Raw genomic sequence first — 55,257 nt, 5'->3', positions numbered from 1 at the left:
CCCATCAAACAGGCGGGACGTGAGAGAGCGTCCCCATCAAACAGGCGGGACGTGAGAGAGCGTCCCCATCAAACAGGCGGGACGTGAGAGAGCGTCCCCATCAAACAGGCGGGACGTGAGAGAGCGTCCCCATCAAACAGGCGGGACGTGAGAGAGCGTCCCCATCAAACAGGCGGGACGTGAGAGAGCGTCCCCATCAAACAGGCGGGACGTGAGAGAGCGTCCCCATCAAACAGGCGGGACGTGAGAGAGCGTCCAGGGGCCGGGCACCCTTATTGAGCGAATTGCTTCCGCAGGTCCATCTTGCGGATTTTCCCGCTGGCCGTACGCGGCATTTCCTCGACGAACACCACGGACTTGGGGATCTTGTACCGGGCCAGGCGCCCTTCCAAGTGCGAACGCAGTTGCTCCTCCGTCAGGGTTTTGCCCTCGCGCAGGGTGACGATGGCCCGGGGCACTTCACCCCATTTGTCGTCGGCAACTCCGATCACGGCAACACTCCCCACAGCAGACAGCTCGGCGATGGCAGCCTCCACCTCGGCCGGGTAGATGTTCTCGCCGCCGGAAATGATCATGTCCTTGATCCGGTCCGAGACGAAGAGGAAGCCTTCTTCGTCCTGGTGGCCCATGTCGCCCGAGCGGAACCAGGAAGAGTCCGCGTAGCTGTCGGCGGTGGCCTCCGGCCGGTTCCAGTACTCCTTGATGACGTTGGGGCCGGAAATCTGGATCTCCCCCACCGCGCCGCGAGCAGCAACACCGCCCAGGGGATCGGCAATCCGCACATCCGTGAAGAAATGCGGCAAACCCGCGGATCCGGCCTTCTCCTTCGACCGGGAAACCGGCAGCATCGTAGCCCCGGGTGCGGTTTCGGTCATCCCGTAGCAACTGGTGAAACCGATACCGCGCTCCTCATAGGCGTCCAGCACACGTTGCGGAACCGCAGAACCGCCGCAGGTGAGCTTGTCCAGGGAGCTGAGGTCCGCCGTCGACCATTCCGGATGGTCGCAGAGCATCTGGAAGGTGGTGGGGACGCCGTTGAGCGTGGTGACTTTGTGCTCGGCCACCAGTTCCAGGACCCGTCCGGCGTCGAATTTCGCTTCAAGAACCACGGTGGCGCCCTTGAGCAGCATCGGCAGCAAGCCCATGTCCAGGGAGGCCACGTGGAACAGGGGCGAGATCATGAGGGCCACGTCGTTGCGGTTCAGGTCCATGTCCACCACCGTGTTGATGCAGTTCCAGGTGATGTTGCCGTGCGTCAACAGCGCACCTTTCGGCTTGCCCGTGGTGCCGGAGGTGTAAAGGATCATGGCGCCGTCGTCCAGGGTCACCGCCACATCCAGGGGCGTGTCGCCTGCCGCGTCAATCACGTCGCCATAATGCTCGACGCCGGGTGGCAGCGCAGCGACGGACCCTTCGGCGTCGCCGTCGGAGCCCACAACAAGGCGGTGGGTGACCTCGGTTCCCGCCGTGGACGCACCCGCCACGACCTCCAAAGCGGAAGCGTTAACCAGGAGCCGTGAGCCTGAATCCTGCAACTGGAACTGGAGTTCGGGGGCGGTCAAGCGTGTGTTCAAGGGCACGAAGATGGCCCCGACCAGCCCGCACGCAAAGAAGGTCTCCACGAATGAGGGGTGGTTTTCCCCGAGGTAAGCCACCCGGTCCCCCTTGCCCACACCCCTGGCAACCAGTGCATTTGCCAGGCGATCCGTGCGGGTGGAGAGTTCGTCGTAGCCCAGGACGTGGCTGCCGGAGACGAGGGCCGCTTTGGCCCCGGACTTGGCACGGCGGCGGTGCAGCCAGGATCCAACTCCGTTGTTGTCCATGGTCCGTACTCCTAACTGACCGTTGAAAGGTCGTTGTTCTTAGACTCCCGCGTCAGCAGGATGAAGACAATCGACACCAAGGACATTGCCGAGAGGAACACCACCACGGGGACGATGCTCTGCCCCGCGTCCTTGTAGAGGCCAGCCACGATGCCCGGGGTGAAGCCGGCACCGATCAGGGTGGCCAACTGGTAGCCCACCGCGGCACCGGTGTAGCGGTTGGTGGTGCCGAACTGCTCGGAAACGAACGCGGCCAGCGGCCCGTAAAGGGAGGAGTGCAGGATCAGGGCAACGGTGAACGCCAGGAAGATCATGGCGATGTTGCCCGAGCCGAGCATCCCGAACATGGGGAACAGGTACAGGATGAACAAAGCCAACCCGGTGACCATCACTGGACGCCGTCCGAAACGGTCCGACAATCTTCCGCCCAGGAGGACGAACAGAATGGAAATGGCCGAGGCTCCCGCAAACGCGTACAGCACGCCCTGCTGGGGTGCTCCCTTGGAGACCGCGTAGGTGACGGAGAATGTGGGCAGAACTACCTGCAGTCCGAACCCTGCGGCACCGGCGAACATGATCATGATCAGGGCCTTCGGACGCCGCAGCACTTCCAGCAGCGGGATCTTGCGCTTGGTTCCTTGTGCGCTTTCCTTGGCCACGGCTTCAGCGAAGATCGGGCTTTCGGAGACACGGAGCCGCACGAACATGCCGACGATCAGGAGCACGAAGGACAGCAGGAACGGCACACGCCAACCCCACGCAAGGAATGCGTCCTGCGGGAGGGCGGAGAAGATGCCCATGACCACTGTTCCCAGGACGGCACCCGTTGGCGCGCCAGCGTTGACGAACGACGCCGCGAAACCTCGCCGCTTGGGGTCTGAATGTTCCAGCGCCATCAGCGCGGCACCGCCCCATTCACCTCCGACGGCGATGCCCTGGCAGACGCGTAGGACCACCAGGAGCACGGCGCCCCAAGGACCAATAACGTTCGCTCCGGGGATCAGGCCGATCAACGTGGAGGCGATGCCCATCATGGCCATCGAGACGATGAGCATCCCTTTTCGGCCGATGCGGTCGCCGAAGTGGCCGAAGATGATGCCGCCCAAAGGCCGGGCGACGTAGCCGGCCGCGAAGGTGGCGTAGGCGGCCACCACTCCAACCCATTCGTCCGTGCCGGCAAAGAAGACTTTGGGAAAGGCAACGGCCGCGGCTGTTGCGTACAGCAGGAAGTCGTAGAACTCGATGGTGCTGCCCAGATAGCTGGACAAGATGACCGTGCGCGCTTCTTTGCGCTTGGCGGCCGTGCTCGAAGATGCGAGCGCAGTGTGTCCTGACATGGCTGTTCCTTGGGAGAGGAGGGAAATTGCTGGTGGAGGGTTTATTTGTAGAAGCGTGCGAGGAATTCGGCCACGACGGCGGGGCGTTCCTGGCCTTCGATTTCGATGGTGGCGTTGACCTTGATTTGGGCGCCGCCCTTGACTTCGGTGACCTCGGCGATGGTGCCGTTCATGCGGACTTTGGAGCCGACTTTCACCGGCGACGTGAAACGGACCTTGTCCAGGCCGTAGTTGACCTTGGTGGTGACCCCATCCACGTCGAACAGCTCTCCCCAGAACGGAATGATCAGGGAAAGGGTGAGGAAACCGTGCGCGATCGGGGCGCCGAAGGGGCCGTCCTTGGCGCGTTCGGGGTCAGTGTGGATCCATTGCTGGTCGTCCGTGGCGTCGGCGAACAGGTTGATTTGCTGCTGGGTGATTTCGCGGTAGTCGGTGGTGCCGAGGTCCTTGCCGGACATGGTGAGCAGGGTGTCGAAATCGACGACGAGATTGGGCATCGTTGCCTCCTGTGTTGTTGTTTGCAGAGATTTAGCGGGTGAAGGCACTCTCGCCCGTGAGGGCGCGGCCGATGATGAGGGCGTTGATTTCGTGGGTGCCCTCGTACGAATAGACAGCTTCTGCGTCGGCGTGGAAACGCGCGACGTCGGCGGCGAGCGTAATGCCGTTGCCGCCCACCACTTCGCGGGCCAATGCGACCGTTTCGCGCATCAGCAGGCTGGTCTGCATTTTGGCCAGGGCCGAGTCCTGGTCCCTCACGATCCCAGCGGCCTGCTGTTCGGTCAGCCGCACCACGAGTGAGAGGGATGCAGTGAGGTTGCCCAGCATCCGGGCCAGTTTTTCCTGCACCAGTTGGAAGGAACCGAGCGACCGGCCGAACTGTTGGCGTTCCTTGACGTACGCCAGTGCGGCTTCGAACGCCCCGGCCTGTACCCCGGCGGCGATCCAGGCAACGTCCGAGCGCATGGCACGCAGCATCGCCGCAACGTCCTTGAAGGAGTTCACGTTGTGAAGGCGCATGGCTTCCGGGACGCGGACACCGTCAAGGGTGATGTGCGCATTCTGCATCATCCGCAGGGACGTCTTGCCCGTGATTTTCTCCAGGCTGACCCCGGCGGCGGTTCGGTCCACGAGGAAGGCCTTGACCTGTCCATCGGCGACGTCCCGGGCAAACACACACAGCACATCCGCAGTTGAGGCGCCCCCGATCCAACGCTTGGCGCCGTCCAGAACCCATGTTCCGCCGTCGGAATCTTCTTCAAACCGGGCCGTGGTGGCCAGTCCGCCGGCAATGTCCGAACCGTGTTCGGGTTCAGTCAACGAGAAGACACCCTTGAGTGAAAAGTCCACCACGCGGGGCATCCACTCTGCCTGTTGTTCCTCTGATGCGCCCACCCGGATCGCTGTCCGGAACAAACCTGCCTGCGCGGTGTACCAGGTGGCCAGGGAAGCATCGGTCCGGGCGAGTTCGAAGATCCGGAATCCCTGGTAAATGCCTCGGGCAGGAGTGTCGAACGGTTCCATCAGATCAAGGTCGATCAGCGGTTGGGCCAATTGCTGCGGGAATTCGCCGCGTTCCCAGTACTCGGCCAGCAACGGCTTCGCTTCGGCGTCCAGGAAGTCCCGGAGCCGGGCAAGCACTGCACTTTCCCCGGTAGTGAGGAGCGCTTCGGCGTCGTACCAGTCCCCCACGGCGTACAGCCGTTGTTCCAGCGCGGTCGTGGACATCTCAACCACCGAGCCCGAGCAACCGGACGGCGTTGTCCTTAAGGATTTTCGGCCGGACCTCGTCCTTCAACGGCAGGTCCGCGAACGCGCCCAGCCATTTCTGTGGAGTGATGAGCGGGAAGTCCGTGCCGAACAACACCTTGTCCTGCAGCACACTGTTGGAGAGCCGGACCAGGGATTCCGGGAAGTACTTCGGCGACCAGCCGGACAGATCGATGAAGACGTTGGACTTGTGCGTCGCGATCGAGTTCGCCTCGTCCTGCCAGGGCACTGAAGGATGCGCCATGATGATCTGCAGCCCCGGGAAATCCGCGGCGACAGCATCGAGCAACAACGGGTTCGAGTACGCCAGCTTGATGCCGAACCCGCCCGGCAGCCCGGCCCCCATGCCGTTCTGGCCCGTGTGGAAAATACACGGCAAGCCCAACTCCTGGAGCGTTTCCCAGAGCGGGTAGAACCGCTCGTTGGACGGGTCAAAGCCCTGCAGGGACGGGTGGAACTTGAATCCCCGGGCACCGAGCTCAACAGCTTGGTGCTTGGCCCCGGCGATCGCGTCCTCGCCCGTCCGCGGGTCCACGCTGCCGAAAGGAATCAGCACATCGTTGTTCCGCGCCGCGCCCTCGATCAGTTCCGGGATGCTGTTGGGCTCATGCTTGAGCTGGGTCCGCGCATCGACAGTAAAGACGACGGCGGCCATGTTCAGTTCGCGGTACACCTCGGCGATCCTGTCCAGCGACGGGGTCCGGTCCTCGGCTTTGAAGTACTTGGCCGAGGCCTCCGTGAGCGCATCAGGGAGCGATCCGTGGCCGCAGCTGTCCACTTCGAGGTGGACGTGCATGTCGATCGCATCCAAGGCGGCCGCGTCGATGCCCAGTTCGTAACGGGTGGCCATGATCAGCGGGCCTCAGCCTTAGCCGGTTCGGGCTGCAGTTCCTCGGGCAGCGGCAGGAATTCCTCGCCATAGCTCTGCAGGTTTTCCTGGCCGAAGAGCGTGCCGGCGTTCTCCTGCAGTGCCTCGTAGCTCCAGCCCCCTTCGCGGTATTCGGTGCTCGCAGCTTCGGGGTGGGTCCAGATCTGCAGCCGGTCACCTCCGGCGCCGATCGCCTGCCCGGTAATCCCGGCAGCTTCGTCGGAGGCGAGGAAGGCAATCAGCCCGGCGACGTCGTCGGCCGTTCCGAAACCGAGGTCGTGGCGGAAGAAGGACGGCATCGCCTCGCCACGCTCGTCCGCTTCCACTGCCTTCTGGAAGTACGGGACCGTCTTGGTCATCGCGGTGGCGGCCACCGGGATGACGGAATTGACCGTCACGCCGGCCCTCTTCATTTCCAACGCCCAGGTCCGGACCATTCCCACGATTCCGGCCTTGGCGGCGGCGTAGTTGGTCTGTCCGAAGTTGCCGCGCTGGCCCGTGGGCGAACCGATGGTGATGATGCGGCCCGGAATGTTGTTTTCCTTGAAGTACGCGAACGCCTCACGGACACAGGTGAACGTGCCTTTCAGGTGCACGTTGATGACCAGGTCGAAGTCCTCATCCGTCATTTTCAGCAGGCTCTTGTCCCGCAGGATGCCGGCGTTGGTGACCAGGATGTCCAGCCGCCCGAACGTATCGACTGCGCCCGCCACCAGCGCTTTGGCGGCATCCGTGCTGCCCACCGGGACCACGACGGCGGTGGCCCGGCCGCCGTCGGCCTCAATCTGCGCGACTGCAGCAGCAGCGGTTTCCTGGTTCACGTCATTAATCACGACGGCGGCACCCTCGCGGGCGAGTTCCCTCGCGTAAGCGAGTCCAAGACCCTGTCCACTCCCGGTGACGATTGCAACCTTGCCGTTCAAGCTCATGGCGTGCTCCTTCGCATGCAGTAACCGGCTGGAGCCGGTGGGGCCGATCCCACTGCGGCGTGAGATCCTTGTCATGATCAATGAGAATACGGATCATTGAAAAAGTCAACGATTGTTTTTCATTACTATTGGAGTTGTCATGGGCCCGCAAAGCACCGAAGTGGAAACCCCCCGCCTGGCCGCGGCCAAAATCGGCAACGACGTGGGCCTTCTGCTGGCCAAGCTGCACGCCACCGGGTCCCTCCTGAACAACAAAGCGCTGGCGGACTACGGTCTCCGCGAGCGGTCGTTCTCCGTGCTGACACTCGCCTGCAGCGGACTCGAACCCACCCAGCGCGAGCTCGCCGATTTCCTCAGCCTGGACCCCAGCCAGGTTGTCAGCCTGGTTGACGACCTGGAACACCGTGGCCTGGTCAAACGCGCCCAGGGTAAACAGGACCGACGCGCGAAGATCATCGTCTCCACCGCCGAGGGTCGCCGGATCCACAACAAGGCCCGGGCGGCACTTGAAGTCTGCGAACAGACGCAACTTGAGGGACTGAGCGAGGACGAGAACCTGCAGCTCAGGGCGCTGCTCAAGAAGGCGCTCTGGGGGTAGGGCGGTTGGCGTGACCCCATGGACATCTGCACAGCTCCCTTCGGGGACGGTATGCAACTGTCCATTTCGGTGGCCCGACCGTTGTGTCAGGATCAGGGATCATGAACCTCCCACTTTTTCACGATCCCCTCCAGGGCGCCGTCACTGTCGACGCGCAGCCCGTGCGTGATCCGCAGATTTACCGCCAATCCCACAACTCCAACCGCCAGGCACGCCCGGCAGCTCACGGGTCAAAGCCGACCCGTAGCGCCCGCCAGCGCGAAGTGGCCAAAGTCGCAGAGGATCTCCAGGCGCTCATTGCCAGGACGGCAGCCAAGCAGTAGCGACCTGCGTTAGCGGGCAGCCGACCCGGGTACATTCCCAGCATGGGTATCCACATTGGGACATCTGGCTGGAGTTATGACCACTGGGAGAACGTGCTCTATCCGCCTGGCCTTCCGACGGCCAAGCGTTTGGCTCACTACGTGGCCCGGTTCAACACCGTCGAACTGAATGCCAGCTTCTACCGTTGGCCTCGCGACACCTCGTTTGCCAGCTGGCGGAACCGCCTGCCGCCCGGCTTTGCCATGTCGGTCAAGGCCCCACGAGGGCTCACGCACGCCAAGAAACTGTACAGCCCGGAAATTTGGGTGGAGCGGATCGTCCGCTGCTGGCACGAACTGGGCGACAAGAGGGCCGTGCTGCTGGTCCAACTCCCGCCCGGTTTCGCCCGCGACGACGCCCGGCTCGACTATTTCCTGGCCGCCCTGCCGGACTGGATCCGCGTCGCCGTCGAATTCCGGCACGACAGCTGGGACCACCCCGACGTGTATGCGCTGCTGGAACGCCATGAGGCCGCGTACTGCATCATGAGCGGCGCCAACCTGCCCTGCATTCTCCGGGCCACCGCGCCGTTCGTTTATCTTCGGCTGCACGGCCCGGACCACCAGCACCTGTACGGCGGTTCCTACTCCGATGTCGACCTGCGGTGGTGGGCCGACCGGATCCGGGAGTGGAGCGACGCCGGCAAGGACGTGTACGCCTACTTCAACAACGACGGCGGTGGTAACGCCGTGCGGAATGCTGAGACTTTGCGGTGGCTGCTTGGGGCGGGATGACGCTCCAACTACGCGACCGCGACGAGATCCTCGGCCCTAACGATGTTTTCGTTGTTCCCCGCGGTGTAGAGCATTGCCCCAAGGCTGCAGCGGAAGTGTCGGCCCTCCTCATTGAGCCCAAAGGCACCGTGAATACCGGAGATGCAGGCTGCGAGATGACGGCAGAGTTGCAGGAGTTGGACGCCTGACGTTTGACGATGGGGCTGCCAGGATCAGGAACTCAGTTAGCCAGACACGACGCAAAGATCCGGCCCAGAGGAATAAGCTGGCGAATGTGCGCCTCCCAGGATGGACAGCCCTAGCCGCAGTAGCCGCCGCACTGGGTCTCGCCCTCAGCGGTTGCGACAGGACGTTCGACCCGGACATCGGACAACGGAATTCCGCCGCTGAACAGGTCATCAGGGCCGCAAAGGACGGCGACCGGGAAAGACTGCTGGATCTCGCCCTAGTGGACATGCAGGACCGGGAGGCCGGGGCGGACTCCCTGATTGCCTCCGCCGTCAATCTCGACATCTCGACCTACAAAGTCGCGTACAGGGAGCACCACGGCGCGCCCGACAACTACGTGGTCACTGCCGGGGATGACCAAGGCGATGACATGTCGTTTGAGCTCGCTTGGAACGACTCGAAATGGCAGGTGGCATTAGGGTCCGCAGGCCCGCCCAGGTCGCCGGCAGCTTCATCAACGCCCTAGCCGTGTTGCCTACACACCAGTGGAATGGTGTTAGCTGGACCAGCGCCCGCCGCCCTTGAAGCTCAGGCCGTTCTAGCCCAGACGCCCGCGTACGATCTCGCTGACCGTCTTGCCGTCGAAGCGCCCGGCCACCTTGGCGGTAACTGGCTTCATCACGGCTCCGATAGACCGCATCGAGAGCTCCTGGCCGTCCGCTTTCAGGGCAGCGACAGCCTCGTCCACGATTGTTTCCACCTCTTCGCGGGTGAGCGCCTTGGGCAGGTAGGCCTCGATGATCTCCGCTTCGGCCACCTCTGCAGCGGCACGGTCCGTTTCGCCCGCCTCAGTGTAGATGCGCGCGGTGTCCCGGCGCTTGGCGGCTTCCTTCTGCAGCAGTGAGGTGACCTGGGCGTCGTCGAGCTCCACCGGCGTTTTGCCGGACTTCTCGCGGGTGGTGATTTCGCCCAGGACGTTGCGCACTGTGGTCAGCGCGACTTTATTGCCGGCCTTCATATGGTCGACGACGTCCGCTTTCAAGCGTTCTTTGAGTGACATGATGCTCCTTGTGTGGGTTTCCTTTTGCTATCTTCCCAGCCTGAGCACCCCGAAAACCAACGCGTTGAAGACTCCCGGGCCCCGCAGGAACATCCGGGCACAGTGATGACGAAGGTTCAGGCAGTCCCAGGCGGGGTCTGCTCTGGTGGGTCCTTCTCGACCGGTCCGCTCACCACAACCTGTGCCGGGCTATGCAGGACGTAGCCGTTGAGCCAGGAGAACAACGCACGTGCCTTTTGCTGGAGTCCGGAGAGGAGTGCGAGGTGCACCAGCAGCCACGACAGGAAAGCGAAGGGGCCCTGCAACTGCAGGCGCTTGCGGCCAAGCTCGGCCACCGCGGCTCCCCTGCCGACCATCGCCATGTACCCCTTATCGAAGTAACTGAAGGGCTTCCGGGCGCCTCCCCGCAGGTCAGCGATGATGTTGTTGGCCGCCCATTTGCCTGCTTGTTGGGCCACAGAGCCCAGTTGGGGCAGTTTGGCTCCCGTGGAATCGGTGATGTTGGCTGCATCTCCCAGGACATAAACCCCATCAACGTCGGGCGCAGTGAGGTCGGGATTCACGTCGATGCGCCCGCCCCTCCCCTGGGTCAGGCCTGAGTTGGCAATCAGGTCACCGGCTTTTAGGCCGCCGGCCCACACCACAATCTGTGCAGGAACAGAGCTGCCGTCGGCCAACGTCACGCCGTCCTTGCGAACTTCGGTGACCCCGACGCCCATGTGCAGCTGGACCCCGATCTTGGTCAGGTGTTCGGTCGCGTAGCTTTGCGATTTGGTGGAGAACATGTTCAGGACACTTGGAACCATGTCCACCAGATGCACTTTGCAGCGGGCAGCGAGGCCCGGGGAGAAGTACTTACCCACAACGTACTTGACGTTCTCCGCCATGGCCCCGGCGGTCTCCACCCCGGTAGGGCCACCTCCCACCACCACAACGTCCACGGACCCGTCGGGGCTCAGGTCTGCCTGGTCCAGCAACCGGGTCAGGCCTGTACCGAGCCTGGTGGCGTCGGTGACCGAGTACAGGGGAAACGCGAATTCCTCCGCGCCGGGCGTATTGAAGAAGTTGGGGACGGCGCCGACGGCGATGACCAGTACGTCCGCCCGCAGCGTACGGCCCTCCGCGGTGGTGACGGACCGCTCTGCCGCATCCACGGATTCCACCTTCGCTGTGAGGACCCGGACGGTCTTGAAGCGCCGGAAGACCGAGCGGAGGGGTCGGGCGATGGCCGAGACTCCGATTTGCGAAGTCGCCAGCTGGTAAAGGAGCGGCTGGAACTGATGATAGTTGTTCGAATCGATGAGCAGGACGCGGACGCCCTTGCGGCCAAGCTCCTTGGCTGCTGCAACGCCTGCGAATCCGGCACCGACCACAATGACTTGGTATGAGTCCTCCATGCGAGCAACTTACTTCACGGGCGGTCCATGCGACAGGGGGTCGACGTCGACCACCTCGCGTTTAGTCTCTGGCCCGGTGGGTACGCACTGGGTAGTGTTCTGAATTTGGCAACGCACGCGGAAAGGTGATCTTTGGTGAACGAGGACGGACTGACAGACGCTGTGCAGGAGGCCGGGGCTGTGGAGTTGCTGCTGATCCGGCACGGTGAGAGCGAAGGCAACGTCGCCGCTACCGAGGCGCACCTGTCTGGAGCGGAAATCATCGATGTTCCTGCGAGGGACCCGGATGTGAACCTATCCGGAACCGGGCAGGAGCAGGCCAAAGCCCTGGGAACCGCCTTGGCCAGGATCGCTGAGGAGCTGCGGCCCGATGCTGTGGTGTCCTCCCCTTACGCACGCGCCCGGCAAACAGCGGAAATTGCGGTCGAAACGGCGGGTTGGCCCGCGAAAGTGCTCACGGATGAGCGCCTGCGAGACCGCGAACTGGGCATTCTGGACAGGCTTACACGTCGTGGAGTGGAAAACAGGTACCCGGATGAAGCCGAGCGGCGGCTATGGCTCGGCAAGCTGTACTACCGGCCACCAGGCGGCGAATCGTGGGCGGACGTTGCGCTGCGGCTGCGCTCGGTCCTCGACGAACTCAACACCCTGGCCGCTGGCCGCCGGGTGATGCTGGTCTGCCATGATGCCGTGATCCTGCTGATCCGCTACGTTTTGGAGGGCATGTCCGAGGACGAAATCCTGGACCTTGCAGCGAGCACGTCGGTGCTCAACGCCTCGATTACCCGGTATGTCCGTCCCACCGGCGCGGGCCGTTGGGAACTGGAGAGCTTCAACGTAGCCGACCACCTGACCGAGCAAGGCGTGACGGTCACCGAACACTCCGGAGACGCCAGTGTCCACCCTCAATGACTTTGACGCGCCAACCCTGGTAACTCCGTCCCTGCTGCGTGACTGGCCGCTACCGGCACCAGGCGACAACAAGTATTCACGTGGCGCAGTGCTGGTCATAGGTGGTGCGCGTGCCACCCCGGGCGCGGCGTTGCTTGCCGGCACCGCCGCCCTTCGCGCAGGTGCCGGAAAAATAACGTTGGCCGTCGCCGAATCCGTGGCCGTGCAGCTCGGGGTTGCCTTTCCGGAGTGCGGGGCGCTGGGCCTGCCGGAAACCACCGACGGATCCTTGACCGGTGAAGGCCTGGACCGGATATCTTCCTATTTGGACAGCACGGACGCGGTCCTGATCGGCCCCGGCCTCGACGATCTTGACCTGGCTGAAACGATGCTTCGGGCGCTGCTGGAGCGGGAGGAACTCCAGGGTGACCCAAACGGCGATGGCGGCCCCGCCGTCGTTCTTGACGCTTATGCCCTGGGAGCGCTGACCAAGCTCGAAGACCACATCGAGCCGTGGCGGGGCCGGCTCATCCTCACCCCCAATCCCACGGAAGCCGGGATCCTGTTGGGCCGGGACGTGGACACGCTGGAAGGGGCCATTGTGGAGATCGCCCAACGCTTTGACGCCGTGGTGAGCTGCCAGGGCTACATTGCCGGGCCATCCACTCAGGACGAGGACAAGCCTGAACTGTGGAAGATCACCACTGGCTACGGCGGGCTGGGAACGTCGGGCAGCGGGGATGTCCTTGCCGGCGCCGTCACCGGGTTGAGGGCCCGCGGAACCAGCGACGCCCAGGCAGCGTGCTGGGGCACCCACCTTCACGCGGCCGCGGCCGATCGACTGGCCAGCAAGCTCGGTCCCCTCGGTTTCCTGGCCCGCGAGCTAAGCGACCAGCTTCCTGCCCTCATGCTGGAACTGAACACCTGAGCCCAGCCCCGGCGGCCAACCAAACTACGCCGGTTTCAGCAGCTGGTGCTCCATCACCGCGCTGCGGGACAGCGTCTTGTAACCCTCCTGCTCGAACAGGACTGTGATGACGTCGTCCTCGTGGCGCATCACCAGGCCCTGCCCCCACTCTTTGTGAATCACCGTTGATTGAAGCGGAAACGGCTCATCAGATGCTGGGGGCACTGCTTCGGTGCCAGCTGGAGCTTCGGAACGGTCCGCCGCCTCGGTGCACGCATCGCAATTGCCGCACGGCTGGGGCATGTCCTCGCCGAAATAGCCGAGAAGGAACTGGCGCCTGCAACTGTCCGTCTCAGCATAGGCACGCATCATCGTGAGCCGGGATTGGTCGACGCGTTGTCGGGCTTCGGCCAACTCGACGGCCCGCTCCACCAAAGCGGGCAACTTGGCTTTGGACGTCAGCCGGACGCCACGTTTTCCGGTGGTGACGGCACTGGCTTCCTCCAGCTGGTTTACCAGCGCGGTGACCCGCCGCGGCGGGAATCCGGTGAGCTCTGCGAGCGCGCTCTTGGGGGCTGGCGACTTGGCATTCTTTACCACGGTCAACACCGCCAGAAGTGCCTCGGGGTCTGGCGAGTGGGTGCCGAAGAACTTACGCAACCCCAGATCCTCCTCCCGGTAATGGAGTACGGCTGAGGCGGGCTCGCCATCCCGGCCGGCGCGTCCGATTTCCTGATAGTACGAGTCCAGGGACTCCGGGATGTCGGCATGCACCACGAACCTCACGTTTGCCTTGTCGATGCCCATACCAAACGCCGTCGTGGCCACCACGACGTCCAGTTCGTCATCCAGGAACTGTTGGTGGATGCGTTCGCGTTCGGCGGCAGTCCTGCCTGCGTGATACGCCTCGGCACGGAGTCCGGCCTCAACAAGTTTGCTGCTGTACTTCTCCGTGTCCTTGCGTGTTGCGGCATAAAGCAGCCCCAGCCCGTCGGTCCGGGCCAACGCGGCGACCTGATCCACCACGGCTTTGCGTTTGCCTTTGTCTTCCTGATGGCGGACCACGTCGAGGCTGATGTTGGGGCGGTCGAAACCGCGGACCAGGACCAGCGGGTCCGTCATGCCCAGCCGTTCGACGATCTCGTCGCGCACCGGCGGGGATGCCGTGGCGGTCAGTGCCAGCACCGGCGGGTTGCCCAGGCGTTTGCGGACGTTTCCCAGGTCCAGGTAGTCGGGCCGGAAGTCGTGGCCCCAGGACGAAACACAATGCGCCTCATCCACGACGAACATGGTGATGTCCATCGCAGCGATCCGGTCCACCGTCTCCTGCTTGGCCAGTTGCTCCGGCGCGAGGAAGAGGTATGTGGCCCGGCCTGAACCCGCCGCATCCCATGCGGCCTCCACTTCGGCATCGCTGTGGGATGAATTGACCGCGACGGCGGCGCCCTCCCCCAGGTCGTCGCCCAGACCGTCCAGCTGGTCCTCCTGCAAGGCAATGAGGGGAGAAATCACGACGGCGGGTCGCCCGGTTTTGTTGTGAAGGTACTGGGCCGCCACCTGGTAGGTGGCGGATTTGCCGTACCCGGTTGGCATGACGGCCAGGACATCACGGCCCTCGACCAGGGCACTCATGCCGGCCAGTTGGCCGTCGCGCAAAGTTGGGAGGGAAAAGGAAGACGCCGCAAGGGCGGCGAGGGCAAGGTCATCGGACATTAAGAGGAAAGCTCCGCATAGGTGGTTCCTGCGGCCACTTGCATCAGCCGAGGTAACCAGCCTAGCGCGAGGCGAGGGCCGCCGTCGTCCGCGTCCTTACGTTTGTGGATAACTACGTAACCCTCGCCCCGCAGCACGTCGCTAGATGGAGTTTCCGAACTCGCGGATGGTTATTCCGGTGAAGGTCGCCGGGCCTCCGTCGGCGTAGAGCGAGATGCCGGTGTCACCGTCAGCGAAATGCACCTGCTGCGAGACCACGGTGTGCCCCGAATTGACGAAAACCTCAACGCTTTGGGTGTCGACAAAGATGCGCAGGTGCACCGACCGGGCACCGGTGTCGATGGGCGCGGCGGCGCGGGTGTAGGGCGCCAACGCATAGCCGTTTTGGTCTGACGGCGCACGGTCCACGTAAAGGTCTCCGCCGTACTTGCCAACGTTGGTGTGCCGCGAGCCGTCGCGAGAACGGCCCACGGATACCCCAACATTTGTTGCGGCATCCCAGGAAATGTCGAGCTCCAGCTCATAGGCGCGTCCGGCCCACGGCAGGACCACGCTTCCGTCCACGGTGACATCAGGCAGGGCTATGGTTGCTGTCGCGTAGGCCTGGAGGGCGGCGATGGGAGCGCTCAACAGGCTGTACCAGCCACCAGGCTGCTGCTCCAGCCTAAGCTCCCGAACTATCGAGTTCTGCCCGTTATAGCCATCCGAGGCGTCCGTGGGGACGTCGCGGGCGGCGTACTTCCAGTTGTTCATCCAGGCGATGGCGAGCCGCTTTGTTTCGGGCGCTTCAGCGGCGGGCCACGTCACCGCGGCGTACCAATCCCACCCCCAGTCGAGCCACTGGGGCGTCAGGTTATCGGCTGTGAATGCCGTGCCATTCCAGGAACCAGTCCAATAGGCGTAGGTCATGGGCAGGCCAATGCTGTACGCATCCATGCTCGCCGCAAAGATCCAATGCCGGGTGCCGTCGTTGGCGGTCATCTCGAACAGATCGGGGCATTCGATCCCGCCGAGCGCATGGTTGGGGTAGTCGAAGTTGGAGGTCCATTGCCAGTCGCGCAGGTTCGGCGATGTATAGAAAGCTGCGTAGCGTGCCCGCCCGATGACGCACACCCACTCGTTGCGAGTGGTGTCCCAGTGGATCTTGGGGTCACGGAACCACTCCGCGTTCTCGATCGCGGCCGGCGAGGTAGCGGCGCGGCCATCGGTGTTCACGATCACCGGGTCCGGCAGTGCGGTGAAGGTGGAGCCGCCGTCCGTGGACCAATAGAGGTACTGCTCCTGGTACTTCCGGATCCCGTCAGTGGGCTTGGTCGCGAGGGCGATCACCGCCCCGGAGCCAAAGCCTGCAGTGTTCGCCGAATCCACCACTGCCGATCCTGACCACACCGGAAAGTCGGGCTGGAGCGGCATCACCACACCGTGGTGCGTAAACGAGACGCCATCATTGGTGGTGGCGTGGTCCCAGCCGCCCTGGCCATTATTGATGCTGGAGTGCAGGTAGTAGAGCTGGTAGGCACCGTTGGTGTGGACCGGCCGTTGGGGATCACACAGCCAGCCTGACGGCGGAGTCATATGGTAAACGGCCCTGAGGGAGGGCACCGCCTGGGCCGTTCCGGCGGCGACGCCGCCCATGAGCAGCGCCAACGCGCCCGCTCCCGTCCCTTGCAGGACTGTTCGGCGTGAAAATTCGAGCGTCATGAAGTGTTTCCTCTCAAGCATTCAGTGGCATGAGGGCGCAACAACGGGAGACCGGACAGGGCGTGGCCGGGCGCGCCAAAGCTACGCCGTCATAGGGCTGGAGAACATGTGTCGATGACGGTGACCAGGTCAGCCCGCTCGGCGTCGAGGGAGCGCGGTTTGTCATCGGTAGCTAGGACCATAGTGGCTTCCGGAGGCAGCGGTCAAGCGTTTTAGCATGCACAGAATTCTTTTTGCTAAAACGCTTGATCAACTGATGTGACCTGCGCTACCTTCATGGTGATCAAACGCTTTAGCAGAATGGACATCAGCGCAGATGAAACGCTCAGTCTTCTTCCAGCCCACTGACGGATGGGTTGGGGACCTCATCCCCTTCGAGAAGGACGGGGAGTTCTGGCTCTTCTACCTTCATGAAGAACGCTCCAACCCCAAGCCTGGAACGTCGTGGAACCTGGTCACCACCAAAGACCTCACCCAGTTCGAAAACCATGGGGTCGCGCTGCCGCACGGGAACGAGGACGAACCCGACTTCAATGCCTACACCGGCAGCGTGATAGTTGACGGCGATGGCACCCACCACCTGTTCTACACCGGCCAAAACCCGCGAAACCTGGGCCCTGACGGCGCTCCCCTCCAGCTGGTCATGCACGCCACAAGTACGGATGGGATGCGGAGCTGGACCAAACATCCGGAACTCACCTTCGGCGCTCCGGAGGGCTACGAATCCGGCGACTGGCGGGACCCCTTCGTCTTCCGCGATGAGGGAAGCGGACTCTGGCGCATGCTCATCGCGGCCAGGCACTCCGGCGGCCCCGAACGCCGTCGAGGTGTGGTCGCCCAGTGCGTCTCCCGTGATTTGAGTACCTGGGAATACGCGGAGCCATTCTGGGACCCGCGCCGCTACATCACCCACGAATGCCCGGACGTTTTCCAGTGGGGTGACTGGTGGTACATGGCGTACTCCGAATTCTCCGAAACGTTCACCACCAGGTATCGCATGGCCAAAAGCCCGGACGGCCCATGGTCGGTACCCGAACTGGACAGCATCGATGGCCGCGCCTTCTACGCTTCGAAAAGCGCCGGCCGCGACGATCGCCGCTTCTTCTTCGGTTGGATTGCCAGCAAGGAAGGCAACACCGACGACGGTGCATGGCAGTGGGCCGGCACCATGTCCGTCCTGGAAGCCCGCCAGAACCCGGACGGGACGCTCGGCTTCGGATTTGCCGACGAGCTCGTGGACAGCTTCTGGGAAGACGTGCCACTAACCCTGCCCCATCCGTTGCCCGCCGTTTTGGACGTACCTGACAGCTACGCCGCGATCATCCCGAACGAGGAACTGCCCAGCCAGTTCTATGCGAAGGCCGTGTTCGACATAGCGCCCAACACCACCGAATGTGGACTGCTGCTCCGGTCAAGCGACGGCGGCGACAACTCTTACGTGCTGCGCCTCGAACCCAAACGTGGCCGGCTCGTCTTCGATCGCTGGCCCCGGGAACTGAGCGGCGACGCCCAGTGGCAGGTCTCGGGCGATGTCCCCTTCGACATCGCGTTGGAACGCCCCTGCGACGTCGCCGCAGGCAAGCACACGCTTGAGGTGATCGTCGACGGCGACACGTGCGTCGCCGTCGTCGACCGCCAAGTCGCGCTGAGCGCAAGGATCTATGACCGCCCCAACGGGCGGATCGGCGTCTTCGCCGGCGAAGGCGAGGTCACTATTGCCGAACTTGAGATACGCCAACGCACCGACAACTGAATACCCCAACCCATCATTCCGACCAATCAAGGGAGATTGTCCCCATGAAGAAACTATTCCGAGCGGCTGCTGTTGCAGCTGCCTGCGCGCTCGCGCTGACGGCGTGTGGTGGCGGCGGCAACGCAGGCAACCCTGCCGACGTGAGTCCTACCGGCGAGATCAAGCCCCGCGAAATTTCCTGGTTGCTGTCCCGGCCCGCCGACGGCGCCGTCATCAACATCATGAAGAAGCTCGCCGATGACTACGCCAAGGACCACCCCGGCTTCGCGCTGAACCTCATCACCACCCCGGACCGGCCCTCCTATATCCAAAAACTCGAAACGTTGGCCGCCGCGAACAAGCTCCCTGAACTGTTTGACACCGACGCCACCCCCTTCGCCCAGCAGCTCGCCAAGCAAGGCAAGATGGTTGACGCCGACAAACTGCTGAAAACCTTGGGAATCTACGACGACTACCGTCCCGGGGCCCTGGACTACCAGCGGTTCGACGACGGCTCCTTGTACATGATTCCGTTCCAGTTCGAGCTCGAATTCATGTGGTACAACAAAGCACTCCTGCAAAAGGCCGGCGTTTCCATTCCGAAGTCCCTGGACGATATTCCTGCCATGTGCACGGCGTTGCGGAAGGCCGGCATAACCCCCATTGCCCTGGATGGGCAGGACCAGTGGCCGCTGGAACGCTACGTCGCCTACCAGCCCTTCCGCGAAGCCGGACCGGAGTTCGTGCAGAAACTGAAGAAGGGTGAGGCCTCATTTGCCGATCCGGCAGGTAAAAAGACGGTCTCGTGGCTGGCCGAACTCGGCAAGGCGAACTGCTTCCAGGACGGTTTCTCTGCCCAGGGCTATTCGGACGCTCAGAACCAGTTCACCTCGGGCCAGGCAGCGATGTACAACATTGGAACCTGGGAACTACCCAGCCTGGCCACCGACAAACTGAACCCTGCCGTGCGGGACGACATCGATTTCTTCACCCTTCCCACCACGGAGAAAGCGGTGACGTCAGCGAACGAGTACGTCTCGCCGTCGGGAATCGGCATGGCCGTGAACTCCAAGACCTACGACCCGCTGGTCAGTGACTTCCTGAAGTTCGCCTTGGGAAAGTATCCGGCTGAATACGCTGCCACCGGCGCCCTGTCCCCCACCACCAACGTCCAAACCGCGGTGCCCGCGAACGCCACGCCGCTCTACAAGAAGGCCCTCGACGCCGCGAACGGCCTCGGGAGCAAGCAGGCCATGCCGTGGGATACCCAACTGGATCCGACTACCAACGGCCGGTTGCAGCAGGAACTCGTCCTCCTTGTCCAGGGAAACATCACCCCCGAACAGTTCACGCAGACGATGGACGACGCCATCAAGCAGAACGCTCCCAAGTTCTTCAAGTAGACACAAGCGCGGGGGCTGCAAAAGCCCTCCGCCCCGAAAGGCCCACCATGCTTCCCAACAGGTCAAGGACATCAGTCCTGGTGTTCCTGCTCCCGCCACTCCTGCTCTACTGCGCAGCCGTTCTCTTCCCCATTCTCCAGTCCCTGTTCCTGAGCTTCTTCTCGTGGAACGGCATCAGCGACATGGAGTTCGTCGGACTGGCGAACTACGTCAGGATGCTCACCGCTGATGACATTTTCTGGCGCTCGTTCTTCAATGCCCTGCTGTACCTGGCTATCTGCCTGGTCCTGCAACTCGGCGGGGCGTTGGTGGTTGCCAGCCTACTGACCTCCCTGCGTCGCGGCCGGGAGCTCATCAAGACCCTCTACCTGCTGCCCGCGGTCATCTCGACCGTAGCCATTGCGTTCCTCTTTGTACGCATCTACTCGATCGACCCGGTGGGCCTGCTCAACCAGTTGCTGCACTGGGTGGGCCTGGGCTCCTTGGAGCGTGCCTGGCTCTCGGATGTGAACACCGTCCTTGCGGCAGTGTCCGCCCCGGAAGGCTGGCGCTTCACCGGGCTTTACATGCTCATCATTTATGCGGCCCTCATCGCCGTTCCCAAGGAGCTCGAAGAAGCCGCGGTCCTTGACGGCGCTTCCAAGTGGACGCTCTTCACGAAAATCCGGTTCCCGTACATCCGCCCGGTATGGATCACCACCACCATCATGGCCACCACCTATGGCCTGCGTGGGTTCGACATCCCCTACCTGATGACCAACGGAGGCCCAGGACAATCGTCCGAGCTGCTCACTACCTACATGTACAAGACAGCATTCACCAGTACCGATTTCGGGTACGCAAGTACCATCTCCGTGTTCATCGTGATCGAGTGCCTCGTCGCCGTCGGCCTCATCCTGTTCATGCTCAAGCGGAAGGCAGACTCATGATCGCCCAGACAGCCCCGGCAAGCACGCCCACCGCCCCGCCGCGGGCACCGGTATCCAAGCCGCGACGCCGCAAGCCCAGCCTGTACCGGACCCTGTCACGGGTCCTGATCATGCTCATCGTGATCGTCCAGGTCTACCCCCTCGCATGGCTGTTCCTCACCAGCCTTCGCACCGAACAGGACTTCGCCACGGGCGATCCGTTTGCCCTGCCAGGTTCCCTCACATGGGAGAACTACGCACGGGCGTTCGAAACGGGAGACCTGGGCCGGAATATCCTGAACAGTTTCATCGTGACCATGGGTGCCAACGTACTCATTGTCTTGTTTGGGATGATGGCCGCCTACGCCATCCAGGTTTTGGGCTTCCGCTTCAGCAGGTTTGTGCGCGGCCTGTTCCTGGTGGGGATTATTGTTCCCGTCCAAATCGCACTTGTCCCGCTCTTCATCGATTACTCAACCGTGAATCTGCTGGACACCTACCAATCGATGATTATCCCCCTGGCCGGGTTTGCCCTGCCGATGTCGATATACCTGTTCTCGTCATTCTTCGAGTACATTCCCCGCGAAACCTACGAAGCCGCTTCCCTGGACGGCGCCGGGCCATATCGGATTTTCGGTCTCATCACCCTGCCGTTGTCTTTGAACACAGTGGTCACAGTGGTCCTGGTCAACAGCATCTTTATCTGGAACGACTTCATCTTCGCCAACACCTTTGTCCTCTCGGAGGAATTGAAGACAATCCCGTTGGGCCTGCAAAACTACATCGGGGCCATGGGCAAGGTTGACTGGACGGCCACCTTCGCTGCCGTGTGCGTGACCATCACGCCATTGCTCCTGGTTTTCCTCGTCCTGAATAAGGCAATGATCCAGGGCCTTGAAAGCGGGGCGACCAAGGGATGACCGCTAACACAGGCGGATATACTCCTGGTGGAGGACAGATGATTTCGCAGGAGAAAAATCCAGGCAACGCGGCCACCCCCGGCGTTCCTGTCAAAAGCGACCGTGCCCATCCAGTGACCCTCCGCGAAGTCGCAGAAGCAGCCGGCGTTTCCACGGCCACAGTTTCCCTGGTGATCAACAAGAAAAAGAACGCGCGCATCGCAGACGAAACCCGCCAGCGCGTCAACGATGCCATTCGACAGCTTGGATACCGCCCCAATGCGATGGCCAAGAACCTGGTCAGTGGTACCTCAAAGTTCATCGGGCTGGTTGCCGACGGAGTTGCCACCACCCCCTTCGCGGGCCAAATCATCCACGGGGCGCAGGACGAAGCCTGGAAACACGGGTACGCGCTCCTGATCGCCAACACCGAGGGCAACCTCGACCTGGAAAAAGACGCCATCGCCATGATGCTGGAGTACAAGGTCCGCGGCATCCTGTACTCCACCTGGTTCCACCGGCCCACTGATGTTCCGTCGACGTTGCGGGAATCCGACTTTGTCCTGGTCAACTGCTTCTCGCCGGATTCACCATCTGCCCGGGCGGTGGTCCCTGATGAAGCCCAAGGCGGCCAATCAGCAACGGACATCCTCCTCCGTGGGGGCCACCGCCGCATCGCCTTCATCAACACCACCACCCCTGCCCCGGCGAAGGACGGACGGCTCGCAGGCTACCGTGCAGCGCTTGAGGTCGCGGGCATACCGTTCGACCCCGCCCTGGTCCTTGAGGCCTACCCGGACCAGGAAGGCGGTTACGGCGCTACCGCAGAGCTCTTGAAACGAGACGTGTCCGCCGTCTACTGCTACAACGACCGCATGGCCATGGGACTGTACGACGGCCTGCGGGAGAACGGACTGTCCATCCCGGACGACATCGCCGTGGTGGGGTTCGACAACCAGGAAGTCATCGCGGCACACCTTCGGCCGCCGCTGTCAACCGTATCGTTGCCCCACTACGAACTGGGGGCGGCCGGTGTGCGCATGCTCCTGGGCTTGGAAGCAGCCCCGGACGGTGCTGCCTTGAAAATCGCTTGCCCCGCGGTTGAGCGCGCTTCCGTAGCCGTTCACTCAGCGGCATAGACCGGGTTACCCGCCTGGAACTTGGCACGTACACCTCCACGTGCCTAAGGTAGAAATCGTAAGCTTACTTAGCTTTTTTGCCCGCGTTGCACGAAGAAGGACCAGGAGGACCACCATGACTGACCAGTACACCTTCCGAAACCCGGTCACCGCCTACGAGCACATCTCCCCGCCCAAGCAGCACCAGCCCGAGCCCGGCCTCGACGCAGAATTGACGCCGAAGGCGGACCTGGGCGAAGAAAGCTACCGGGGAACGGGGCGGCTGGAAGGACGCAAAGCGATCATCACCGGGGCCGACTCGGGCATCGGAGCCGCTACCGCCATCGCCTTCGCACGCGAGGGAGCCGACGTCGTCCTTTCCTACCTGCCCGAAGAGGAAGAAGACGCCGCCAGGATCGCCAACCTCATCGAAGCCGCAGGCCGCAAGGCCGTGAAGGTTCCCGGCGACCTCAAGGACTCAACCACCTGCCAGGAACTCGTGGACACCGCCGTCGCCGTGTTGGGTGGGGTAGACATCCTGGTCAACAACGCCGGCAAGCAGGTGGCCCAGAAGGAACTCGCCGACATCACGGACGAGCAGTTCGACCACACGCAGAAGACCAACGTGTACGCGATGTTCTGGCTGACCAAGGCCGCGCTCCCCCACCTGCAGCCAGGCTCAACCATCATCAACACCACGTCCATCCAGGCATACAACCCCTCGCCGACGCTGGTGGATTACGCCACGACCAAGGCAAGCATCAACAACTTCACCAAGGGCTTGGCGCAGCAACTTGCCCCCAAGGGGATCCGGGTGAACGCGGTGGCTCCAGGACCGATCTGGACGCCGCTGCAGGTCAGCAGCGGACAGCCGAAAGAGGAGCTGCCGGAATTCGGCCAGTCGACGCCCCTGGGCCGCGCCGGACAGCCCGCTGAGCTCGCCCCGGCCTATGTTTTCCTGGCCTCGCCTGAATCCAGCTACGTGGTGGGCGAAACGCTGAACGTCAACGGCGGCAGCCCCACCCCGTAGGACTGCTTCAACTGAATGACGACGCCGGTGCCTCCCCAGATGGGGAGGCACCGTTGCGTTTGGTGGCGAGTCTTGAGGTTTTCCTGAGGGACTGTTGCGGGTTTGCAGGATTGGTTCTTGAGGGTGGCCCGGCAAAGTAATTCCTGTCAGCCAAACAGGCCGATGCGAACTGGCCGGCCGGTCTCACGGTGGCCTACCGAAAGGACACTGATTCCCATGGCCATCAGCCTCAAGACCACCTCCGGCAAGATCCTCGCCTCCGTCGCACTGGTCGGCACTGCAGCCGCCGTCGCCGGCATGGGAACCTACGGCGCGTTCACCTCCTCCACCTCAGCCTCACAGGCCGTCACCGCAGGAACCGTCACCATCGCCCTGGGCACCGGCGCCAACAACACCCTCAACGTCCCCGTCGCGGGCCTGCTGCCCGGCGACAAAGTCGAAAAGCTCGTCACCCTGGCCAACACCGGCAACTCCGACCTGAACAACGTCACCCTCACCACCTCCGCCGGCGCCACCGGGTCCCTGCTCACCACCGACACCACCAACGGCCTGCAGCTGACCATCGAAAACTGCTCCGTCGCCTGGACCGGCACCGCCGCCCCCTACACCTGCGCCGGCACCAAAACGACCGTCCTCGCTTCGGGCCCGGTGATCGCCGCGAACAAGGTCCTGAACAACCTGACCTCCCTGACCAACGCCAAGACCGACAACCTCAAAGTCACCACCGCCTTCCCCACCACCGCGGACAACACCTTCCAAGGCGCCACCTCCACCATCGCCTTCTCCTTCACCGGCACCCAACGCACCGAAACCACCAAGTAACCACAAGCCCCGGGGGCCGGCCCGTTTGCCCTTCAGGCCGGTCCCCGGTCCACACCCGAAAGGAAGTCCAGGAGATGAGCGCACCGCGAAGCAACCGTGAAGGCCTCGACCTGGACCGGCTCCGCAGCCTGGCCGATGACCTCGGCGATCCCGCACCCGCATTGAGGTTCCTCACCAAGTACCTGTCAATGCTTAACGAACGCGTCGAGCGAATCGTCGAGGCCGTGGAGCATGGTGACGAGGAGGAGACAACAACAGCCGTGCTCAGCCTGAAGATCAGCTCCGCCATGGTGGGAGCCGTGGAAACCGAACACAAGTGCCGGGCCATCGAATCCATGATCCGGGAAGACCACTTCGACTACGCTGCGGACGCGCTTCCGGCCCTGCGGCAGACCGCGGACCGATGCGTCGCAGCCCGATCGGACCTCATCAGTGCAGCGCACACCTCCATGACACGGCACGGTGGATTCTTCCGGGCCTGAGGGGTTGGCCGGGCGCACTTCTTAGTTGATGATCTCGCCGCGCTCGTCCGCAAGGATGGCGCCCAGGCGTTCCTTCCAAGCACTCAATGCCTCCGGAGCCAGCCTGGTCCAGTCGGCAACTTCGCCGATCACGCGCAGTGGAGCGGTGCTGCGATACGAACGGGTGGGATTGCCCGGGAACTTCTTGTCCGTGACGTTGGGATCATCCTCGAACGGCCCGGTCGGTTCCACAGCGTAAACTCGAGGCTCACCGTCCCCCGCTGCGAGTTCAGCGGCAAGTCCCGCGCCGTCCCTCAGCGCAGTGAAGTAGATGTGGTTCATGATTACTTCCGGACGGTAGTTGGACCTGAAGCCCGCCCTCAATAGGTCTCCCTCCCGGAGGTCTGCCTTGGTGCCATGGTAGAAGGGGCCATCGTCACGTGGTTGAGTCACGGGACCACCCTAACCCCTCGACGTGAGACGCCAGCTGGCTTCCGCGTTCACGTCAGGCAAGGTGTGTCGCGGGCCCAGGAGAGCTGGCGGTTACGCTTGCCGTATGCCTTCGCCGTGGACATTCCTCATCGCATTTCACGCCATCGCTGCAGGCTACGCACTGATCTTCGGTGCAGTGAACCTGCTACGCCGCAACAAAGGCGGTGTGGCGCACAGGGTTCTGGGCCGAATCTGGGCGGTAGCAATGTACGTGGTGGTGCTCACCTCGTTCGGGATCCGGACCATCGACGGCGGGTTCAACTGGCTCCATGCTCTCTCGGTGTTGACGTTCTGCACGCTGACCATTGGCTTATGGTCGGTACGCAAAGGCAACATCCGCGCCCACCAACGCTTCATGACCGGGAGTTACTTCGGCCTTATCGGAGCCTTTATCGGCGTGGTGGCCGTACCCGATCGGAGACTCCCCCAGATGGCTATTCACGACCTCGCGGCCCTCACTCTGTGGGCAGGAGCCCTCGCACTCACCGCCGGACTCACCGTTGCCGGCCTGCTGCAATTGCGCCCCAAGGCCGGGGCCCAGCTCAGCATTCGGAAGCAGGGATAAAGTGGCACGGTGAACTTCGCCGAAGCGCCCGACGGCGCCAGACTCGCCTGGACGTCCGACGGCGAAGGCGATCCAATGCTTCTGATCGCCGGACAGGCAACGGCCATGGACGGCTGGGGCCCGACGGCGGGACGTCTGTCCCGCTCTTACCGCGTCATCCGCTTCGATCACCGGGGAATTGGGCGGAGTGGGCGAGGCGAAGCGGATCGCTACACCACGCGGCACTTCGCGGAAGACGCCGCAGCCGTCCTCGAAGCCGCCGATGCGGACCAGGCACATGTATACGGGCACTCGATGGGTGGGCGCGTTGGCCAATGGTTGGCCATCGATTATCCGGAGAAAGTGCGCACACTGGTCCTCGCCGCAACCAGTGGGGGCACATGGCCGGATCCAGGAACCCGAGCTGATAAGGCTGCTTTGGAGGCCCTGGTGAGCGGCGATACGGGAAGGCTTGAACCGCTCTTTTTCGACGCCGACTGGGTCCAGCGCAATCCTGACGCGACGCACGCTTTCTTCAATTCCCCGGCCTCGGCATGGGCCAAAGCGCGCCATTTCAAAGCCAGTCGGGACCACGACGCCTGGCGTGAACTGGGTGCTATCAAGTCGCCTACCTTGATTCTTCATGGGACTGATGACCGGCTCACACCATTGCCCAACGCCCTGCTCCTCCGCCGGCACATTCCACGGTCAGTTCTGGTGCGGGTGCCAGGCGCGGGTCATGGGCTGCACTTGGACCACCCCGAAACAGTCGATTGGATCCGGCAGTTCATGGCCCGCACGACCTGAACACAAGCCTCCCTGGCTGGGCCGCTCATGCGCCGCTCAACCTTTACGTACGACTTAGCTTTCCTGTGGAGCGGAGCCTCGAACCTGTTCCTCACACAGCCCCGGGTCTGCTTCAAAAGAGTCGGATTTAGAACCGGTACTCTTCCGGACGGGCATTTTTCTTGCCGCCCCGACCATTGTTATTGGACATCCGTGATGCAAGGCAGGACTGACCGCTCGCGGCGCTCAGCTGCTGCAAGCAGGCACTTGACTTGACGTCGATGCCAAACGGGCCTTGGCTAAAAGGGTCCGAAAGCAAGATTCGTTCAATCGGATCACAGTTGGGGCCGAACATTGGATGCTGCCAGTGCGCAGATGCTCATACGGCCCACAGACAATATTGGGGAAAAATGAAGATATTGGGGAAATCCTTCGAAGAAGAAACGAAGGTCAAGAAATCACGGCGTCTCCGAGCTAAAGATGCACGGCAAGCCATCATGGCCAGCGGGGCTCTCGCCGCTGTGATACCGCGCAGCCCGTGTCAATTGTCCCGGTCTCCGGATCGAAAGCAAGCACGGTCGATCGACTCGGCGCCGAAGTAATACAGGAAGACGGCTACGGATTCGTTACTGGCACAGGCACCAGCGGAACGAATGCCAGTTTCGTTGTAATCGAAAACGAAACCGCGCCGAACGCCTTTGCGTTCCGGATCGGCGATCCTTCGGCCACTCTGACGTTAGTAGAAGACGGCAGTGCATTGGTTGCGAATGGATCCGGTGACGTCGTTAACTACCTGGCCAAACCGTGGGCACGCGATGCGACGGGGAAGGACCTGCCCACCCACTACACGGTGAATGGCAACACCGTTACTCAGCATGTTGATACCACCGGCGCGCAGTTCCCTGTGGTTGCCGATCCTACGACGGGTTGCGGCTTTGGTTGGTGTTCGGTGTATTTCAACCGTGCAGAGACTAATGGAATTGCTGCCGGTGGCGCCGTTGCGGTCGGTTCGATTACCGCAGCGTGCGCCCAACTGAACCCTGCGGCCGGCGCAGCATGCGCCGTAGTCAGCGGAGCAGTCGTTGTGGTCGCACAGGGAGCCAACGCCAATGGAAACTGCGTCGGAATTGTTGGCTACGGCGTGCCCGGGGCCTTGGCAGGCTGGAACCCATTCGTCGAACCCCGAGGTACCAGCCACTGTCCATGACCCAACCCCATGAAAGGAGAATAGGATGATCTCGATGCGCACCTATCGAATTGGGCTCCTCGTGCTCTGTGTACTATGCGCAGTACTGACCCCCTTCGCTGTGCTCGGACACGTGTCTCCAGAGTTCAGCAATCTCGCGCTGGCGGCCGTTGTCGGCTGGATCATATACGGCGCACTGATGCGGCAGCGACGTAAGCAGCAACCGATCAGTCAACACAAGTAACGCCCAGCCCGGGGCCACCATTACCAGTGGCCCCGGGCTGCCGGTCCAACAAAAGTGAAAGTTCAGCCTGTTGCTGGCGGCGCGAGCTACCAAAAGAACCGAGAGCTCTCCGTCGGACCAGCCTCGGAACCTACAACTGGCGCGCCACTTTCCGGTCGATTCGTCCTTCGCGGCGCTGATCGTCCCCAAGTGCCAATCGGCAGGCTGGCCCTTCCTGTCGGGTGGTCCGTTCGACGCCTCCGGCATTATCCCTGAGGCCACGGCAACAGCCGTGGGTGGGACGAAAGCCACCAACCCAGACACCGCCTTGGCCGACGTGACGGCGGGCAAGTCCGGCGCGTACTTCGCGTACCCAGCATTGCCAAGACCCTCCGTCGCCAGCCCCCATCCGAACTCGCCGGCAAGTATGAGGTCGCATCCCATGACACTCGGACGCTGGCTCTGAATCACCGGCGGAGGGTGGCTGGGCATTGGCTTCGGCTTGCTGATCCTGGGACTGAAGCCGTCCGCAGCGCCGTCAACATGAGAACCAGGGACGCCGATATTCTCATTTACCTCCTACTATGAGAAAATCAGGGTTAAGTCTTCTCAAAGGAAACCATGGACCCTCAGGCGCAACAGCCCCGCGGCATCCCCGCCGGCGAACAGTCTGGCGCAAACCTGCACTCCGAATCAGGCACCTCCCTGTTCGCCGACGCCCGAGGCTGGCCGACCATTGGCTACGAGGAGCATCCGTGGGAAACCGACCCCAACCGTGGCGCCTCCCGACGGCAGCGGCTGCTGGCCCGCGGACCCTATGAGGCCGCAGTCGCTCCCGAGATCGCTAGCCTGGATCCGGCCATTGATTCCCGAACCCAGGCGTTGGCAGAAGCGGCGACAGTGGAGATGGTCCGCTTCGACGCTGAGCTGGGCCGGGATACCACACCGTTCGCGGCGCTGCTACTGCGCAGCGAGTCCGCCTCCAGCTCCCAGATTGAGAACCTGACCGCTGGCGCCCGCAAGATCGCCCTGGCCCAGCTTGGTGACACCTCCAGCACAAACGCCTCACTGATCGCCTCCAATGTCAGGGCCCTGCAGGCTGCGATCGACCTGTCCGAGGACCTGTCAGTGCAGAACATCGCGGTCATGCACCACGCCCTGCTGAACGCCTCCGACGAAAACATCGCCGGTGAGTACCGTGACGCCCAGAACTGGATCCGCGGCAACTCCCCACACACGGCCGAGTTCGTCCCGCCCCACCCGGATCGGGTAATGCCGGCCGTCGAGGACCTGGTGGCCTTTATGCAGCGAGACGACGTCCCAGCCCTGACCCAAGCGGCGATCGCGCACGCCCAGTTCGAAACCATCCACCCATTCGCCGACGGCAACGGCCGCACCGGGCGGGCCATCGTCAGCGCCCTGCTGCGAGCCAAAGGCGTCACCGAGAACGTCACCGTGCCCGTGTCCTCGGGATTGCTGACCGATACCCGCCTGTACTTCCACGCACTGGGCGCCTACCGCGAAGGGGACATCCAGCCGATCGTGGAGCGCTTTGCCGAGTCCGCTGTCCGCGCCGTCGACAACGGCCGGCAACTGACGACAGACATTGAGGCGGTAGAAGCAAGCTACAGGGAACGCCTGGCGGGTGTACCCTCATCCGTCCGTAAAGTCCTGGACTTGGTACCACGGGAGCCGGCACTGACGGCTGAAATGGTCGCCGAACACACTGGGGCCTCCATGGCCACCGCCTACCGGGCAGTGGAACGGCTGGAACACGCGGGCGTCTTGGCATCCGCCGGAAAAATCCGCGGCACCCGGGTTTGGGTGGCTCCGGACATCATCGCAGCCCTGGACGCCTTCGCCGACCGTGCAGGACGCAGAAACAGGCATCGATAAAGACCGGACGGGTTCTACAGATTCAAATCGATGCAGCAGCAGAAAACCCCTCCATCCCGGCAATCGCCGGAATGGAGGGGTTCGTGGAGCCCCCTGTCGGATTCGAACCGACGACCCCCGCTTTACAAGAGCGGTGCTCTGGCCAACTGAGCTAAGGAGGCGTAACAACACAGCAGCGCCGCCGAAACAACGCTAGACAAGGTTAGCCCACACCCTCCCCAGCAACGAAATTAGAAGATGAACGGCAACCCTGGCAGGACCAAACAAATAGCGGCCGGTCACCCAGCAAGGGTGACCGGCCGCCGTCGTAATTACAGGAAGGCTTAGCCCTTGGCCGTGATGGCCGTCTGGATCTCAGCGTTCAGGTCGGTGGAGCCGTCCCACTGCTTGCCGTCGACGAAGACGGTAGGCGTGCCCGTGACGCCGATTGCCGCAGCTTCCTGCGTCGCAACCTTCACCCAGGGCCGGAACTGCTTGCTGTCGATGCAGGAGTCGATGTTGGCCGCCCCTACCTCAGTGGCCATGGCTTTCAGGTCCTTGTCGGAGATGCCTGCGCTGCCTTCGGCCGGCTGGCGTTCAAAGAGGAGGTTGAAGAAGTCCGCGTACTTTTCCGGAGAAGTGTTCACCACGCAGGCCGCAGCGTTGGCCGCGCGCGAGGAGTAGTTGGTGGTGGACTGCTGGTCCAGGAAGCCAAGTGCGCGGTATTCGAGGGAGATTTTTCCATCGTTGCGGAGCTTCGTCAGCGAGTCACCGTAAGTGGTTTCGAAGCGCTTGCAGACGGGGCAGATGAAGTCGATGTAGGCAACTACCTTGACCGGCTTTCCGGCCTCAGCCTCGCCACCTGGAACAGCTACGGTTGCGGGCTTGCTGGCGAGCGGCGCGGGCACATCAGCCACGTTGACGGTGGCGGGTTCCGACTTCACAACATCGCTGTTGGCCAGCAGCGTGACGCCACCGTGCACGTTGCCGTTGGCGGGCGTGGGGCCGTTGTCGGCAATCGGCGCGTTGTTTTGGACGTTGCCAACAACTACGAACGCCACCACCGCAATGATGACAACGATGGCAACCACAATGCCCCAGCCGACCAGAAGCTTGTTCCGCTTCTCCTTCTTCAACTGCTCTTCGCGGATTGCGCGCGCTTTTTCCCGGGCCTGGGCGGTGCGCTCAGCCTTGGACAGGCGGGATTCGTTTGCGGGGCTCATCAGTTCCTCGGGTTACTCGACGTCGTAGTGAATAGCTAGGGCAACGGGGACAGTTTACGGGAGCGAACTTGGAGCTCTACCGCACACCTTCCCGCCCGGTTGTTGAACGATCAACTGCCGGTGAAGATTCCGCTAGTAGGCTGGGAGTTGAGTCACAGCAACCCCAGGGAGCGTTAATGCAGGATCCGGCAAGCGAAAAACTCAGTACCGAACAAGCCCCCAAGGCTTCTGCAACGAAGAAGCCTACGGCCAGCACGTTCGATTTCATGGTGGTCTCCAACAGGTTGCCTGTAGACCGTTGCAGCAGCGACGGCAACGACGACGGCGGTGACGGCTGGCGCCGTTCGCCCGGCGGCCTGGTCACGGCATTGGCGCCCATGATGACAAAGTCCGACGGCGCATGGGTGGGTTGGCATGGCGCCCCCGACGAGACCGTGCGGCCCTTCAGCCACGAAGGCATGGACCTGGTCCCGGTCCAGCTCAGCAGCCACGAAGTTGAGCTATATTACGAGGGCTTTTCCAACGCGACCATCTGGCCGCTTTACCATGACGTCATCGCCCCACCGGAGTTCCACCGTACGTGGTGGGACTCGTACCGGACCGTCAACAAGAAGTTCGCCGACGCCGTCATACGGCACGCGGCGGACGGTGCCACTGTGTGGGTCCAGGACTACCAGCTCCAGCTGGTGCCGCGCCTGCTGCGCGAGGCCCGGCCGGACCTGAAGATCGGCTTCTTCAACCACATCCCGTTCCCGCCGCCGGAGATTTTCGCCCAACTCCCGTGGCGCCGCGAAATCATCGACGGCCTGCTGGGTGCAGACCTCCTGGGTTTCCAGCGTCCCAGCGATGCCGGCAACTTCATGCGCTCCGCACGCCGGTTCCTGGGCGCCAGCGTCAAACAGCAGCAGGTCCATGTGAAGGGTCCCGACGGCGAAGTCACGCACATCGCCCGGGCACAGGCCTTCCCAATCTCCATCGATGTGGACCAGATCCGCGAACTCGCCGCGAACCCGGACATCATTGAGCGGGCCAAGCAGATCCGCCGCGACCTTGGGGACCCCACCACCATCCTTTTGGGCGTTGACCGTTTGGATTACACCAAGGGAATCGGCCACCGGCTGAAGGCTTTCGAGGAACTCCTGCGTGAGGGCAGCATCAAGGTGGAGGACGCCACCCTGATCCAGGTTGCCAGCCCCAGCCGGGAGCGCGTTGAGCAGTACAGGCTGCTGCGCGAGGAAATCGAAGGCACTGTGGGGCACATCAACGGCACGTACGACACCATCCAGAACACTGCTGTGCGCTACCTGCACCACAGTTATCCGGTGGAGGAGATGGTGGCCCTGTACCTCGCCGCGGACGTCATGCTGGTGACTGCACTGCGCGATGGCATGAACCTGGTGGCCAAGGAATACGTGACCGCCCGCCAGAATGACGACGGCGCCCTGGTCCTTAGTGAATTCGCCGGTGCAGCCGATCAGCTCAAGCAGGCCTTCCTGATCAACCCGCACGATATCGACGGGTTGAAGTCGGCCATCCTGCGCGCAGTCAACCTGCCGCCCAAGGAAGCCCGCCGGCGCATGAAGCTGATGCGCAAGCAGATCCTGGACCACGACGTCGATCACTGGTCCGCTGAGTTCCTGGCTGCCTTGGAGGAGAAGGTGGTCCGCGATGACAGCTGAGAACCTGTCGCTCAAGCCCGAATTGCTGGACGCCATCCGACGTATCGCGGACACCGAACACCTGCTGGTGGCCCTCGACTTCGACGGCACGCTCTCCCCCATCGTGGACCGCGCTGAAGACGCCCGCCCACTCCCGCGGTCCGCCGCGGCCTTGGCGGAGCTCGCCGAACTTCCACGCACGACGACGGCACTCATCTCGGGCCGGGCACTGGACAGCTTGCGGCTGGTCGCCTCACCTCCGTCCACCACGCTGCTGGTGGGGAGCCACGGGGCTGAAGTTTGGCTGGGCGAGGGATCACAGGGTTTGGAGCTGGACGATGATCAGCGCGCCACGTTGGCTTCCGTCCGGGAGGTCCTCGCCGAGATCGTGGACGTCGCTCCGGGCACGGTGCTCGAAGACAAGCCCGCCGGCGTCGTGCTCCACACGCGGATGGCCGACGACGACGTTGCGGAAGACGCCGTCGAAGCTGCTACCCGGGTGCTAGCTGAGCGTCCCGGTGTGTACCTGAAGACGGGCAAGCGGGTGCTGGAAACATCGGTAGTCCACGCTTCGAAGGGTGAGGCTGTGGAGTTCCTCCGGCAGGCAACCGGCGCGACGGCCATCGTGTTCGCCGGGGATGACGTCACGGACGAGGATGCCCTGGGCCGGCTGATGGGAGACGACGTAGGCATTAAGGTCGGCCTCGATTTCACCCAGGCGCAGTACCGCGTGGAGGCTCCTGTCCACGTGGCGGAGCTGTTGGAGGCCCTCCTGAAGGAGCGTCGCCGGGTGGTCGCCGCAGCCTAGCCGGTGACCAACCCCACATGTGACCTTTGTAACATTTAGGTCATTCATCCAAAAGTCTGACATACTCTTGGATGTGATGTGACGCACAGTACCGTGCGACGTCACACGATCCTCCCCGGCCATTGGCCGGGGAGTTCAACTGAAGAAAATGAACCATTCACAACGGATCGTCCGGCACGTACCTGCCGGTGAAGGGATTGATAACTGTGGCAACAGTTACTTTTGATAACGCTACGCGTCTGTACCCGGGCACAGATAAGCCCGCCGTCGATAAGCTCAACATCGACATCGCCGATGGCGAATTCCTGGTCCTCGTTGGACCCTCCGGTTGCGGTAAGTCCACCTCCCTGCGCATGCTCGCAGGCCTTGAGGACGTCAACGCAGGCCGCATCCTCATCGGCGACCGCGACGTCACTGACGTTCCGCCGAAGGACCGCGACATCGCAATGGTCTTCCAGAACTACGCCCTGTACCCGCACATGACCGTTGCGGACAACATGGGCTTCGCCCTGAAGATCGCCGGCGTTTCCAAGGAAGAGCGCGCAGAGCGTGTTCGCGAAGCCGCCAAGCTCCTTGACCTTGAGCAGTACCTGGACCGCAAGCCGAAGGCCCTCTCCGGCGGTCAGCGCCAGCGTGTTGCCATGGGTCGCGCAATCGTCCGTAACCCCCAGGTCTTCCTCATGGATGAGCCGCTCTCCAACCTTGACGCCAAGCTCCGCGTCCAGACCCGTACGCAGATCGCCTCCCTGACCCGCCGCCTCGGCGTCACCACGGTTTACGTGACGCACGACCAGGTCGAGGCCATGACCATGGGTGACCGCGTCGCCGTCCTGAAGGATGGCCTGCTGCAGCAGGTTGACACCCCGCGCAACCTTTACGACCGCCCGCAGAACGTCTTCGTTGCAGGCTTCATCGGCTCCCCGGCCATGAACCTCCTGGAACTCCCCGTGGTCGACGGCGGCGTCCAGTTCGGTGGAACGGTCTACCCCGTGCCGCGCGACGTCCTCCAGGAAGCTCACGGCCAGACGGTCACCGTCGGTTCCCGTCCGGAAGACCTCGAGACCGTCGGCAACGGCGAAGGCCTGCAGGTTGAGGTCGACGTCGTCGAAGAACTCGGCGCCGACGCCTACGTCTACGGCCACACCATCCTTGATGGCAAGAGCCACGACATCGTTGCCCGCGTCGATGGCCGTCGCCCCCCGATGAAGGGTGAGTCCATCTTCGTTCGTCCGCAGTCCGGCCACGTGCACCTGTTCGACACCAAGACGGGCCTCCGCCTGGGCGACTAGCCCGACGCTGACGCGTCTGTACGTTCCGCATTTTGATAGCGGCCCGACCCCTCCCGGTCGGGCCGCTCTCGCGTTAACCTTTCTCCCAGAAAGAACGGCATGAACACGACAGATACCCTGATCCCCCGCCCCTCGCACGTCGAACTCCTGGACAGCCCTGCCTTCACGCTCGCCGCCAACGCCCGGATCGTGGCCAGTGATCCTGCCGTGCCCGTCGCTGAACAGCTTGCCTCGCTGCTCCGCCGCGGCACCGGTTTCGAGCTGCCCATAGCGGAGGACACCCGCCCCGGTGACGTGGTGCTTGAGCTGGTGGAAATGTTCGACGGCGGCCCGGAAGCGTACTCGCTCACCGTCACCGAAGATGCCATCCGGCTTACGGCCTCCACTGACGCCGGCCTGTTCAATGGGGTGCAGACACTGCGGCAGCTTTTCCCCGCCTCCATCGAGGGAACCCCGCCGAGCGCCGATGGCACCTGGGTGATTCCCGCCGTCGATATCGCTGACGCGCCGCGTTTCGCCTACCGTGGCCTCATGCTGGACGTTGCCCGCAACTTCTTCACTGTGGAGGAGGTGAAGGAGCAGATCGACGTGATGACGCAGTTCAAGCTGAACGCACTGCACCTGCACCTCACTGACGACCAAGCATGGCGGATCGAAATCCGCACCCCGGCTGACAATCCATCAGGTTTGGACTACGCTAACCTCACCGCAACTGGTGGTCAGGGCGCCGTCGAGGTCCCCACCGCCGTGCCTCCGCGCGGCAACTCCGGTTTCTACACGCAGCAGGATTTCAGGGACATCCAGGCGTACGCCGCCAGCAAGAATGTGCTGGTGGTCCCGGAGATCGACCTCCCCGGGCACGTCAACGCCGCCCTCGCCGCCATCCCGCAACTCAACCCGGATGGCCAGGCCAAACCCATGAGCACCACGGCCGAGGTTGGCTGGTCAACCCTGAGCGCGGACCTGCCAACCACGTACGAGTTCGCCCGCGAGGTCCTCGGACAGCTCGCCGATATCACGGTAGGCCCCTACCTGCACATCGGCGGGGACGAAGCCCACGTCACAGCACACGACGACTACGTCGCCATGGTGCAGCAGTTCGTCCGGATAGCCGCAGCGACGGGTAAGGCCGTGGTGGGCTGGAACGAGTTCGCCGCCGTCGAGCTTCCCGAAGGTGCCGTGATCCAGTACTGGCACGGCGATGTGGAGGCCACCGTGAGACAGGCCGAAAACAGCGGCGTGCCTGTCATCATGTCCCCGGCAGCTAACACCTACCTGGACCAGAAATATGATCCGGGCAGCCCTGTCGGCCTGTCGTGGGTGGACGGCGGACCCTTCACCTGGTCCGAGTATTACAACTGGGACCCAGCCCAGGGCGGCCTGCAGGACCAGCAGATCCTCGGCATCGAGGGGCCCCTCTGGTCGGAGACCGTGCGGAACAACAAACAGGCCCAATGGCTCCTGTACCCGCGGGCGGTTTCACTGGCGGAAGTGGCTTGGTCCGGTCAGGAAGTCCGCAACGCCGGTGACTTTCGACGTCGGCTGGGCGCCTTGGGTGAGCGGCTCACGCGGCAGGGCGTCGTCTTCCAGGAAGCGCCCGACGTCGAATGGTCGGCGAAGCCGGAATACCCCTTTCCAGGCACGATAGCCGCCAGCGACGCCGAGTACGGAACAATTGAGGCATGAGCGAGCAAAACGAAGCCCAGTGGCACGACGAACCGACCGACTACGGGCAGATCGGCAAGCTCCCCCGCACTGAAGCCGCAAGCGCGCAGGACACCGCACCTCCTGCCAGCGTCATCGGTTCACTGAACATCACCGCAGCCGCAGCGGATCCCGAGCTGCTGGACCTGCCGTGGCACATCGCTTTGGAGGATTGGCCGACCGAGAACCTGGCCGCACTCCCCCGCGGCATCTCCCGGCACATCGTGCGCTTCGCCCATTTGGGCGGCTCAGTGATCGCCATCAAGGAAACCTCCGAGCACGTGGCCCGCCACGAGTACCACATGCTCCGGAAGCTCGCGCGGCTGGACGTTCCTTGCGTGGAGCCGGTGGCGGTCATCACCGGGCGCACCACGGCGGACGGCCGTCCGCTGAACCCGGTGCTGGTCACCCGGCACCTGAAGTTCTCCATGCCGTACCGTGCGTTGTTCTCCCAGATGCTTCGCAAGGACACCCTGACCCGCCTGATCGACGCCCAGGCGCTGCTTCTGGTCCGCCTGCACCTTGTTGGCTTCTACTGGGGCGACGTGTCGCTCTCCAACACGTTGTTCCGCCGTGATGCCGGCGCCTTCGCCGCCTACTTGGTGGATGCCGAAACGGGCGAGCTTTACCCGGACCTCTCCATGGGCCAGCGTGAATACGACCTCGAGATCGCCCGGGTGAACATCGCCGGTGAACTGATGGACCTGCTGGATGGCGGACTGATCGAGGAAAAGGTTGACCCCGTAGCCACCAGCGAGCTGATCATGGACAGCTACCGCCGGCTGTGGACTGAGTTGACGGAGAAGGAGTCCTTTGAGCTCGGCGAACGGTGGCGTGTGGCCGCCCGCATCCGCCGCCTCAACGAGTTGGGCTTCGACGTGGAGGAATACGCCATCAAGACCACGGCGGACGGCTCCACCATCCAGCTCCAGCCAAAAGTGGTCGACGCCGGCCACCACCAGCGGCGGTTGCTTCGCCTCACGGGCCTGGACGCCCAGGAGAACCAGGCCCGCAGGCTCTTGAATGACATGGACCAGTTCCGGGCCGACAACAACCCGGACCTCGATGAGGAGATCAGCGCGCATATTTGGGTGAGCCAGATCTTCGAGCCGATCGTGCGTTCCATTCCGCGGCACCTGGCCGGGAAGCTGGAGCCGGCAGAAGTTGTCCATGAGGTCCTGGAGCACCGCTGGTACATGAGCCAGAAGCAGGACAGGTACGTGCCGCTGGCCGAGACCGTGCAGTCCTACCTCGACACTGTGCTGCAGCACCGCCGCGACGAGGCAGCCATCATGCTGAACCCGGACACTGAGTTGTTGAAGATCCTTGAGGTCGAGGTGGAGGAATCCGGCCGGTACGACGACGAGGATGAAGACGAGTACCCGGACGCTGACGACTAAGGCTCACGGCTCCAGGGTCTCGGCGAGCCCTGATAGGACCGGTTCGCGTCCCAGTTCGATGTGCGAGTACGCCAGGGAGTAGGCCAGGTCCGGCCGGCCTTTCAAGATGGCGTTGCATAGCTCCGTGTGTTCGTCGCGTTGGAGTTCATTGCTTCGGTTGTGCGCCAGCCCGAAGATCCAACGCATCCTGCCGAACAATGGCTTCACGGACTCGATCAGCAGCCGGTTTCCGGACAGGCGGACGATTTCGGCATGGAGTTCGGCGCTGATAACAGCGACGTCCTCGGTCCGGTCCTCATCAATGGCCGCCGTGGAGGCCTGCATGAGCTCCTCCAAGCGACCGCCGTCGGCCCCTTCGGCAACCCGCGTGGCAGCCATCCTGGCAGCGAACGTTTCCAGGCACAGCCGGATGTCGAAGAGCTCGTTGACGTCGGTGAGCGTCAGTTGCCGGACCACGGCGCCGCGGCGCGGGAACGTCTGGACAAAACCGTCCTGTTCCAGGCGTTGGATGGCTTCACGCACGGGAATGCGGGAGACGTTGTAAACCTCGGATAGCTCGCGTTCGCGCAAACGCATGCCCTGGGCGTAGGTGCCTGTGACTATGCCTTCGAGCACCAGTTGGTAGACGTTCTCGGCGCGGGCCTCGTCGTCGCGGCCCGTTCCGGTTTCCGGCATCGCCTCAGCCACTGTCAAACCTTCCTTCACACCCTTGTACGCTTCATTTGCCGGACGGCGCCGGTCAGCGTTCCAACCGAGCATACACGGGAGGAAACAGCTCATTGGCCGGGCGGTTCCGGGTGTCCCGAACGCTGTAGGCCTGGCGCATCTTGTCGAACAATTCCTGGCCCTTCAGGCGCCAATGGTCGAGGTCCACCCCTTCGATCACGCCGTCAGCCATGATGGTTCGGCCGGCCACCACGGACAGCACGGCCTGGCGGGCTGTTCCGTTCAGGACAAGGGTCCGGAGTGGGTCGTCGTGGACGCCGTCACGGATATCTCCCAAGGAGAAGGCCACCAGGTCCGCTTGCGCGCCGGGCTCCAACCGTCCCAGGTCCGGGCGGCGGAGGGCATGCGCACCACCCAGCGTCGCTGCATCGAAGTATCCGGCGACGTCGCCGGCGTCGTTGGTTCCGGCGAGGATTTTGGCGAGCTGCACCCCGGCGTCGATTCCACGGATCAGATCCGGCGGGAAGGAATCGGTGCCCAGCGAAATGTTGATGCCCGCTTCCTTGTAGGCGTTGAAGGAGTCCAGTGTGCTGCCGTAGCGCATGGACGTCAGCGGGCAATGGATGATGCTTGCGCCGCTGTCCGCCAGCATGGAGAGGTCGCCGTGGTCCTCCCCGAGCACGGCGGGGTTGCGGTCCGTGTAGGTGGCGTGCGGAATCAGCAGCCGTTCGCCCAGCAAACCCACCTGCTCAAGGAGCTCAAGCGGGGTCACCCCATGCCAATCCAGGATGAGTTCACGCTCCACCAGGCCTTGCAGGGAATGGAGGCGGACCAGGACGTCCCTTGCCGCGGAGGCCGCCGATGTTTCCTTCAGCAGCCCGATGTCCAGCGTTTCGATCCGGCACGGGAGCAGGACGCCAGTCACCAGTGGATCGTTGAGTTCCGTCGCGTGGTCAATGAAGCGCAGAGCATCCGCAAAGCCCTCACGGCCACGCTCGACGTCGAACATCACCGAACGTTCGCCGCTCGCCAGGACGACGTTAACGCCCGAGCGGTACGCAGGACCCAGGAAGCCGCGCAGGCCCAGGCGTCGACTGGTGTCGGCCATTCCCACCAGCTCATCGAAGGACTCGGCCCATTCGGAGTGCACTTCGGAGGCGATGGGCATGTAGGTGGTGATGCCGTGCAGGATGAGCTGGATCAGCGCGTACTCGCGGATTTGCTGGCGCTCTTCGGCGGTGAAGACGTCTGCGCGGCGGTTCCGGAAGTAGTCCTCCGACCACTGGTGTCCTTTGGCCTGTTCCGGTCCGGCCCAGCTGTCCAGGATGAGGTGGTCGATGTCCGTGAGCGCGTCGAGGTCGATCAGGCCGGGCATCAGCAGCGCGTCACCAAGCCGGCGCTCCTCATCCACGGGCCCGGTGTAGTCATGGCCAACGTACTCAATGGTGGAGCCGTCGTACACAACGCAGACGTCCTCAAGGAGGACGTGGTGTCCGTTGTGGTGGCCCAGCACGTAGCGGGCGGTGACCTTGGTTGGCACGGGCAACTCCTCGTTGTTCCTGTCCGGCGCTGACGTTGCGCGGGAATCTCTCTGGTATTCCAAACAGTACATTATTTGTGATTTACATCGCATGAATCCTGCTCTAATCTATTTTGGTATACAAGAACTCCGGAGCACGCTCCTCGGATCATGAATCGAGCAGAACCGTTGACCCAGTTACAGTCCATCGAACCGAATACCGGCAGCCCACCGCTTCCTCCGGCAACGACGCCGGAGTCCAAGGCGCCTGCCGAGGCACGCTCACTGCTCGCCACCGCGTGGATGCGGATCCGCCGCAGCAAGATCGCGCTCCTCAGCCTGTGCGTGGTGGTGGCCATCATGTTGTTCGCCATCCTGGCTCCCGTATTAAGCGCCATGTCGGGAAACGACCCCTTTACGTCGAACACCAGCCCGGAGGTGCTGGACGACTTCCAAACACCCGGGCTGCCGCTCCCGGGCTACATGTATCCCTCAGCCCAGCACTGGTTGGGCGTGGAGCCTGGCTTGGGCCGCGATCTCTTCGCCAGGCTTGCCCACGGCGGCCAGGTCTCCCTCACCATCGCTTTGCTGTCCACCGCTGTTTCCGTAGTCCTCGGAACGGTACTGGGCGCGGCTGCCGGCTACTTTGGCGGCAAAACGGACGCAATCATCAGCCGCATCATGGACCTGTTCCTCGCGTTTCCGCATCTCCTCCTGGTGCTGTCGCTGACGCCCATCCTGCAGTCACGGCTCCGGGATACGCCGCTGGGCGAAGGTAGCTTCCTGCCCATGGCCTCACTGGTGATCATCCTTGGCTTCTTCGGCTGGGCCTACCTCGCCCGCATTGTCCGGGGCCAAGTACTGAGCCTCCGCGAGCGCGAATTCGTGGAAGCCGCCAGGTCCTTCGGGGCCTCGCACCTGAGTGTCCTGTTCCGGCAGATCATCCCCAACGTCATGGGAGTCGTGCTGGTGTACGCCACCATGCTGATCCCCACCAACATCTCCGCCGAAGCGGCACTGTCCTTCCTGGGCGTCGGCGTCAAGGACCCCACACCGTCGTGGGGCCAGATGCTGAACGCCGCCCAATCCGGCAACTGGTACCTCAGCGATCCATGGTTCCTGGCCGTTCCCGGCGTCATGCTCATCGTCACCGTCCTGGCGTTCAACCTCCTGGGCGACGCCGTAAGGGACGCGCTGGACCCCAAAGCTTCCCGCCACTGAACCCCGCATTCATCCCCGCATCACCACCCCTCAAGGAGCATCATGAAAACCCCTGCAAGAGCCTTGGCACTTTCCGTGCTGATCGCCGTAGCCGCCACCGGTTGTGGCGCCGGACAGAACCAGCCCAGCAACTCCAACCCGGCCCAGTCGGTCACGGAACTTGCCCCGGTTGTGGTCAAGTCCGGCTTCAGCGGCAAGGGCGGAAACATCAATGTGTTGATGTCCTCCGATTTCCAGACCCTGGATCCTGGCAACAGCAACTACGTCCAGACGGCCAACGTGGGCCAGCTGTACTACCGCACGTTGACCATGGCCAAGGAAACGGCAGGCCAGCCGCCCACCGTGGTCCCGGACCTCGCTACGGACACCGGCAAGGTCTCCGACGACGGCCTCAGCTGGACGTTCACCCTCAAAGAAGGCGTGAAGTTCGAGGACGGCACGCCCATCACCTCGGCCGACATCAAATACGGCGTGGAGCGCACCTTCGCGCAGGACGTCTTCACCCAGGCGCCGCAGGAGTTGAATGCAGCGCTCGACGCCGGCGGGTACAAGGGGCCGTACAAGGACCCTTCCGCTGTACTCAAGGCCGTTGAAACACCCGACGACCGCACCGTGGTCTTCCACCTGAAGAAGCCGTTCGCGGAGTTCCCGGCGCTGGCTTCCCGCTCCAACACGGCCCCGGTTCCGAAGGCCAAGGACACCAAGCTGGACTACACCAACCACCCCGTGTCCTCCGGGCCGTACATGGTGGAGTCCTACAACCGCGGCAAGTCCCTGAAACTGGTCCGCAACCCGCACTGGGATCCTGCCACGGACCCCAACCGCTCGGCGCTCCCGGACACCTTCAGCTTCTCGCTTTCGACGTCCCAGGCCACCATCAGCCAGCAGTTGCTTGCCGACTCGGACCCCAACGCCATCACGCTCGACTCCAATGGCGCACTGCAGACTTCAGATTCCGCCAAGCTCGCAGACGCCAAAGTGAAGGACCGCGTGGCCTCCGGGCTGCTGGGCTGCAACGATGTGCTGAGCCTGAATACCCAAAAGATCAAGGACCCGGATGTCCGCAAGGCGATCGCACTGGCCTTGGACCGGCAGTCCATCCTGGTTCAGTACGGTGGCCGCCGCTTCGGGGAGCTCACCCAGAGTCCGCTGAACGCGAAGATGCGCGGGTACGTGGAAACTGAGCTGGAGCTCGACCCCACCGGCAAGCCCAAGCTCGAGGAAGCCAAGAAGCTCCTGGAGGGCAAGGACTACCCCAAGACCCTCACCTACGGTTACGCCAACAACCGCGATGCTTTCAAGAACACCGGCACCGTTGTCCAGCAGAACCTTAAGGCCCTGGGAATCGACGTGGAACTTGTGCCGATTCCAGCACCGAACTATTACTCGGTCCTGGCCAGTGAGCAGCTTCCGGACATGGGACGCTCCGGCTGGTGCGGTGGCGCCGACCCCGCGTCGGTCCGTACCTCCGCTGATCCGCTGCTGGGACCGAACAATGACGGCACCAGCTACGGGTTCTCAAACACTTCCCGGTACTTCGACCCCGTAGTATCCAAGGCCATGTACGAGCTGCGCAACACCGACGGAACCTCGGAGGAACTCGGTAAGAAGTGGTCCGAGGCGTTCGGCTCAGCTTTGAAGACCTACCCGATCGTTCCGCTCATCCGAAGCCACACCAACAGCGTGGTCGGTTCCAACGTCCGCAACGCCCAAGTGGGTTACTTCTTCGGCGGCATCGACCTCTCGATCGTCGGCGTCGAGCAATAACCGGGCTTCGTCCAGAAGGAGAAGCGGGCCGCCTGCACCAGCGGGCGGCCCGCAACCACCACCATGATGACTTTCATTCTTCGCCGGACCGGATCGCTGGTACTGCTTCTCGCCGCGGTCAGTTTCATCACCTTCACGCTCTTCCAGCTGGGCCCATCCGATCCTGCCGCTGCTGCCTGTGGCCAGGAATGCACGCCCGAGCGCGTAGCCGAGGCACGGGTTGCCCTGGGCATGGACCAGCCGTTCTTTGTGCAGTACTTCGACTACGTCCGGGGCTTGTTCTCGTCACGGATGATCGGCGCCCCCGGGGCCCAGACGCTGTGCGAGTGGCCGTGCCTGGGCAAGTCCTTCCAAACCAATGAGAACGTAGCCGAGATCATTGCCCGTTCCCTCCCCTACACGTTCTCCATGGCCATCGGCGCCCTGGTCCTGTGGACCATCACCGGCGTCGGGCTCGGCCTCCTGGCGGCCCTGCGCAAGGGTTCACCGGTAGACAAGTTCATTGTGGGCGCGGCCTCTGTTGGCGTTTCCTTGCCCATCCCGGTCACCGGCCTGTTCCTGCTGCTCCTGTTCGTCAACCAACTGCACCTGTTGCCGTTCACCACGAACGAGATCAACAGCCCCTTCGGTCCCCACGGTCCCGGGGCCTGGGTGGCCAACTACCTGCTGCCTTGGATTGCACTGGCCGTCCTCTTCAGTGCTTCCTATATTCGTGTCACCCGGACCAACATGATTGAGACATTCGGCGAGGACTTCATCCGGACCGCCCGCGCCAAGGGCCTGGCGCCCCGCACCGTGACTTTCAAGCATGGTGTGCGTGCGGGCATCACGCCTGTGGTCACCATGCTGGGCATGGACATCGGCCTGCTGCTCGGTGGGGCCGTCCTCACCGAACAGATCTTCTCCGTCCCGGGCCTCGGCTTCACGGCAGTGCATGCTGCCATCTCCGGGGACCTCCCGGTCACCATGGCCATCACTATGCTCGCCGCGTTCTTCGTCATCGTCGCCAACGTCGCGGTGGACCTTGCCTATGCCGCTATCGATCCCCGAGTGAGGCTCCAATGACCCAATTGAGTACAGCAACGGCAACGGCGAGCGCCGCGGCCGGCACCCCCTTCCTCGAGGTCCGCGGCCTCACCGTAAAGTTCCCTACGGACGACGGCGTTGTCTCCGCAGTGAACGGCATGGACTTCGCACTGGACCGGGGCCAGACCCTGGGCATCGTGGGCGAATCCGGATCCGGAAAATCCGTCACCAGCCAAGCGCTCATGGGCTTGCTCAAGGGCACGTCTGCGCAGGTCACCGGGCAGGCCATGTTCCAAGGCAAGGACCTGGTCACGCTCCCCGAATCCGCCATGCGGCAGCTGCGTGGCCGCAACATCGGAATGATCTTCCAGGATCCCCTGTCTGCACTGCACCCGTTCTATACCGTGGGACACCAGATTGCCGAGGCGTACCTGGTCCACAACAAGGCGAGCAAAAAGCAGGCCCGGGCGGCCGCCGTCGACATGCTGGGAAGGGTGGGCATCCCCAGCCCGGAGCAGCGCTATGACGAGTACCCGCACCACTTCTCCGGCGGCATGCGGCAGCGGGCCATGATCGCGATGGCGTTGATCTGCGAACCCGAACTGTTGATCGCGGACGAGCCCACCACCGCGCTGGACGTGACGGTCCAGGCGCAGATCCTGGACCTGATGTCCGAACTCCAGGAAGAAACCAACTCGGCGCTCATCCTCATCACCCACGATCTCGGAGTGGTGGCGGAGGTCTGCGACAACGTGCTGGTCATGTACGGCGGCCAATGCGTCGAGTCGGGGCCGGTGGACGGGATCTTCTACGACACCCAGCACCCCTACACGCTGGGGTTGCTCAACTCGATGCCCACCCTGAACGGCGCGGAAAGCCGGCTGAACCCCATACCGGGCCAGCCGCCGTCGCTCCTTGATCTGCCCAAGGGCTGCATCTTCAGCGCACGGTGCCAGTACGCCGAACTCGCCGGCGACGGCGTCTGCGCCAGCCAGCGTCCCGAACTGCGGGTCGAGGACGGGCACGGCAAGCGCTGCCACTTGAGCGGCCCGCAGATCATAACCATCCGGAATTCGCGTTAGGACCCGTCATGGAACATCAGCCAATTCTGCAGGTGGAGAACCTGCAAAAGCACTTCCCGCTGAAGGGCAGCCTCCTTCCCGGCTCCGCCAAAGGCTCAGTCAAAGCGGTCGACGGCGTGTCGTTCAGTCTGGCCCGTGGCCAGACTTTGGGGCTCGTGGGCGAGTCCGGGTGCGGTAAGTCGACTACCGGACGGATGGTGGCGCGGCTGCTGGATCCGACCGGCGGACGGATCGTCGTGGACGGCGAGGACATCAGTGAACTGCGCGGAAAGGGCCTGTATAACTTCCGGCGGAAGGTCCAAATGATCTTCCAGGACCCGTTTGCTTCATTGAATCCCCGCCAAACCGTAGGCACGGCGATCGCGGCTCCCATGGTGGCGCAAAAGATCAACCCGCCAGGTGGCCTCAAGAACAGGGTCAAGGAACTCCTGGACCAGGTGGGGCTGAAACCGGAGCACTACAACCGGTTCCCCCATGAGTTCTCCGGCGGGCAACGGCAACGTGTCGGTATTGCCCGGGCAATCTCCCTGAACCCGTCGGTGATCGTTTGCGATGAACCCGTCTCCGCCCTGGACGTTTCCGTGCAGGCGCAGGTAGTGAATCTCCTGCAACAGATTCAGCGCGACACAGGCGTTTCCTACATCTTCATCGCCCACGATCTCTCAGTGGTCCAGCATATCTCCCACGACGTTGCGGTGATGTACCTGGGCAAGATCGTGGAGCAGGGACCCCGCGACGCTTTGTTCAGCAACCCCCTGCACCCGTACACCAAGGCACTGTTGTCAGCGGTGCCGTTGCCTGACCCGCGCGCCGCCCGGGAACAGGTAAAGATCAGGCTTCGCGGCGACCTTCCTTCTCCGGCCAACCCACCCAGCGGTTGCGTCTTCCGCACCCGTTGCCCCCTGATCGGCACGCTTCCCGAGGAACAACGCCAACGCTGCATGAACCAGATTCCCACACCGGCCACACCGGACGCGCCCGCCTGCCACCACACGGGTATGGCCGCAACCGTGCTGGCCGGTGTGCAATAGATTCACTACCAAAGGAGCAAACATTGAACACCCTGATCCGCGCCGTTCGCCCGTGGGGGCATGAGCTCAGCGACGTCAGCATTGTTTCGGGCGAAACAGGCGGCAAGATCACCGCCGTCGAACCTCATGACCCTGCCCGTGCAGTTCCGGAAGGCGTCACCGTGATGGAAGGCCGTGGACGGCTACTCCTCCCGTCCTTCTCCGATGTCCATGTGCACCTCGATTCGACCCGAATCGGTTTGCCGTTCCGCGAGCACACCGGTGGTCCGGGCGTGTGGACCATGATGATGAATGATCGCCTGAACTGGCGCAACGCCGAGGTCCCGCTGCAGGAACGCGTCAACGACACCCTGGGCCGGATGATCGCCCGCGGCACCACCCGGGTGCGCTCGTACGCGCAGGTGGATGTGGACTGCAGGCTGGAACGCTTCGAGGCGGTGGCTGCTGCCAAGGAGAAGTTTTCGGCTCAAGCATCCGTGGACATCATCGCTTTCCCCCAGGCCGGGTTGTTGTTGGAAGAAGGCACAGTGGAACTCATGGAGGAGGCGCTGAAGGCTGGCGCCAACGTCATGGGCGGCATCGATCCCTGCACCCTGGACCGGGATCCGGCGAAACACCTGGACATCGTGTTCGGCCTGGCCGAGAAATACCAGGTTCCCATCGACATCCACCTCCACGAGCCAGGCGAGCTGGGCGTCTTCAGCACCGATCTGGTGCTCGAGCGCACCCGGGCGCTGGGCATGCAAGGCAAAGTGACCATGTCCCACGCCTACCAACTGGGCAGCGTCAACGAGGCCACTACGCGCAGGCTCATTGACGCGTTCGCGGAGCTGGACGTTTCCCTGGCTTCGGTCGCTCCCTCCGCTGCGGGACAATTGCCCATCCCGCTCCTCACCGAGGCCGGTGTCCGTTTAGGCCTCGGCGAAGACGGCCAACGCGATTATTGGTCCCCCTACGGCAACACGGACATGCTGGACCGTACATGGCAGCTGGCGTTCACGCACGGTTTCCGCAAGGACGAGCTGATCGAGCACTGCCTGGCCATCGCCACCATCGGTGGCGCGAGCATCCTTGACCCAAGCGCTACCCGGCTCAAGGACACGGCCCACCGACCTGGCGTCGAAGTCGGCGATCCTGCCGATCTGCTCCTGGTGGACGGCGAAACGGTGGCCTCCACGGTGATGGACCGCGGCAAGGACCGCACCGTGATCCATGCAGGCCGGGTTGTGGCTGACCAGCTGGAACTCGTCTAGCCGCTACGAAACCCGCCCTGGTTCGTTACTCCTCGCCGTTGAGCGTGAGGAGTGCCGAACCAGGGCGGGTTTCTTTGTTAGCGGCTATTCGCTTCGTGCAGTTGGTGCGTCATCCAAAGGCGTCCACCACGTCACAGCTGGCGTGACCGTGAAGCGACGGCCCGTGACCTTGCCGGGAGTGATCCGTATGAACTGGTCCTTCTGGCCGGCTTCCCACGGAAACAGCAGGAGCCCGATGGTATCCAACACGTCCTGGGTCAGCTTCACCGCGGACGCCTGGCCCTTGACCACTACGCTCCACGCCACGCCGGTTTCGGAGTTCACCCCATCAGCCTCAATGGCCACCGGGGTGTCGCTGAGGGCCGCATGGAGCTTGGTTCCTTCGCCGGTTCTGAAGACCATGGTTCCGTGGTCCACTTTGTAGTTCACGGGGAAGATGTCGGGGTGATCGTCCACCCAAACGGCAAGCCTGCCCACTGAAACGCCGCGAAGGAGCTCCCAACATTCGTTGGTTTCAAGGACTTCCGTAGCTGGTGTGGCAGGTTGGTTCGTCCCTGATGGTGAGTTCGTCATATCGCCGAGGATACGCCGCAGAGTACCCACCCAAAAGGCCACCGCTTACTTCCAGCGCGGCGGACCGAGGAGTTGCTGGTTCCACCGGGGTTGGAGGCGCATCAGCGAACCGGTGATGGCTTCGCCGCGGTTTGCAGGGATACCTCGGCCGGTTCGGCTCTCACCACGGGCCCGCGGACGGCCAGGAAGCCTGCCCCGGCCAGCACAACAGCCTCGGCCGCGAGCACCCAGAACGTTACTTCCCACCCGCCCGTCATGGTGTGGAGCAACCCGGCGCCCAAGGGGCCCAGCGAAGCGAGCGCAAAGCCGAACCCCTGGCTCATGGCCGAGAGCCGCCCGGCTGACTGCGGCCCCGCTGAGCGGATCACCACCAGCGCCATGGCCAGGCCAAAACCTGCGCTTTGGACAACGCCGAGTATGCCGACCATCAGGAACTGCAGCTCGACTGGCGCCACCAGCACTCCCACGAGTGCGAGGGCCACGGATATGCCGAGTCCCGGTGCCATGATGCGGAGTATCCGGGGACGGCCGGCCAAGACGGGAGCAAGGAGGCTGGCCGGCAACCCAGCGAGGCTGAACCATGCCAGTAAGCCCGCAGCATCCGAAGGCGAGAGCCCCCGGGATACCAGGTATACAGCCAGCCATGAAGTGATGGCGAAGTAGAGCATGGCCTGCAACCCGAAGAACGCCGTGACGGCCCAGGCCGTGCGCTGCTTCCTGAGTGGACTGGCTGTACCAGGCACCTGGCCAGCTGCTCCGCCCGCGGTGGGTACCGGCGTCGTACGTCCTCCCGAACGGTGGATCAGGAAGGCCCCCAACAGGGCAGGCACGGCCCACACGGCAAGCGCTGACGGCAGGTTTCCGCCGAATGCCCGCTCCAGTGGCTGGACCAGTCCGGCCCCGAGCGCGGCGCCCAGCCCGAATCCCATGGTGCACAGACCCGTCCACCAGCCTGTTCCCCGATTGGCTTTGACGATCTGGGGAACCAGCACGCTGGCCGTCATGATGGCCATGCCAGCCAGGAAAGTGCCCGGGAGCAGGAGGGCGGGCACGGTCGCACGGACGATCAACGCTGCAGCCAGCACCATGAGCGCCACCGCGACGGCCCGCCCGGTCCCCAGCCGTCGAGCCAGCCACGGTCCGATAGGCCCCGAAATCCCGAAGGCCAACACCGGCAACGTCCCCAGTAGCGGGAGCAGCGCAGGATCGAGCCCGAACACCCCAGGCATCTGGTTCATCACCCCGGCCACCGTAGTAATAGCCGGCCGAAGATTGATGGACACCATCACGAGCGCGAGCAACATCAGACCCGTCACAGCCCTCGGACCCAGCCCCGCCCCACCCCGCCTCTTCTCACGCACGCAATTCTCCTCATGACATGTTTGGTATACCAAATAAGAGTATGAGTAGAACCAACGAATGTAAATGCGGGAAATGATGTGACCAGAGGATGAGATACACAAACTTTGGAATACCAGAGCGACAGCGTGTCATGTTGCGGCAACGCCTCAGGGGCGCCCTCAAGGGGCTCGAAGGCCCGGAACGCGGCAGCGCGCGTCTAAGGGAGGAACGACCGAGCGCGCAGAGCGTTCCGGGCCTTCGGGCCCGGCCCACCCAGATGTCGGACCTAGCCGGCCCTAGATAGCCTTCCCCGGGTTCAGAATCCCCTGCGGATCGAACAGCTCCTTGATCCGCCGCTGCAGTTCACGCACGGGCTCAGGCTGCTCCAGTCCCAGCCAGCGCAGCTTGTACTGCCCAACGCCGTGCTCACCGGTGATGGTCCCGCCCATCTCGAGCCCAACCCGAATGGACTCGTCCAGGGCCGCGTTGAGGCGTTGCAGGGCGTCGACGTCCGTGGCCGGGTCTACCCGGTCCATCCAGAAGGTGGGGTGCAGGTTGCCGTCGCCGGCGTGGGCCACCACCTTGAGACGGACCTTGAACCGCTCGGCCATCGCTTCGAGGGCGGCTACGAAGTCCACCAGCCGCGAGCGGGGGACGGCGATGTCTTCGCCTACCCGGAATTCGTCGTCCACTTCCACGCCGCGGCTGTTGCGTCGCAGTTCCACCAGCATTTCGGCTTCGGCGCTGGCTTCGGTGGTAACGGTGGCGCCGCCGTCGGCGAGGACCTGCCGCACGACGTCGGCTTCCGCGGCTGCACCGAAACCGTCGGTCTGGATGAGCAGCAGGGACTTGCCGCGTTTCTGGAGGTCTCCGCCGTGCAGTTCGTCCAGTTGCACCAGCGTGCCGTTGTCCAGGAGTTCCATGATGGCTGGCTGGACGCGCGCCCGTCCCACAGCGAGGACGCCTGCGGCGGCGCTGCGGAAGTCCTGGTAGAACGCGGCGATGGTGTGGATTTCGCGCGGCAGGTATTTCAGGCGAACTGTCACACCCACCACGATGCCCAGTGTTCCTTCGGAGCCCACCAGCAGCGCAGTCAGGTCATAGCCCGCGACGCCCTTGAAGGTTTGGTGGCCGGTGTGCAGCAGGGAGCCGTCAGCCATGACGACGTCGAGCGCCAACACGGAATCACGCGTTACACCGTATTTGGCGCAGCGCAGTCCCCCGGCATTGGTGGCTACGTTGCCACCGATGGTGGACATTTTGTAGCTGGCGGGGTCCGGAGCGTACATCAGTCGGTGTTCGGCCGCTGCCGCGTTCAGGTCGGCGTTGATGACACCGGGTTCGACGACAGCGGTCTCGTCGTCGGGGTTGAGGTCCAGGATGCGGTTCATCCGTTCGAGGCTTAGGACGATGCACCCTTCGGTGGCGTGCGCACCGCCGGAGACGCCCGTTCCGGCGCCGCGGGCGACGATGGGAACCAGGTGTGCGGCGCAGGTGCGGACGACGTGTTGCACGTCCGCCACGGACTCTGCCCAGACGACTGTAAGGGGCAGGTGCCGTTCCAGCATGGGACCTTGGTCGGCGGAGTACGTGCTGAGGGTTTCATCGTCCTGGGCCAGGTTGCCGGCGCTCAGGCCTGCTGCAAGATCCCGCAGGAACGCCTGCTGCGCTTCTGATGGCTGGGCTGCTTCCCCCTGGCCGAGTGTGCGTTTCTGTGATGTACCGGCCATAGCCATTTCGTCCGACAAGGTGTTCCCTCCACACGAGCACCGCGGACACGCCAACCCGGCAGTCTTCGCAGTGTTTTCTGTGCTCATAGTCTAGCCAGCGCGGCAAAAGACGGTTTTTGGCACAGTCCGGCTAATTCCTGGAACTACCCTCCTGCGCATGTGCAAGCGTTTCCAGATAGAGTTCCGTATCGATTCCGCTACAGGCCCACTCCCGCACACAAACGCGCCCTGCCGCGTTCATAAACGTGGAAGCGCTTTCAATATGGGGGACTGTCTCCTACGATGTGTCCATGTCCGTTGATTCATTGCTCTCAGTTGAGGCCTACGAGCCCACTGCTGCGTTCACGCAGCTAACGCCAGTCCATGATGCCTCCAACGCACACGGGTGGTGGCGTTCCGCAGTCATCTACCAGATCTATCCGCGGTCCTTTCGGGACCTCAACGGTGACGGCGTGGGAGACCTGGCCGGCATCACGGCCGAGCTCGGGCAGCTTGCCAGTTTGGGCGTGGACGCCGTGTGGCTGTCGCCGTTCTACCGATCGCCCCAGAGGGACGCCGGTTACGACGTGAGCGACTACTGCGACGTCGATCCGTTGTTTGGCACCCTGGCGGACTTCGACGCCCTGATCGCCGAGGCCAACAGGCTGAACCTGCGCGTTATTGCGGACCTGGTCCCCAACCACTGCTCTGACCAGCACGTCGCATTCCAGGCCGCGCTCAATGCGGCCCCTCATAGCCCTGAGCGCAACATGTTCATCTTCAGGGACGGCCAAGGAGCTGACGGCAACGAGCCGCCCAACAACTGGCAGTCGCACTTTGGCGGCTCGGCCTGGACGCGCATCATCGAGGCGGACGGGCGGCCGGGACAGTGGTTCCTGCATCTGTTCGATTCCTCGCAGCCGGACTTCAACTGGGACAATCCTGCGGTCCATGCTGAGTTTGAACGCGTGCTCCGCTTCTGGCTGGACCGCGGTATCTCCGGCTTCCGCGTAGATGTTGCCCACGCGCTGGTTAAAGCGGCAGGCCTGCCCAACTGGGGTGGCCGCGCTGACGGCAACAGCTCGGACGGCTTTCCCGGCCAGGACGCGCCCATGTTCGGCCAGCCCGCCCTGCACGACATCTACCGGCGCTGGCGTTCCATCCTGGAAGAATACGGACCGGACCGCATCCTTTGCGCCGAAGCCAACGTGGACCCGCTCCCGCGGCTGGCGCAGTGGGTTCGCCCCGACGAGATGCACCAGGCGTTCAACTTCCCCTACCTCCATGCCGGCTTGGACGTGTACCGCCTCCGCCACACCATCACTGATTCCCTGGTATCGCTTGATGCGGTTGGTGCCCCGAGTACTTGGGTGCTCTCCAACCACGATGTCGTCCGGCACGTTTCCCGCTTCGGCTACGACGGACCTGGCCCCCGCGATGGCGACGGCATAGGGCCTGACGATCTACAGCCCAACGAGGAACTCGGACGACGGCGGGCTGCCGCGGCCACCATGTTCATGCTCGGGCTGCCGGGCGGCGCCTACCTTTATCAGGGTGAGGAACTGGGCCTCCCCGATTCCACGAACATCCCCGCTGCCCTGCGGCAGGACCCTACATTCAGCCGGACAGGCGGGGCGCGCATCGGCCGCGACGGCTGCCGCGTGCCGCTGCCCTGGCGGTCCGAGGACATCAATGCCGGTTTCGGGGACGGCAGGGACCCTTGGCTGCCCCAACCCGAGTCCTGGCCCGCACTGGCGAGGGACAAGCAGGAGTCCGATCCGGCGTCGCACCTTAACCTGTACCGGGCGATGCTGGCCGAAAGGGCCGCCCTCCGGCTCGGTGAAGGGTCCCTGGCATGGGTGGAGGACTACTGCAGCGGCTCGTCGCTCGCGTACCTCAACGGAAATATCCTGGTGCTCATGAATACGGGAGACCATCCCATGCCCCTGCCCCCTGGAGAGCTGATCCTTCGCAGCTCTGCCGCCGTGGGCGCTGAACCACAGGCTGCTGATCAAATAAGCTCGGGTGAGACAATCTGGCTTAAGGCCAGCTAACTTTTCTTCGAGGAGCGGGATGACCGGTATCAAGGACGTTGCCGAGCGTGCAGGACTGTCCGTAGCAACGGTTTCCCGGGCCCTGAGCGGCAAAGGCAGCGTGTCCCCGGCCAGCCGCGAACGTGCCCGAACCGCCGCGTCCGAGCTTGGGTTCGTTCTGTCCTATCACGCATCCAGCCTGGCCTCCGGCCGGACCCACAACGTTGGCCTGGTAGTGCCCTCCGTCCACCGCTGGTTCTTTTCAGCGGTGGTGGAGGGCGCGTCGGCGGCACTGTTGGAAGCGGGCTACGACCTCACGCTCTATAACATCGGGGAGAACGCAGCCCACCGCCAGAGCGTCTTCAGCGATTTCCTTCTGCGCAAGCGTGTGGATGCGGTCATAGCGGTCTCCTTGGAACTCAGCGAAAACGAGCTCCAGCAACTCCACGCAGTGCACCGCCCGCTTGTGGGCATCGGCGGGCCATTGCCCGGGGCCTCCACCATCAGGATCGACGACACAGCGATTGCACGGCAGGCCACCAACCACCTTCTCGGCCTGGGACACAGCAAGATCGCCCACATCACTGGCCATGAGGCCTACGACCAGGACTTCCACCTGCCGGGAACCCGCCGCACTGGTTTCGAAAAGGCAATGAACGACGCCGGATGTCCGGTCAGGCCCGAATGGATCGTTTCTGCGGATTTCACCATTGAAGGCGCCTATGCCGCCGGACGGCAGTTGCTCGCCAGCGAACCGGAGCGGCCAACCGCCGTCTTCGCAGCATCAGACGAGATGGCGATCGGCACCATCCTGGCCGCACGCGACTTCGGGTTGCGCGTCCCGGACGACATCTCCGTCATGGGCATCGATGGACACGATCTGGGCACCGTCCTGGGCCTGACCACCATCGACCAGGACGCCAAGGGCCAGGGGGCGCTGGCAGTGCACACCCTCCTCGGGGCGATCACCAACGGCACGGCCCTGGAAGCTGCCGATACCCAGCACCCCACCCGGCTCGTGGTGCGAACCAGCACAGCCGTTCCACCGGCCGACGCCAGCTAGCCCATCGCCACCCCTGCTACAGCAGCCGTTCCATCACGAGTTCCAGCTTGGAGGGGTCCTGCGGATAGGGCCGGCTTGCCCCGGTAGCCCGGAATCCATGGCGGCTGTAGAAGGCTTGGGCGCGCGCGTTGTCCTCATGGACGCCAAGCTCAAGACGATCAGCGGCCAGCGACTCCCCTGCGACCCTGCAGGCCTCATTCAGGAGCTCATCAGCCAATCCCAACCCGCGGTGCTCGGGCGCCACGTAGACGCTGATGAGCATTGCCCGCGTTGCTGCGCCCGGCTCCTGCGGATGCTTCAGCACCACCCTCATCAGACCGGTAAGCCGGGGGTCGTCTCCGCCGCCATCCGCAACCAAAGTGACACTGCCCTCGCCGCACATTGCGGCCGCTCGTTGCTGCCATTGGGCATCCGTCTGCCGGCGTGCCGCATCCAGGCTCTCAACGTAAGCCATCGGAGTGTCAGCGAGCATCTCAAGGCGGACGTTCTTCAGCAACAACCAATCATCAGCGTGGAGTTGCCGGACCCTAGGCAACGGCTCCGCCCATGAATCTCACATAGCGCTGGAGCACCCGAGGCCAACCCTCAGCGTAGGAAGCCCGGGATGCCGCAGGATCCTCGGCGCCTTCCCAACCGTCGTGGACCAAGCGGACCTCCGTGCCCTCATCGACGGCTCGGAATGCAACACGGATCTCCGTGGACCACAGGGGTGTGCTCGCGGGGTACCAGCTCGCGTGGAAGGACAACGGAGGCTGCCAGTCGTCAATGGTGCCCCATACGGAGGTGCGGCCGTCTTCGGCTGTTTCCAGGATCAGGTTCTCCTCGAACTCCACATGCGAACCGACACCAAACACGCTTTCTTCCTCCATGGGCCACCACAGGTGGGGATGGTCGGTGAAGCCTTGGAAGGCATGCGATACGTTCGATGGAACCACCACAGTCACTATCAGGGGTTCCAGCTCGTTGCTGGACTGCCCGGACGGCTCGGGTTCGGATACTGGGTGGCTGAAGAGGTTTTCCATGACCACCCACTCTACCGGCGGCCGGAGAGACACGGGCGGGTTAAATGGGTGGAGCCCCGACCGTGGTGGTCGGGGCTCCCCGTTAATGTGTGTCCGGCGGTGTCCTACTCTCCCACACCCTCCCGGGTGCAGTA

General features: G+C 63.4%; 51 protein-coding genes and 1 tRNA gene. 32 read left to right on the top strand and 20 right to left on the bottom strand.

Going from position 1 to position 55,257, the window contains the following annotated elements; all coding sequences use genetic code 11:
- Positions 1–272 precede the first annotated feature (272 nt).
- The 6 genes from menE to AC5RU9_RS20705 are packed head-to-tail and all read right to left on the bottom strand — an operon-like array spanning position 273 to position 6,724.
- Positions 273–1,823, bottom strand: a complete 1,551-nt coding sequence (gene menE / locus AC5RU9_RS20730) for an o-succinylbenzoate--CoA ligase (protein ID WP_494017977.1) — start codon at positions 1,821–1,823, stop codon at positions 273–275.
- Between the two features lie 11 nt (positions 1,824–1,834).
- Positions 1,835–3,160 carry an MFS transporter gene (locus AC5RU9_RS20725; protein WP_211712783.1) on the bottom strand — a complete coding sequence of 442 codons (1,326 nt, stop codon included), beginning with the start codon at positions 3,158–3,160 and terminating at the stop codon, positions 1,835–1,837.
- 41 nt (positions 3,161–3,201) lie between these two features.
- Positions 3,202–3,657 (bottom strand): MaoC family dehydratase, encoded by a 456-nt coding sequence (locus AC5RU9_RS20720; RefSeq protein ID WP_211712782.1) that lies wholly within the window; start codon positions 3,655–3,657, stop codon positions 3,202–3,204.
- Between the two features lie 31 nt (positions 3,658–3,688).
- Positions 3,689–4,885, bottom strand: coding sequence for an acyl-CoA dehydrogenase family protein (locus tag AC5RU9_RS20715; RefSeq protein WP_494017976.1), 1,197 nt, complete (start codon positions 4,883–4,885; stop codon positions 3,689–3,691).
- 1 nt (position 4,886) lies between these two features.
- Entirely contained in the window at positions 4,887–5,777 is an 891-nt protein-coding gene (locus AC5RU9_RS20710) for an amidohydrolase family protein (protein ID WP_494017975.1), read from the bottom strand.
- Between the two features lie 2 nt (positions 5,778–5,779).
- Positions 5,780–6,724, bottom strand: a complete 945-nt coding sequence (locus AC5RU9_RS20705; RefSeq protein WP_494017974.1) for an SDR family NAD(P)-dependent oxidoreductase — start codon at positions 6,722–6,724, stop codon at positions 5,780–5,782.
- Between the two features lie 139 nt (positions 6,725–6,863).
- Between AC5RU9_RS20705 and AC5RU9_RS20700 the strand changes: the two genes are divergently transcribed.
- The 5 genes from AC5RU9_RS20700 (at position 6,864) to AC5RU9_RS20680 (ending at position 9,113) form a co-directional block, all read left to right on the top strand.
- Positions 6,864–7,322 carry a MarR family winged helix-turn-helix transcriptional regulator gene (locus AC5RU9_RS20700; RefSeq protein WP_211712778.1) on the top strand — a complete coding sequence of 153 codons (459 nt, stop codon included), beginning with the start codon at positions 6,864–6,866 and terminating at the stop codon, positions 7,320–7,322.
- Positions 7,323–7,423: 101 nt separating this feature from the next.
- A complete protein-coding gene (locus AC5RU9_RS20695; RefSeq protein WP_211712777.1) occupies positions 7,424–7,645 on the top strand; it encodes a hypothetical protein in 222 nt (73 codons plus the stop codon).
- A 42-nt stretch (positions 7,646–7,687) separates the two neighbouring features.
- Complete coding sequence (locus AC5RU9_RS20690) at positions 7,688–8,419, top strand: DUF72 domain-containing protein (RefSeq protein ID WP_494017973.1); 732 nt, start codon at positions 7,688–7,690, stop codon at positions 8,417–8,419.
- On the top strand, positions 8,416–8,607 hold the full coding sequence (locus AC5RU9_RS20685) for a cupin domain-containing protein (RefSeq protein ID WP_494017972.1): 192 nt from the start codon (positions 8,416–8,418) through the stop codon (positions 8,605–8,607). Before AC5RU9_RS20690 ends, AC5RU9_RS20685 begins: the two co-directional genes overlap by 4 nt.
- Positions 8,608–8,693: 86 nt before the next feature.
- Positions 8,694–9,113, top strand: coding sequence for a hypothetical protein (locus tag AC5RU9_RS20680; RefSeq protein ID WP_494017971.1), 420 nt, complete (start codon positions 8,694–8,696; stop codon positions 9,111–9,113).
- Between the two features lie 72 nt (positions 9,114–9,185).
- Here AC5RU9_RS20680 and AC5RU9_RS20675 read toward each other — a convergent pair whose 3' ends face one another.
- Together AC5RU9_RS20675 and AC5RU9_RS20670 are read right to left on the bottom strand one after the other, a co-directional pair.
- Positions 9,186–9,647, bottom strand: coding sequence for a GatB/YqeY domain-containing protein (locus tag AC5RU9_RS20675; protein WP_211712775.1), 462 nt, complete (start codon positions 9,645–9,647; stop codon positions 9,186–9,188).
- A gap of 116 nt (positions 9,648–9,763) precedes the next feature.
- Entirely contained in the window at positions 9,764–11,044 is a 1,281-nt protein-coding gene (locus AC5RU9_RS20670) for an NAD(P)/FAD-dependent oxidoreductase (RefSeq protein WP_494017970.1), read from the bottom strand.
- 135 nt (positions 11,045–11,179) lie between these two features.
- On the opposite strand from AC5RU9_RS20670, the gene AC5RU9_RS20665 reads away from it, so the two are divergent.
- Positions 11,180–11,956 carry a histidine phosphatase family protein gene (locus AC5RU9_RS20665; RefSeq protein ID WP_211712773.1) on the top strand — a complete coding sequence of 259 codons (777 nt, stop codon included), beginning with the start codon at positions 11,180–11,182 and terminating at the stop codon, positions 11,954–11,956.
- Positions 11,940–12,863, top strand: a complete 924-nt coding sequence (locus tag AC5RU9_RS20660; RefSeq protein ID WP_494017969.1) for an NAD(P)H-hydrate dehydratase — start codon at positions 11,940–11,942, stop codon at positions 12,861–12,863. The genes AC5RU9_RS20665 and AC5RU9_RS20660 overlap by 17 nt, the downstream gene beginning before the upstream one ends.
- Positions 12,864–12,887: 24 nt before the next feature.
- On the opposite strand, the gene AC5RU9_RS20655 is transcribed toward AC5RU9_RS20660, so the two are convergent.
- Both AC5RU9_RS20655 and AC5RU9_RS20650 read right to left on the bottom strand, forming a co-directional pair.
- On the bottom strand, positions 12,888–14,555 hold the full coding sequence (locus AC5RU9_RS20655; RefSeq protein WP_494017968.1) for a RecQ family ATP-dependent DNA helicase: 1,668 nt from the start codon (positions 14,553–14,555) through the stop codon (positions 12,888–12,890).
- Between the two features lie 141 nt (positions 14,556–14,696).
- Positions 14,697–16,256 carry a glycoside hydrolase family 32 protein gene (locus AC5RU9_RS20650; protein WP_494017967.1) on the bottom strand — a complete coding sequence of 520 codons (1,560 nt, stop codon included), beginning with the start codon at positions 16,254–16,256 and terminating at the stop codon, positions 14,697–14,699.
- A 316-nt stretch (positions 16,257–16,572) separates the two neighbouring features.
- Between AC5RU9_RS20650 and AC5RU9_RS20645 the strand changes: the two genes are divergently transcribed.
- The 8 genes from AC5RU9_RS20645 to AC5RU9_RS20610 all read left to right on the top strand — a co-directional run bounded on the left by AC5RU9_RS20645 (position 16,573) and on the right by AC5RU9_RS20610 (position 24,650).
- The gene (locus AC5RU9_RS20645) at positions 16,573–18,009 is read left to right on the top strand and encodes a family 43 glycosylhydrolase (RefSeq protein ID WP_494017966.1); all 1,437 of its coding nucleotides are present in this window, start codon (positions 16,573–16,575) and stop codon (positions 18,007–18,009) included.
- Between the two features lie 44 nt (positions 18,010–18,053).
- The gene (locus tag AC5RU9_RS20640) at positions 18,054–19,391 is read left to right on the top strand and encodes an ABC transporter substrate-binding protein (protein WP_494017965.1); all 1,338 of its coding nucleotides are present in this window, start codon (positions 18,054–18,056) and stop codon (positions 19,389–19,391) included.
- Between the two features lie 47 nt (positions 19,392–19,438).
- A complete protein-coding gene (locus tag AC5RU9_RS20635; RefSeq protein WP_309990001.1) occupies positions 19,439–20,320 on the top strand; it encodes a carbohydrate ABC transporter permease in 882 nt (293 codons plus the stop codon).
- Entirely contained in the window at positions 20,317–21,219 is a 903-nt protein-coding gene (locus AC5RU9_RS20630; protein WP_494017964.1) for a carbohydrate ABC transporter permease, read from the top strand. The genes AC5RU9_RS20635 and AC5RU9_RS20630 overlap by 4 nt, the downstream gene beginning before the upstream one ends.
- A 38-nt stretch (positions 21,220–21,257) precedes the next feature.
- Complete coding sequence (locus tag AC5RU9_RS20625) at positions 21,258–22,337, top strand: LacI family DNA-binding transcriptional regulator (RefSeq protein ID WP_494017963.1); 1,080 nt, start codon at positions 21,258–21,260, stop codon at positions 22,335–22,337.
- Between the two features lie 115 nt (positions 22,338–22,452).
- The gene (locus tag AC5RU9_RS20620; protein ID WP_211712764.1) at positions 22,453–23,346 is read left to right on the top strand and encodes a glucose 1-dehydrogenase; all 894 of its coding nucleotides are present in this window, start codon (positions 22,453–22,455) and stop codon (positions 23,344–23,346) included.
- Positions 23,347–23,562: 216 nt separating this feature from the next.
- Positions 23,563–24,168, top strand: a complete 606-nt coding sequence (locus tag AC5RU9_RS20615) for a TasA family protein (RefSeq protein WP_211712157.1) — start codon at positions 23,563–23,565, stop codon at positions 24,166–24,168.
- A gap of 74 nt (positions 24,169–24,242) precedes the next feature.
- On the top strand, positions 24,243–24,650 hold the full coding sequence (locus tag AC5RU9_RS20610) for an Hpt domain-containing protein (RefSeq protein WP_494017962.1): 408 nt from the start codon (positions 24,243–24,245) through the stop codon (positions 24,648–24,650).
- Between the two features lie 21 nt (positions 24,651–24,671).
- Here AC5RU9_RS20610 and arr read toward each other — a convergent pair whose 3' ends face one another.
- Positions 24,672–25,082 (bottom strand): NAD(+)--rifampin ADP-ribosyltransferase, encoded by a 411-nt coding sequence (gene arr, locus AC5RU9_RS20605; RefSeq protein WP_494017961.1) that lies wholly within the window; start codon positions 25,080–25,082, stop codon positions 24,672–24,674.
- A 103-nt stretch (positions 25,083–25,185) separates the two neighbouring features.
- Here arr and AC5RU9_RS20600 point away from each other — a divergent pair, with 103 nt between their 5' ends.
- The 4 genes from AC5RU9_RS20600 (at position 25,186) to AC5RU9_RS20585 (ending at position 29,756) form a co-directional block, all read left to right on the top strand.
- Complete coding sequence (locus AC5RU9_RS20600; protein WP_494017960.1) at positions 25,186–25,686, top strand: DUF2306 domain-containing protein; 501 nt, start codon at positions 25,186–25,188, stop codon at positions 25,684–25,686.
- Between the two features lie 9 nt (positions 25,687–25,695).
- Complete coding sequence (locus AC5RU9_RS20595) at positions 25,696–26,472, top strand: alpha/beta fold hydrolase (RefSeq protein WP_494017959.1); 777 nt, start codon at positions 25,696–25,698, stop codon at positions 26,470–26,472.
- A 517-nt stretch (positions 26,473–26,989) separates the two neighbouring features.
- Positions 26,990–27,658, top strand: a complete 669-nt coding sequence (locus tag AC5RU9_RS20590; RefSeq protein ID WP_494017958.1) for a hypothetical protein — start codon at positions 26,990–26,992, stop codon at positions 27,656–27,658.
- Between the two features lie 823 nt (positions 27,659–28,481).
- Positions 28,482–29,756 (top strand): Fic family protein, encoded by a 1,275-nt coding sequence (locus tag AC5RU9_RS20585; RefSeq protein WP_494017957.1) that lies wholly within the window; start codon positions 28,482–28,484, stop codon positions 29,754–29,756.
- Positions 29,757–29,840: 84 nt separating this feature from the next.
- Here AC5RU9_RS20585 and AC5RU9_RS20580 read toward each other — a convergent pair.
- Both AC5RU9_RS20580 and AC5RU9_RS20575 read right to left on the bottom strand, forming a co-directional pair.
- Positions 29,841–29,917, bottom strand: a tRNA-Thr gene (locus tag AC5RU9_RS20580).
- Positions 29,918–30,079: 162 nt separating this feature from the next.
- Positions 30,080–30,958, bottom strand: coding sequence for a DsbA family protein (locus tag AC5RU9_RS20575; RefSeq protein WP_494017956.1), 879 nt, complete (start codon positions 30,956–30,958; stop codon positions 30,080–30,082).
- Between the two features lie 176 nt (positions 30,959–31,134).
- Here AC5RU9_RS20575 and AC5RU9_RS20570 point away from each other — a divergent pair, with 176 nt between their 5' ends.
- From AC5RU9_RS20570 to AC5RU9_RS20550, 5 genes are all read left to right on the top strand, one after another.
- A complete protein-coding gene (locus tag AC5RU9_RS20570; protein WP_494017955.1) occupies positions 31,135–32,637 on the top strand; it encodes an alpha,alpha-trehalose-phosphate synthase (UDP-forming) in 1,503 nt (500 codons plus the stop codon).
- A complete protein-coding gene (otsB, locus tag AC5RU9_RS20565; RefSeq protein ID WP_494017954.1) occupies positions 32,627–33,424 on the top strand; it encodes a trehalose-phosphatase in 798 nt (265 codons plus the stop codon). Before AC5RU9_RS20570 ends, otsB begins: the two co-directional genes overlap by 11 nt.
- Positions 33,425–33,630: 206 nt before the next feature.
- On the top strand, positions 33,631–34,713 hold the full coding sequence (locus tag AC5RU9_RS20560) for an ABC transporter ATP-binding protein (protein ID WP_142936539.1): 1,083 nt from the start codon (positions 33,631–33,633) through the stop codon (positions 34,711–34,713).
- A gap of 99 nt (positions 34,714–34,812) precedes the next feature.
- Complete coding sequence (locus AC5RU9_RS20555) at positions 34,813–36,399, top strand: beta-N-acetylhexosaminidase (RefSeq protein WP_494017953.1); 1,587 nt, start codon at positions 34,813–34,815, stop codon at positions 36,397–36,399.
- Complete coding sequence (locus AC5RU9_RS20550) at positions 36,396–37,817, top strand: DUF4032 domain-containing protein (RefSeq protein ID WP_309989969.1); 1,422 nt, start codon at positions 36,396–36,398, stop codon at positions 37,815–37,817. The genes AC5RU9_RS20555 and AC5RU9_RS20550 overlap by 4 nt, the downstream gene beginning before the upstream one ends.
- Before the next feature lie 3 nt (positions 37,818–37,820).
- Here the strand turns inward: AC5RU9_RS20550 and AC5RU9_RS20545 are convergent, their stop codons facing one another.
- On the bottom strand, positions 37,821–38,504 hold the full coding sequence (locus AC5RU9_RS20545; protein WP_309989968.1) for a GntR family transcriptional regulator: 684 nt from the start codon (positions 38,502–38,504) through the stop codon (positions 37,821–37,823).
- 52 nt (positions 38,505–38,556) lie between these two features.
- Entirely contained in the window at positions 38,557–40,023 is a 1,467-nt protein-coding gene (locus AC5RU9_RS20540; RefSeq protein ID WP_494017952.1) for a chlorohydrolase family protein, read from the bottom strand.
- Positions 40,024–40,173: 150 nt separating this feature from the next.
- Between AC5RU9_RS20540 and AC5RU9_RS20535 the strand changes: the two genes are divergently transcribed.
- The 6 genes from AC5RU9_RS20535 (at position 40,174) to AC5RU9_RS20510 (ending at position 47,382) form a co-directional block, all read left to right on the top strand.
- Entirely contained in the window at positions 40,174–41,223 is a 1,050-nt protein-coding gene (locus tag AC5RU9_RS20535; protein WP_249183973.1) for an ABC transporter permease, read from the top strand.
- A 42-nt stretch (positions 41,224–41,265) separates the two neighbouring features.
- Complete coding sequence (locus AC5RU9_RS20530; RefSeq protein ID WP_494017951.1) at positions 41,266–42,990, top strand: ABC transporter substrate-binding protein; 1,725 nt, start codon at positions 41,266–41,268, stop codon at positions 42,988–42,990.
- Between the two features lie 63 nt (positions 42,991–43,053).
- Positions 43,054–44,055 carry an ABC transporter permease gene (locus tag AC5RU9_RS20525; RefSeq protein ID WP_494017950.1) on the top strand — a complete coding sequence of 334 codons (1,002 nt, stop codon included), beginning with the start codon at positions 43,054–43,056 and terminating at the stop codon, positions 44,053–44,055.
- On the top strand, positions 44,052–45,098 hold the full coding sequence (locus AC5RU9_RS20520) for an ABC transporter ATP-binding protein (RefSeq protein ID WP_494017949.1): 1,047 nt from the start codon (positions 44,052–44,054) through the stop codon (positions 45,096–45,098). Before AC5RU9_RS20525 ends, AC5RU9_RS20520 begins: the two co-directional genes overlap by 4 nt.
- Before the next feature lie 8 nt (positions 45,099–45,106).
- A complete protein-coding gene (locus tag AC5RU9_RS20515; protein WP_494017948.1) occupies positions 45,107–46,129 on the top strand; it encodes an ABC transporter ATP-binding protein in 1,023 nt (340 codons plus the stop codon).
- A 23-nt stretch (positions 46,130–46,152) separates the two neighbouring features.
- Positions 46,153–47,382: an amidohydrolase family protein gene (locus AC5RU9_RS20510; RefSeq protein WP_494017947.1), complete on the top strand. Its 1,230-nt coding sequence runs from the start codon at positions 46,153–46,155 to the stop codon at positions 47,380–47,382.
- Positions 47,383–47,466: 84 nt separating this feature from the next.
- On the opposite strand, the gene AC5RU9_RS20505 is transcribed toward AC5RU9_RS20510, so the two are convergent.
- From AC5RU9_RS20505 to AC5RU9_RS20495, 3 genes are all read right to left on the bottom strand, one after another.
- Positions 47,467–47,955, bottom strand: coding sequence for a pyridoxamine 5'-phosphate oxidase family protein (locus AC5RU9_RS20505; RefSeq protein ID WP_494017946.1), 489 nt, complete (start codon positions 47,953–47,955; stop codon positions 47,467–47,469).
- A gap of 101 nt (positions 47,956–48,056) precedes the next feature.
- Entirely contained in the window at positions 48,057–49,316 is a 1,260-nt protein-coding gene (locus AC5RU9_RS20500) for an MFS transporter (protein ID WP_494017945.1), read from the bottom strand.
- Between the two features lie 276 nt (positions 49,317–49,592).
- On the bottom strand, positions 49,593–51,026 hold the full coding sequence (locus AC5RU9_RS20495) for an FAD-binding oxidoreductase (protein WP_494017944.1): 1,434 nt from the start codon (positions 51,024–51,026) through the stop codon (positions 49,593–49,595).
- Between the two features lie 290 nt (positions 51,027–51,316).
- On the opposite strand from AC5RU9_RS20495, the gene AC5RU9_RS20490 reads away from it, so the two are divergent.
- Entirely contained in the window at positions 51,317–53,059 is a 1,743-nt protein-coding gene (locus tag AC5RU9_RS20490) for a glycoside hydrolase family 13 protein (RefSeq protein ID WP_494017943.1), read from the top strand.
- Between the two features lie 19 nt (positions 53,060–53,078).
- Positions 53,079–54,101: a LacI family DNA-binding transcriptional regulator gene (locus AC5RU9_RS20485; protein ID WP_494017942.1), complete on the top strand. Its 1,023-nt coding sequence runs from the start codon at positions 53,079–53,081 to the stop codon at positions 54,099–54,101.
- 16 nt (positions 54,102–54,117) lie between these two features.
- On the opposite strand, the gene AC5RU9_RS20480 is transcribed toward AC5RU9_RS20485, so the two are convergent.
- Positions 54,118–54,597: a GNAT family N-acetyltransferase gene (locus AC5RU9_RS20480; RefSeq protein ID WP_494017941.1), complete on the bottom strand. Its 480-nt coding sequence runs from the start codon at positions 54,595–54,597 to the stop codon at positions 54,118–54,120.
- A gap of 31 nt (positions 54,598–54,628) precedes the next feature.
- Positions 54,629–55,123, bottom strand: a complete 495-nt coding sequence (locus tag AC5RU9_RS20475) for an SRPBCC domain-containing protein (protein ID WP_494017940.1) — start codon at positions 55,121–55,123, stop codon at positions 54,629–54,631.
- Positions 55,124–55,257: the final 134 nt, after the last annotated feature.

The sequence above is a fragment of the Arthrobacter sp. B0316-5-4 genome, from assembly GCF_059090325.1.
The sequence above is the reverse complement of the archived record's forward strand: the minus strand, read 5'-3'. Positions and strand labels throughout refer to the sequence as shown.

Coding starts and splice junctions, on each gene's coding strand:
- menE (WP_494017977.1), bottom strand. CDS start 1,823: ATGGACAACAACGGAGTTGGATCCTGGCTGCACCGCCGCCGTGCCAAG.
- AC5RU9_RS20725 (WP_211712783.1), bottom strand. CDS start 3,160: ATGTCAGGACACACTGCGCTCGCATCTTCGAGCACGGCCGCCAAGCGC.
- AC5RU9_RS20720 (WP_211712782.1), bottom strand. CDS start 3,657: ATGCCCAATCTCGTCGTCGATTTCGACACCCTGCTCACCATGTCCGGC.
- AC5RU9_RS20715 (WP_494017976.1), bottom strand. CDS start 4,885: ATGTCCACGACCGCGCTGGAACAACGGCTGTACGCCGTGGGGGACTGG.
- AC5RU9_RS20710 (WP_494017975.1), bottom strand. CDS start 5,777: ATGGCCACCCGTTACGAACTGGGCATCGACGCGGCCGCCTTGGATGCG.
- AC5RU9_RS20705 (WP_494017974.1), bottom strand. CDS start 6,724: ATGAGCTTGAACGGCAAGGTTGCAATCGTCACCGGGAGTGGACAGGGT.
- AC5RU9_RS20700 (WP_211712778.1), top strand. CDS start 6,864: ATGGGCCCGCAAAGCACCGAAGTGGAAACCCCCCGCCTGGCCGCGGCC.
- AC5RU9_RS20695 (WP_211712777.1), top strand. CDS start 7,424: ATGAACCTCCCACTTTTTCACGATCCCCTCCAGGGCGCCGTCACTGTC.
- AC5RU9_RS20690 (WP_494017973.1), top strand. CDS start 7,688: ATGGGTATCCACATTGGGACATCTGGCTGGAGTTATGACCACTGGGAG.
- AC5RU9_RS20685 (WP_494017972.1), top strand. CDS start 8,416: ATGACGCTCCAACTACGCGACCGCGACGAGATCCTCGGCCCTAACGAT.
- AC5RU9_RS20675 (WP_211712775.1), bottom strand. CDS start 9,647: ATGTCACTCAAAGAACGCTTGAAAGCGGACGTCGTCGACCATATGAAG.
- AC5RU9_RS20670 (WP_494017970.1), bottom strand. CDS start 11,044: ATGGAGGACTCATACCAAGTCATTGTGGTCGGTGCCGGATTCGCAGGC.
- AC5RU9_RS20655 (WP_494017968.1), bottom strand. CDS start 14,555: ATGTCCGATGACCTTGCCCTCGCCGCCCTTGCGGCGTCTTCCTTTTCC.
- AC5RU9_RS20650 (WP_494017967.1), bottom strand. CDS start 16,256: ATGACGCTCGAATTTTCACGCCGAACAGTCCTGCAAGGGACGGGAGCG.
- AC5RU9_RS20645 (WP_494017966.1), top strand. CDS start 16,573: ATGAAACGCTCAGTCTTCTTCCAGCCCACTGACGGATGGGTTGGGGAC.
- AC5RU9_RS20640 (WP_494017965.1), top strand. CDS start 18,054: ATGAAGAAACTATTCCGAGCGGCTGCTGTTGCAGCTGCCTGCGCGCTC.
- AC5RU9_RS20635 (WP_309990001.1), top strand. CDS start 19,439: ATGCTTCCCAACAGGTCAAGGACATCAGTCCTGGTGTTCCTGCTCCCG.
- AC5RU9_RS20630 (WP_494017964.1), top strand. CDS start 20,317: ATGATCGCCCAGACAGCCCCGGCAAGCACGCCCACCGCCCCGCCGCGG.
- AC5RU9_RS20625 (WP_494017963.1), top strand. CDS start 21,258: ATGATTTCGCAGGAGAAAAATCCAGGCAACGCGGCCACCCCCGGCGTT.
- AC5RU9_RS20620 (WP_211712764.1), top strand. CDS start 22,453: ATGACTGACCAGTACACCTTCCGAAACCCGGTCACCGCCTACGAGCAC.
- AC5RU9_RS20615 (WP_211712157.1), top strand. CDS start 23,563: ATGGCCATCAGCCTCAAGACCACCTCCGGCAAGATCCTCGCCTCCGTC.
- AC5RU9_RS20610 (WP_494017962.1), top strand. CDS start 24,243: ATGAGCGCACCGCGAAGCAACCGTGAAGGCCTCGACCTGGACCGGCTC.
- AC5RU9_RS20600 (WP_494017960.1), top strand. CDS start 25,186: ATGCCTTCGCCGTGGACATTCCTCATCGCATTTCACGCCATCGCTGCA.
- AC5RU9_RS20585 (WP_494017957.1), top strand. CDS start 28,482: ATGGACCCTCAGGCGCAACAGCCCCGCGGCATCCCCGCCGGCGAACAG.
- AC5RU9_RS20575 (WP_494017956.1), bottom strand. CDS start 30,958: ATGAGCCCCGCAAACGAATCCCGCCTGTCCAAGGCTGAGCGCACCGCC.
- AC5RU9_RS20570 (WP_494017955.1), top strand. CDS start 31,135: ATGCAGGATCCGGCAAGCGAAAAACTCAGTACCGAACAAGCCCCCAAG.
- otsB (WP_494017954.1), top strand. CDS start 32,627: ATGACAGCTGAGAACCTGTCGCTCAAGCCCGAATTGCTGGACGCCATC.
- AC5RU9_RS20555 (WP_494017953.1), top strand. CDS start 34,813: ATGAACACGACAGATACCCTGATCCCCCGCCCCTCGCACGTCGAACTC.
- AC5RU9_RS20550 (WP_309989969.1), top strand. CDS start 36,396: ATGAGCGAGCAAAACGAAGCCCAGTGGCACGACGAACCGACCGACTAC.
- AC5RU9_RS20535 (WP_249183973.1), top strand. CDS start 40,174: ATGAATCGAGCAGAACCGTTGACCCAGTTACAGTCCATCGAACCGAAT.
- AC5RU9_RS20530 (WP_494017951.1), top strand. CDS start 41,266: ATGAAAACCCCTGCAAGAGCCTTGGCACTTTCCGTGCTGATCGCCGTA.
- AC5RU9_RS20525 (WP_494017950.1), top strand. CDS start 43,054: ATGATGACTTTCATTCTTCGCCGGACCGGATCGCTGGTACTGCTTCTC.
- AC5RU9_RS20520 (WP_494017949.1), top strand. CDS start 44,052: ATGACCCAATTGAGTACAGCAACGGCAACGGCGAGCGCCGCGGCCGGC.
- AC5RU9_RS20515 (WP_494017948.1), top strand. CDS start 45,107: ATGGAACATCAGCCAATTCTGCAGGTGGAGAACCTGCAAAAGCACTTC.
- AC5RU9_RS20505 (WP_494017946.1), bottom strand. CDS start 47,955: ATGACGAACTCACCATCAGGGACGAACCAACCTGCCACACCAGCTACG.
- AC5RU9_RS20495 (WP_494017944.1), bottom strand. CDS start 51,026: ATGGCCGGTACATCACAGAAACGCACACTCGGCCAGGGGGAAGCAGCC.
- AC5RU9_RS20490 (WP_494017943.1), top strand. CDS start 51,317: ATGTCCGTTGATTCATTGCTCTCAGTTGAGGCCTACGAGCCCACTGCT.
- AC5RU9_RS20485 (WP_494017942.1), top strand. CDS start 53,079: ATGACCGGTATCAAGGACGTTGCCGAGCGTGCAGGACTGTCCGTAGCA.
- AC5RU9_RS20475 (WP_494017940.1), bottom strand. CDS start 55,123: ATGGAAAACCTCTTCAGCCACCCAGTATCCGAACCCGAGCCGTCCGGG.